Source organism: Rhodococcus rhodochrous (genome assembly GCF_900187265.1).
GTDB lineage: Bacteria > Actinomycetota > Actinomycetes > Mycobacteriales > Mycobacteriaceae > Rhodococcus > Rhodococcus rhodochrous.
Map to the genome: position 1 here is coordinate 1,836,720 of NZ_LT906450.1, position 57,508 is coordinate 1,894,227.

A 57,508-nucleotide genomic window follows, 5' to 3' on the forward strand; every position below is an offset into this window, starting at 1 on the left:
TGTGAAGCGGCCACGCCAGTGGTTGTGGAGTCGTTGTTGAAATACCACTCTGATCGTATTGGACCTCTAACCTCGGACCATGATCTGGTTCAGGGACAGTGCCTGGTGGGTAGTTTAACTGGGGCGGTTGCCTCCCAAAATGTAACGGAGGCGCCCAAAGGTTCCCTCAGCCTGGTTGGCAATCAGGTGTCGAGTGCAAGTGCACAAGGGAGCTTGACTGTGAGACTGACAGGTCGAGCAGGGACGAAAGTCGGGACTAGTGATCCGGCACCGGCATGTGGAAGCGGTGTCGCTCAACGGATAAAAGGTACCCCGGGGATAACAGGCTGATCTTCCCCAAGAGTCCATATCGACGGGATGGTTTGGCACCTCGATGTCGGCTCGTCGCATCCTGGGGCTGGAGTAGGTCCCAAGGGTTGGGCTGTTCGCCCATTAAAGCGGCACGCGAGCTGGGTTTAGAACGTCGTGAGACAGTTCGGTCTCTATCCGCCGCGCGCGTTAGAAACTTGAGGAAGGCTGTCCCTAGTACGAGAGGACCGGGACGGACGAACCTCTGGTGTGCCAGTTGTCCCGCCAGGGGCATGGCTGGTTGGCTACGTTCGGAAGGGATAACCGCTGAAAGCATCTAAGCGGGAAGCCTGTTCCAAGATGAGGTTTCTCACCCCCTCGAGGGGGTAAGGCCCCCGGCAGACCACCGGGTTGATAGGCCGGAACTGGAAGCACAGCAATGTGTGGAGGTGACCGGTACTAATAGGCCGAGGACTTACCACGAAGATGTTACGCGTCCACTGTGCGGTATCTGAAACAACACACACAGATATCCGATCGAGTTCTGCTGCGGCGGAACGCTATCGAGAGGTCTGCGTGGTTACTGTTTCATAGAGTTACGGCGGCCATAGCGACAGGGAAACGCCCGGTCCCATTCCGAACCCGGAAGCTAAGCCTGTCTGCGCCGATGGTACTGCACTCGACAGGGTGTGGGAGAGTAGGACACCGCCGAACACCCGTTCCGAAAGGGGACCCACATTGTGGGTCCCCTTTCGTGTTTTCCGGGCTCTCTCCGGACCGTCGGAGGATCCCATCCCACGGGAAAGTCCTTACGCTCCGAACGGATTTCGGGTACGGTGCGCCCTTTTCCATCGCCGGCGCCCGGCGGATCACGACCTCGTAACAAACACGCTCTGTTCCAGGCTATGCCCACTTATGTCGGTAACGTCCGCTCATGCACGATCGCACGGTTCGTGTGGGTTCGGCGTGTGAGCGCCTGTCGGGGGCGTTCTCGTCGACGACGAGGAGGGGCGAGACGATGACGAATCGATCGACTACGGGTACCGCCGGCAAGTTCACGGCGGTGATCGCGGGACTGGGACTCATCGGCGCGGCCGTCACAGGATGTACGAGCGTCGACACCGACAGCGAGGGCTCGACCCTCGAACGGCTCCAGCAGGAAGGCACCGTCACCGTCGGGTTCGCCGGCGAGGCGCCCTACAGCTTCATGCAGGACGGCGAACTCACCGGTGCCACCGTCGCTCTGCACCGCGAGATCTTCAAGAACCTCGGCATCGACAACGTCGAAGGTGTGGCCACCGACTTCGGTGCACTCATCCCCGGACTGCAGGCCGGCCGGTTCGACGTCGTCAGTGCCGGCATGTCGATCCTGCCACAGCGTTGCGAACAGGCACTGTTCAGCGAGCCGGAGTTCAACTACACCACCGCGCTCATGGTCCCGCAGGGCAATCCGGAACAGCTCGCCGACATGCAGTCGATCGCCGATAGCGGCGTCCGGATGGCCGTCATGACCGGCGCGATCGAAGCCGACTACGCGTCCGCCCTCGGCATCGACGCGATGCAGGTCGCGTCTCCCCAGGACGGAATGGATGCCGTCGTCAACGGACGCGCCGACGTCTTCGCCCTGACGGGTATCTCCTTGAACTGGATGAAGCAGAACAACGAGGGTGCACCCGTCGACGTCACCGAGTCGTTCGTCGCGGAGATCGACGGGGTGCCTCAGGTGGGCGCCGGCGGAACGGTCTTCCGTAAGGAGGACACCGAACTGCGCGACGCCTACAACGAGGAACTCGCGAAGATCACGTCCGACCCGCAGAAGTACCTGTCGATCGTCGGCGACTTCGGGTTCACGGAGGCCGAGATGCCCGATCCGGGGCTGACGACCGAGATGCTCTGCGAGGGCGTTTCCTGATCTCGGCTGCGTCGTAATGGATTTCGGTTCCAAGATCGAACTGCTGTGGAACTCCTTCCCCCAACTGTTCGACGGTCTGCTCGTCACCGTCGAATTGACCGTGGGGAGTGCGGTCTTCGCGTTCCTGCTCGCCGTGGCCCTCGGGCTGGCGGCAGGCGCGAAGAACCTCGTCCTGCGTGGCAGCGCGAGGGTGTTCATCGAGTTCTTCCGTGGCACGTCACTTCTCGTGCAGCTGTTCTGGTTCTTCTATGTCCTTCCGTTGTTCGGGTTCCGGCTCGAATCCATCGTGTGCGGGATCCTCGCCCTGTCGCTCAATTACGGCGCCTACGGCGCGGAGGTGGTGCGCGGTGCGATCGCGTCGGTGCCCAAGCCGCAACTCGAGGCGGCGACGGCGCTGAACTTCGGTTACTGGCAGCGCATGCGGCGGGTGATCTTCCCGCAGGCCTGGGCCGAGATGATCCCGCCGCTGACGAATCTGCTCATCCAGTTGCTCAAGGGAACGGCACTGGCGAGCTATATCCTCCTGCAGGACCTCACGTTCCAGATCGAGCAGCTCCGTAGAGGAAGCGGCGACACCATCTTCGCGTTCGGCGTGGGGTTGGTGCTGTACTTCGTGCTCGGCTATCTGCTGACGCTGCTGATGAATGCGCTCGAGGTGCGTGCGAAGAGCCGACTCGGGACCGGTCCGACGCTCCGTGAGATCTTCGGGCTCGCCCCGGTCTTCGATCAGCCGGTGGGGGCACGCTCATGACCGTCGACTGGAGTTGGCAACGCGCGGCCGACGCGCTTCCGGTGCTGCTCGAAGGATTTCGGATCACCCTGCTGGCCACGGTCCTCGGATTCGTGGTCGCCGCGGTGCTGGGGCTGGTCGTGGCCGTCGCCCGCCGCTCGTTGCCGAAGGTGCTCGCGACGGCGCTGTCCGCCGTCGTCCAGTTCATCCGGCTCACACCACTCGTGGTGCAGCTGCTGTTCGTCTACTACCTGCTCCCGCAGTTCAGTGCGCTGCAGATCGGCATCGCGGTACTGGGGATCCACTACTCGACCTACATGGCCGAGGTGTACCGGGCGGGCATCGACGCCGTGCCGAAGGGACAATGGGAGGCGTGCCGCGCCCTGTCGTTGTCGCCGATGCGTACGTGGCGTGCGGTGATCCTGCCGCAGGCCGTGCGCCGTGTCGTGCCCGCGCTGGGCAACTACGCGGTGTCGCTGTTCAAGGACACCCCGTTCCTGTTCACGATCTCCGTCGTGGAGATGGTGACCGCAGCCCAGCAGTTCGGTGCGCGCAACTTTCAGTACCTCGAGCCGCTCACGCTGGCCGGCCTGATCTTCCTCATCGCCAGCTACCCGACGTCGTTGCTCGTCCGCCGATTGGAGCGTCGCCTTGCCTATTGAGATGCACAAGGAAGCCGGTGCCGACGGCGACTCGCTTCCCGCCGCCAGCTCCGACGGATCCATGATCCGTTTCGACTCCGTGGTCAAGAGATTCGGCGACCACGTAGTACTCGACCACTTGGATTTCACCGTCGCCCCGGGGGAACGGGTCACGTTGATCGGTCCGAGCGGTTCGGGCAAGACGACCATCCTGCGCCTGCTCATGACCCTCGAGAAAATCGACGACGGTGTGGTGTGGGTCAAGGGCGAACCACTCAGCCACGAACGCAAGGGGACGCGTCTCGTTCCGGCCTCCGAGCGCTACCTGAGGACGATGCGCCGCAGCATCGGCATGGTCTTCCAGCAGTTCAACCTCTTCCCCAACATGAACGTGATGGAGAACCTCACCGAGGCTCCGGTCCACGTCCTCGGTCGCAGCAAGGCCGAGGCACGCGACCGTGCGCGGGAGCTGCTCGCGATGGTCGGTCTGTCCGACAAGGAGACCGCCCACCCCACGCAACTGTCGGGTGGTCAGCAGCAGCGGGTCGCGATCGCCCGTGCCCTCGCCATGGATCCGGAGATCCTGCTGCTCGACGAGGTGACCTCGGCCCTCGACCCCGAACTCGTCGCCGATGTGCTGGACGTGCTGCGGAGGATCGCCGAGACGACCGACATCACGATGCTGATCGTGACGCACGAGATGCACTTCGCCCGCGACGTCTCCGATCGTGTGCTGATGTTCGATCGGGGTCGCATCGTGGAGGAGGGGCCGCCCGAGCGCATCTTCACCAGCCCCCGGGAGGAACGCACCCGCAAGTTCCTCGACGCGGTGCTGGCGGGGGAGTGAGGCCGGCCGTCAGTCCGCGCGCGGAATCGCCAGGCGCGTCGGCTCGGAACGACCGCGCAGGGTGATCTCCTCACCCAGTTCCCACCGTGCGCGTTCGTCCTCGGGGGCGAGCTGCACGGTGCGGGCCGACGCCGCGACGTAACCCGGAACGGTCTTCGCGAGATCGGACAGCCTCGCTGCTTCGTTGACCGGATCGCCGATCACGGTGTACTCGAAGCGTTCCTGCGCGCCGATGTTCCCAGCGACCGCGCGACCTGCCGTGACCCCGATACCCGCGCGACACTCCGGTACTTCCTCGGCGAGACGTCGCGCCATCCTCCTCGCGGCGCCGAGCGCGGAACCGGCGGCGTTGTCGAGGGCGACCGGCGCCCCGAAGATCGCGAGCGCCGCATCACCCTCGAACTTGTTGACGAATCCTTCGGCCGCGTGCACCTCTTCGACGACGACCGCGAAGAAGCGGTTGAGCAGCGCCACCACCTCTGTCGGTGGGCGACTCGCGGCCAACGCGGTGGACCCGACGATGTCGACGAACAACACCGCGACATCCCGTTCTTCACCGCCGAGGACACCGGGATTGGCCAGCGCCGCAGCCGCGACCTCCCGTCCGACATGGCGGCCGAACACGTCGCGCAGTTTCTCGCGTTCGCGCAGGCCTTCGGCCATCCGGTTGAACCCCGTCTGCAGCTGCCCCAATTCGGTTCCGTCGTAGACGACGACCGCGGTATCGAAATCGCCCGACGCGATGCGCTGCATCCCGGCGCGCACCGACTCGATCGGCGCGATCGTCGACCGGATCGTGAGGAACATCAGCAGCGAGCCGGTGAGCAGACCGAGTCCACCGATGGCGAGGATCGTGATCGCCAGGCGCGTCGATGTGACGGGACGGATGAAGCTGAACACCGCGATGAACAGCAGACCGACGACGGGCACCGCGCTGCCCAGGGCCCACGCGAGCATCACGCGTCCGGTGGTGCCGGCCAGGCGCGGGCGACGAGGCGTTCCGACCTCGAGCGCGCGCGCCGCGATGGGGCGCAGCGCGAAATCGGTGAACATGTACGCGAATCCGCACACCGTGACACCGGCCAGGGTGATGGTCAGCGCGACCTTCGGGATCGTCTGCGGGTCGATGACCCCGAAACCGACGGTGAACAGGATCAACCCGATGAACCACAGTGCTCCCTGCTGGAGGGTGGTACGCCAGGGCATCCGCAACGCGATCCGCTGTTCCTGCGGGGTGGGCGGCCGGTTCTCCAGCGCCCACCGCAGCCTGCGGAGCGTCGCCCGGGTACCGAGCACCGAGCCGACCACGACGGCCGAGACCACGTAGACAGGAGCGAGGATCGCGGTGATGACGAGGAAGTCGGAGGTCAGCACGGACGGGCCCGGGATCACGACGTTGATGAGAGCGGCCACGATCAGGGCACCGACGAGATGCGTACCGATCAGGGAGAACGTCAACAGGGTCTGGATCCTGATGCGTTGCCGTCGGATCGGTTCGGCAGGCTCTCCCAGGATGGCCGATCCGAGCGGGGCCGTGCGGTGACTGCGTGCGGGCATGGTCGTTCGAGACTAGTCGAGTGGATCCTCTAGGGTGGCTGTGTGCGTCTTGTGATTGCCCGTTGCCGTGTGGACTACATCGGACGCCTGACGGCTCATCTGCCGACGGCCCGACGTCTCCTCCTCGTCAAATCCGACGGTTCGGTGAGTGTCCACGCCGACGACCGTGCCTACAAGCCCCTGAACTGGATGAGCCCACCCTGCTGGCTCGAGGAGGAGTCCGTCGAGGACGCCGAGGCCCTGTGGGTGGTCACCAACAAGGCAGGCGAGCAGCTGCGCATCACTCTCGAAGAGATCGACCACGATTCGAGCCACGAACTCGGTGTCGACCCCGGTCTGATCAAGGACGGTGTCGAGGCGCACCTGCAGGAACTTCTCGCCGAGCACGTCGAAACCCTCGGGACGGGCTTCACCCTGATCCGGCGCGAGTACCCCACGGCGATCGGACCCGTGGACCTGTTGTGCCGCGACGCCGACGGGGCGACCGTCGCCGTGGAGGTGAAGCGCCGCGGCGAGATCGACGGCGTGGAGCAGCTCACCCGGTATCTCGAACTGCTCAACCGGGATCCGCTGCTTGCTCCCGTCAGCGGCGTGTTCGCGGCCCAGCAGATCAAGCCGCAGGCACGGACGCTGGCCACGGACCGCGGCATCCGCTGCCTCGTACTCGACTACGAGGCGTTGCGGGGTACCGAGAGCACCGAGTTCAGATTGTTCTGATCGTGCCGCGCCGCAACCGATCCCGCACCGGCCGCAAGCGCGGTGGGGCGACCGACGAATCCCCGACCTATTTCGGGGCGACGGTGCGCACCGAGAACGGTCCCGCGGGGGCCGAAGGTGAGCGTTTCACCGTGCGCACGGTGCCGGGTTCGCGTGCCACCAAGCCGTACCGGTGCCCGGGATGCGATCACGAGATCGCGCCGGGAACACCCCATGTCGTCGCGTGGCCGACCGATGCGCTCGGCGGTGCGGAGGACCGGCGGCACTGGCACAGCGGATGCTGGGCAGGACGCGGGACCCGTCGGCCCACGCGACGCTGGTCCTAGGCCACGACGGATCGCTGTGGGACCGGTCGTAATAGACCTGTCAGCGGGCAGTACCCGGTGCGGACACTCGCGGCGCGGTGTCGCGGTCGGCGGTCGCCTGCCGCACCTCGTGCACGGCTGTGCGGATGGTGTCGCCGTAGGGATCGTCGGGGAGCGCGGAGAGGTGGTCCTGCGCGCGGTCGAGATGTTCCGTGGCTGCCCGGAACGACCCGAGACGACGGAGGTCGTCGGCCAGGTTCAGGTGCAGGCTCGGATAGAAGCCCGCGACGCGGAGAGATTCGTGGTGTTCCCGGGCACGCTCGTCGGTGAGGGCATCGGCAGCGTCGAGGGCGCGGACATCCCAGACCAGGGACTCGGCGGGATCGTCGTACAGGGCGGCAAGGTAGTGCGCGAGCGTGCAGCGGTGGAATGCGTCGCCCGCCGCACCGATCCGCTCCCAGAGGGACAGCAGGTCGCGCCGGGCCGACTCGGTGTCGCCGTCGCGGCCGCGGAGGACCGCTGCGCCGATCGCGTCCATCGTGGGATCGGGTGTCGAGGGTGAGGTGGACATGGTGGGGCTCCTGTCGAGGAATTCGGCAGATCGGGGACGCTGCGTCAGGGGCACTGCTTCAGGGGGCACTGCGCGGCATGACGATCGTGGTGAGATCCCCGTCGTCGGCCGACCGGACGGTGACCGGCAGATCGGTACCGCGCACGTCGAGCATCAGGTCGTCGCCGAGCGCATGACTCCAAGCGGGATACACGGTGACCAGGTCGAACCAGATCGTCAGTTCCGGTCCGGTGGCCGTGCCGTCGAGCGGTGCCTCGTCCCCGTCGGGGAACACCAGGACCGGCCTGTCGGGGGAGGTCCGTAGGCCGACCGTCTCCGGTGCTCGCTGTTCGAGCACCGTCACCACGCGGCGTTTGCCGAGGGTCACCCGCTGCGTCACCGCGGGGAGAGATTTCAGGAGGAGGCGGTGGTCGGGGAACGGCTCGGGAAGCAGACGGCAATGGAGGACGTCACCGCCGGACGTGCGGAAGGTGACCGCCCGCTCGTCCGCTTCGACGGTCACCGACGGACTGCGCCGGAGCCGGGAGGTCGCGATCCGCAGGTCGTCGCCGGAGAGCGTGCCGGCCCAGGACGGGCAGGTCGGATCGGTGGGCACCAGCGTCCGCGTGGCGAGCCGGTACCGGTCGGTGGCGGTCAACCTCACGCAGCCGGATCCGGTTTCCATGTGCACGCCGTTCAGCACCGGGATGTCGGGGTCGTGACCGGTGGAGGCCGAGACCTGGTCGACGGCGCCGGCGAGGACGGGTCCCGGCACCGTGCAGACCACGCGGCGTGATTCGGCCCGCAGGGACGCGCCGAGTGTCTCGGCGGCCCGTCGGAGCCTCTCGGCCTCCGTGGTCATCCCGGCGACGTGGTCGTCGAGCAACCGCGCTGCCTCGTCCGCGTCGGCGGCGAAGAACTCGCCGATGGCGGGCAGCGGCATCCCGATCTCCCGCAACTGCCGCAGCCGGCAGGCGCGAGGGACCTGGGATCGGCTGTAGAACCGGTATCCCGTCGACGGATCGACCTGCGCGGGGCGCAGCAGGCCGGCGTCGTCGTAGAACCGCAATGCGCTCGCGGTCAGTCCGACGAGTTCGGCGAACACGCCGATCGACATCATCTCCGGGTCGGTCACCGGCCCATCATGGAGCTTCGACCGACTCGAAGGTCAAGCCCGAGGGGCCGGCGACCGTCAGTTGCGGACCTTGCTGGCCACGGCGGGGGAGCGACCCTGCACACCGGAACCGACCGAGGGCGAGCGATGCGGCGCCGAGGCGTTCGGCGTACGCGGAGTGGACGAGGAGCCCTGCGCGCCGCTGTTCGGCTGCGCGGCCGAGTTCGCGCCGGAAGCAGAGCCGGGGGCATCGCTCTTCGAGATCCGCACCGTCCGGTCGGCCTGCGGCATGGGTGTGGTCTTGTCGGTCTGCGGCAGCGGTGTGGTCTTGTCCGCCTTCGCGTCGGCCTCGGTGGATGTCGGCTCCGTCGGGCTCTCGTCGTCCGAGCCCTTCTCGTCGCCGCCCTGCTTGTCGCCGCCTTGCTTGTCGCTGCCCTGCTTGTCGCGCGCCGTGCCGAGGACGGTCGTGCGGGGCTCGTCGAGGGAGATCTCCCGGTCGAGCAGTTCGCCCTCGCGGTTGATGCCCGCGAGCAGCGTGGGGACGTCGTCGAGCTGCTCGCGAACGGCGTCGAGCTGGCCGAGGATGCGTCCGCGCAGCACGCGGAGTTCCTCGGTGAGGTCGCGCGCGTTGGCGACCTTCCGCTCGGACTGTTCGGTGGCGCGGGCGAGCCGTCGTTCGGCTTCCTGCGTGGCTTCCTCGATGCGGCGCTCGGCTTCGGCCTTACTCGTCCGTTCGAGTTCGTCGAGCGCTCCGAGCAGCTTCGTGCGGCGCTCGGACATCGTGATCTCGAAGTCCTGCTGTACCTGCTCGCGCTTGGCCTCGGCCTCGGCGGCGAGTCGCTCGGCCTCCGCGCGGGCCGCCGCCACGATCCGCTCGGCCTCTGCGCGGGCCGCGGTCATCGTCCGCTCGTGCTCGGCCGCGAAGGCGACGCGGGTGTCCTCGAGTTCGGCGAGCTTCTTCTCGTAGTCGCCCCGGAGTCGGATGCCCTCCTGCTCCGCCAGCGAGATCATCTCGGCGGCGTCGGCCTCGGCGCGGGCGCGCAACTCGGAGGCCTCGTCGGAGGCGAGACGCAGCATCCGGGAGATGCGGTCGCTCATGCCCTCGGCGGTGGTGGGCGGCACCGACAGACGGTCGACGTCCTTGCGGAGTTCGTCGATCTCGTTGCGGGCGTTCTCGAGCTGTCGGGCCAGATCGCGGGCCTGCGCGGCGGCGGCGTCGCGGTCGGTGGCGGTCACGCGCAGCTCGGCCTCGAACCGTGCGAAGTAGTTGGTCACCTCGTCGCGGTCGAAGCCCTTCCGCACGATGGAGAACGGCAGGTGGCTGGGTGCGCGATCACGATCGAAGACCATGGAGACAATCTACCCGGTCCCTGCGGGTACGACCCGGGTGCGCTCCCGCCCCATCCGTCTTCGGGAGCGCACCGGAACGGCCGTCAGTGAGCGGGATGTGCTGCCGGCTCGACGAGCTCGACGAGGACGCCGCCCGCGTCCTTCGGATGCAGGAAGTTGATGCGCGAATCGGCGGTGCCGCGACGGGGTGCGTCGTACAGCAGGCGGACGCCGCGCTCACGAAGCGCAGTGGAGACGGCATCGATGTCGGAGACGCGGTAGGCGAGCTGCTGCAGACCCGCACCGTTGCGGTCGATGAACTTCGCGATCGTGGAGTTCTCGTTCAGCGGGGCGAGCAGCTGGATCATGGTGGACCCTTCGGGGGTCCCCGGAACGGCCAGCATCGCCTCGCGCACGCCCTGCTCCTCGTTGACTTCCTCGTGGGTGGACACGAGGCCGAGGTTCTCGGCGTACCAGGTGAGGGCGGCATCGAGGTCGGGCACGGCGATGCCGACGTGATCGATGGCGGTGACGAGTCCGGAGGCGAGAACGGACGTCGCCGGAGTGGATGTGGGAGAGGTCTCGGTCATGCTCTAGACGGTAGCGGTACCGTTGAGTGCACTCCTATCGGGATTCAGGTGAATATCCGAGGGGAGTTTTCCGATCACATGCCGATCTTTCGGAGGAATGTCCCGTGAGCAGTTCTGTCATCGTCGCCGGAGCCCGTACGCCCATGGGGCGTCTTCAGGGCTCGCTCAAGGATTTCTCCGGATCGGATCTCGGTGGCGTGGCGATCTCCGGTGCGCTCGAGCGCGCCGGTGTGGCTCCTGAGCAGGTCGAATACGTCATCATGGGCCAGGTGCTCACCGCCGGCGCCGGCCAGATCCCGGCCCGTCAGGCGGCCGTCGCCGCCGGCATCCCGATGGACGTCCCGGCGCTGACCATCAACAAGGTGTGTCTGTCGGGCATCAACGCGATCGCGATGGCCGACCAGCTGATCCGCGCGGGCGAGTTCGACGTCGTCGTCGCCGGCGGCCAGGAGTCGATGAGCCAGGCCCCGCACATGCTCGAGAAGTCCCGCGCCGGCTTCAAGTACGGCGACGTGACCCTGCGCGACCACATGGCCTACGACGGCCTGCACGACATCTTCACCGACCAGGCGATGGGCAACCTCACCGAGTCGGCCAACTCCGGCGACCGCTTCGTCTCCCGCGAGGAGCAGGACGCCTTCGCCGCTGCCTCGCACCAGAGGGCTGCCCGTGCCTGGAAGGACGGGCTGTTCGAGGACGAGGTCGTCCCGGTGTCGATCAAGCAGCGCAAGGGCGACCCGATCGTCTTCGCCGCCGACGAGGGCATCCGCCCGGAGACCACCGCCGAGTCGCTCGGTTCGCTGCGTCCGGCCTTCTCGAAGGACGGGACCGTCACCGCCGGTTCGGCCTCACAGATCTCCGACGGCGCCGCCGCGGTCGTCGTGATGAGCAAGGCCAAGGCCGAGGAGCTCGGCCTGAGCTGGATCGCCGAGATCGGTCGCCACGGTGTCGTCGCCGGGCCGGATTCGACCCTGCAGTCGCAGCCGGCACGGGCGATCGCCAAGGCTTGCGAGCGCGAGGGTGTCGACCCGAAGGACCTCGACCTCGTCGAGATCAACGAGGCGTTCGCCGCCGTCGGCATCGTCTCGGCCCGCGAACTGGGCATCGATCCCGCGAAGGTGAACGTCAACGGCGGTGCGATCGCGCTCGGCCACCCGCTCGGCATGTCGGGTGCGCGCATCGTGCTGCACCTGGCGCTGGAGCTGAAGCGCCGCGGCGGTGGCGTCGGTGCCGCCGCACTGTGTGGTGGTGGCGGCCAGGGCGACGCGCTCATCGTGCGGGTGCCCAAGAGCTGACCCTCTTTCCTAGAGCATGATCACGGCCCCGGCGCAAGCATGCCGGGGCCGTGATGTCTCTCACTGAACTACGGCTTGTCGTAGGCCTTTCGGCACAATGGCCGCATGACCAACATCCTCGACGTGTCCACGCCCGCGAAACGATTCCGGCTGATCGCGATCTGGGAGGCGGTGACCTGGCTCGCCCTCCTGATCGCCATGTTCTTCAAGTGGGTGCTCGGCTACGAAGAGGCCATCGCGATCCCGGGCATGGTGCACGGCGTGGCCGGTTTCATCCCGTTCGTGCTCATCGCGCTCCTCACTGCGCTGTCGCTGAAGTGGGATCTCAAGACGACCTTCCTCGCCCTCGTGTCGAGCGTGCCCCCGTTCGGCACGATCGTCTTCGAGCGCTGGGCCGTGCGCACCGGCCGCCTCGGAGAGCTGTCCGCTCCGGCGACCCGCGAGGACGTCACCGCGACCGTCTGACCTCACGGCGACGTCTCCCGGTCCGCGCAGCACGATTCGGACCACTCGTGACAAACTGGTGGACGTGACTCGACCCGGTTCCCGTCCAGCACGTTCAGCCGCCGTCGCCGCGGCGATGTCCGGCGCGGTGGATCTCTCACCGCTCAAGGAGAGGGCCTCCGCGCCGCCGCCTCCGCCTCCGTCCGGTGGCGACGGCGCCGCACCCGCTGCCATCGCCCCGATCGTGGACGTCACCGAAGCGACGTTCGAGACCGAGGTGCTGCAGCGGTCGACGCAGGTGCCCGTGATCGTCGACCTGTGGGCGACCTGGTGCGAGCCGTGCAAGCAGCTCTCACCCGTTCTCGAGAAGCTCGCGAACGAAGCGAACGGTGCATGGGTCCTCGCGAAGGTCGACGTCGACGCGAACCCGCGGATCGCCCAGGCGTTCGGCGTCCAGTCGGTGCCCACGGTGGTCGCGATCGCGGCCGGCCAGCCGCTCGCCGACTTCCAGGGCGTGCAGCCCGAGCCCGCGCTGCGTCAGTGGCTCGACGCCATCCAGAACGCGGTCGCAGGCAAGCTGTCCGGCCCTCCCGGGGCCGAACCGGAGGAACAGCCCGCCGACCCGCGCTTCGAGGCCGCCGAGCAGGCACTCGAGAACGGCGACTTCGAGGGCGCGGAGGCGGCCTACCAGCTCGTACTGAACTCCGAGCCGAACAACACCGAGGCGCAGGCCGCGCTGCGGCAGGTGCGTTTCCTCGCCCGCGCGAGCAAGGTTCCCAAGGATGCGATCGAGCGCGCCGATGCCGCTCCGAACGACCTCGAAGCCCAGTTCACGGCGGCCGACGCCGAACTGTTCGCGCAGCAGCCGGAGGCGGCCTTCGGTCGTCTCATCGAGTTCGTGCGTCGAAGCGCCGGGGACGAACGCACCGCCGCACGCACCCGGCTCCTCGAACTGTTCGAACTGTTCGACGCCGCGGATCCGGTGGTGGTGTCGTCGCGCCGCAAGCTCGCGATGGCCCTCTACTGATCCCTACCGATCGATTCCCTACCGATCTATCGGCCCGGCCGCTCACCATTCGTGGTGGGCGGCCGGTGTCGTCTCAGCGGTAACGCCCGGTGCAGGCCGCTTCGCCGCCGAGGACGCCGGTGCGGAAGGCGTCCACCCGCGCGAATCCGCTCGGCACCGTGTTGCCGTTGACGTCGCTCGCGGCCAGGCCGTCGGTGAGCAGACCCGAGACTGCTTCGTCGAGGTCGCCGGGGGACAGCCACACCAGCACCTGGCTCGGGTCGACGTTCGAGGCGAGGGTGCTGTCGGGGCTCAGCGCGGCACTGATCACCCCGGACAGGCAGGCCGCCCGCAGGGCGGTGCGCGGCTCGGTGAGCGACTGCCCGGCCTCCTTCTGCACTGCGAGTGCGTAGCGCGAGGCGACGAGCACGTAGGCGTTGTAGTCGCCGCGGACACCGGGGTCGAAGCCGCTCCCCGGCGGGGCGGCCGTACCGCGCTCGCTCAGTGCGTCCATGTCGACGCCCACGGTGTTGGTTGCGGGGCAGTACGACACCGGCGAGGTGGCCCGTGCGTCCGAACACCCGAGGTCGGCGCCCGACAGATCGAGTTGCGGCAGCGCCGCGAGGTCGAAGACCTGGTGGAACGACTCGAAGATGGCCTCGACCGACTCGTCGGTGACCGGCAGTTCGCCGTCGTCGGCGGCGTCCTGGTACTGCGGCAGATCGGCGCGGCGCGACTCGATTTCGGCGGCATCGATGCCCGCACACGAGCCCGCCCCGTCGGTGAATCCGATCTGTACGGCCGTCACCCGTTCGAAGGCCGAACCGTGGATCGAGTCGGGATCGTTCGGATCGGCGTCGCGGAAGAGCACCATCGATGCGAGCACGTTGTTCAGCCCGTCGGAGGTGTCGAGCTGGAAGTGCGTCGACCGGCCCTCCGCGACGTGCCGCATGAACGCACCGGCGAAGCAATCGGCCTGCTGCTCGAACACGATGCCCGGATCGTCCTCGGCGACCAGCCCCGCCGAATGCTGGACGGCGTGCCCGTATTCGTGGGCGAGGACCGTCACCGCGGCCATCGGCCCGAAGCTGTCGATGAGCTGCGGCATGAGGTAGGTGCGGTCCCATCCGATCTCGTCACCACCGCTGCAGTAGGCCGCGTTGATGAAGTCGTAGGTGGGTTTGCCGCAGAAACGCGGTCCCCGCCGCTCGGACGGATCCCACGACACGATCGTCCCGACCGGACGGAAGGTGCCCCTGGCGACGGAAGCGAACTCCTGACGCCAGTACTCCTCGATGTCGGCGATGGCGTTGCCGGCCAGGACGTCGACGGGACCGCCGTCGGTGTTCTCGATCTCGATGTCCGCATCGGGCACCCCGTTGCGCGGGCCCGACGCCCCGGAGGTGACGGGCAGCCCCGCCACGGTGAAGGGGTTGTCGTAGATCGACACCGCCGTCCCTTCGATCCGCTGGGCGCATCCCGCCAGCAGGAGGACGGTCAGTGCGGGCACCACCAGTCGCGCGAACCGGTGCGTCCGTCGCATGTCGTTGTGCTCCTGTCGTCGGGCAGCGTCACCTCCGCAACGACAACCAGATGGCGCCGTGCGCAGGCAAGGTCACCCGAGCCGAGGCGGGACGCCCGTGCCACGAATGTTCGTCCGCCTCCACGGCGCCGAAGTTGCCCGCTCCGTTGCCCTGGTAGGCGGTCGCGTCCGTGTTGAGGACTTCCTCCCACGTGCCCGGTTCGGGCAATCCGACACGATAGTCGGCGTAGGTCGTGCCCGAAAAGTTGTGCAGGCACGCGACCACCGAGCCGTCGCTGCCGTAGCGCAGGAACGACAGGACGTTGTTGTGCGCGTCGTTGGCGTCGATCCACGAATATCCGCCGGGCGTGGTGTCGAGCGTGTAGAGCGCCGGGTGCGAGCGGTAGATGCCGTTGAGATCGCACACCAGCCGGTGGATGCCGGCGTGGAGCGGTTCGTCGAGCTGCCACCAGTCGAGGCCGCGTTCCTCGGACCACTCGGCGACCTGCCCGAACTCCTGGCCCATGAACAGCAACTGCTTGCCGGGATGCGCCCACATGTAGGCGAGCATCGACCGCAGGCCGGCCGCACGTGTGGCATCGTCGCCCGGTAGTCGCGTCCACAGCGTGCCCTTGCCGTGGACGACCTCGTCGTGGCTGATGGGGAGCACGAAGTTCTCGCTCCACGCGTACACGAGCGAGAACGTGATCTCGTGGTGGTGGTAGGTGCGGTGCACGGGATCTCGGCCGAGATAGCCGAGAGTGTCGTGCATCCAGCCCATGTTCCACTTCATGCTGAACCCGAGCCCGCCGACGTTCGTCGAGCGGGTCACGCCCGGCCAGGAGGTCGATTCTTCCGCGACCGTCACGATCCCCGGATAGTGCTTGTGGACGGTGGCGTTGAGTTCCTGCAGGAACGCGACGGCCTCGAGGTTCTCGCGTCCGCCGTAGATGTTCGGCGTCCAGCCGCCCTCGGGACGCGAGTAGTCGAGATACAACATCGAGGCCACGGCGTCGACGCGCAGACCGTCGATGTGGAACTCCTCGATCCAGTACAGGGCGTTGGCGACGAGGAAGTTCCGCACCTCGGGCCGGCCGTAGTCGAAAACGTAGGTGCCCCAGTCCAGCTGCTCACCGCGGCGCGGATCGGGATGCTCGTACTGGGGGCTGCCGTCGAAGCGCGCGAGCGCCCACTCGTCCTTCGGGAAGTGGGCGGGCACCCAGTCCACGATCACGCCGATCCCGGCGGCGTGGAGACGGTCGACGAACGCGCGGAACTCGTCGGGTGTGCCGAACCGGGAGGTGGGGGCGTAGTAGGAGGTGACCTGGTAGCCCCACGACCCGCCGAAGGGATGCTCCGCGACCGGCAGAAGCTCGACGTGCGTGAACCCGGTCTCGAGGATGTACTCGGCCAGCTGGTCGGCGAGTTCTGTGTAGTTCAGGCCCGGACGCCACGATCCGAGGTGCACCTCGTAGACCGCCATCGGTTCCTGCCAGGGCTGCGACTTCTCGCGGGTCGCGACCCACTCGTCGTCGTTCCAGGTGTAGTGACTCTCGGTGACCTTCGACGCGGTCGCGGGCGGCACCTCGGTGGCGAACGCCATCGGGTCGGCCTTGTCGCGGACGGATCCGTCGCGGCCGTGCACCCGGTACTTGTACAGCGCGCCCGGTTCGACGCCGGGGACGAAGACCTCCCAGACACCGCTCGAGCCGAGCACCCGCATCGGGGCGGTGCGCCCACCCCAGCCGTCGAAGTCGCCGGTGACGGTGACTCCGCGCGCGCCCGGTGCCCACACGGCGAAGGACGTGCCCGTCACCGGGCCGTCCGGGGTCTCGTAGGTTCGTGGGTGGGCGCCGAGCACCTCCCACAGCCGTTCGTGCCGGCCCTCGCTCAGCAGGTGACGGTCGAGTTCGCCCAGCGTCGGCATGAAGCGGTATCCGTCCGCGACGAGCTCGACGTGATCGAACGGGTAGGTCACCACGAGCCGGTAGTCGGCGAGATCGAAGACCGGGATCAGGGCGCTGAAGACGTCCCCGCCCACGGGTTCGAGCGGATGGTCGCGACCACTGATCCGGGCGGCGACCTTCTCTGCACCGGGGCGCAGCGCCCGGATGACCGTCCCCTCCGGATGCGGATGGGCCCCGAGCACCGCGTGCGGATCGTGGTGCTCGCCGGCGGCGAGCAGCTCGAGGTCCTCCGGTCGCGGGCTGTGGCGCCGGCGCGGAACATCGGCGCCCGGCGTCTGGGGCGGCACGGTCACGACTGCCTCCTGTAGGCGAGCGTTGTGCGGGTGGGGATGCCGATCGGGGGCAGGACCAGGATGTGTGCCACCGCCCGCCACGGCTCGAGGCGCACGTAGTTGGCCTGTCCCCACGAGTACTGTTCCCCACTCACCTCGTCGTAAACGGGGAAGTGGTCGTGCCAGTCGTGTCCGATCGCCGGCATGTCGAGCCAGACCGTGCCCTGTTCGGCCCCGTAGGGGTTGAGGTTGATCACCGTGAGCACACAGTCTCCGGTGGACGGATCGAACTTCGAATAGGCGATGAGTGCGTCGTTGTCGACGTGGTGGAAGGTGATGTTGCGCAGCTGCTGCAAGGCCGGATGCGCGCGCCGGATGCGGTTGAGGGTGGTCAGCCACGGTTCGAGCGACTCGCCGCGCCGGCGGGCCTCGTCGTATCGTCGCGGCCGCAATTGGTACTTCTCCGAGTCGAGGTACTCCTCGCTGCCCGGCCGCACCGCAAGGTGCTCGAACAGTTCGTAACCCGAGTACACCCCCCACGACGGGGCCATGGTGGCGGCGAGCGCCGCGCGCAGCGCGAACATGCCCGGCCCGCCGTGCTGCAGCGTCTCGTGCAGGATGTCGGGGGTGTTGACGAACAGGTTCGGCCGGGCTTCGTCGGCCTTCGCAGCGATCTCGGTACCGAACTCCGTGAGCTCCCATTTCGCGACCCGCCACGTGAAATACGTGTAGGACTGCGTGAATCCGCGTCGCGCGAGCCCGTACATGCGGGCGGGGCGGGTGAACGCCTCGGACAGGAACAGCACGTCGGCATCGGTGCGCTTGATCTCGGCGATGAGCTGCTCCCAGAAGTTCGGGGGCTTGGTGTGCGGATTGTCGACGCGGAAAATGTCGACGCCCAACCGGATCCAGTGCCGGACCACGCGCAGGACCTCGGCGTAGATGCCCTCGGGGTCGTCGTCGAAGTTGATCGGGTAGATGTCCTGGTACTTCTTGGGCGGGTTCTCCGCGTAGGCGATCGTGCCGTCGGGCAGCACGGTGAACCACTCCGGATGCTCCCGCGCCCACGGATGATCGGGGGCGCACTGCAACGCGAGATCGAGTGCGACCTCGAGGTCGAGTTCCTTCGCCCGGGCGACGAAATCGCGGAAGTCCTGCTCGGTGCCCAGTTCGGGGTGGATGGCGTCGTGACCGCCCTCGTCGGAACCGATCGCCCAGGGCGACCCGACGTCGTTCGGGCCGGCGACGAGCGTGTTGTTCGGTCCCTTGCGGTTGACCTTGCCGATCGGATGGATCGGGGGGAGGTAGACGACGTCGAAGCCCATCGCCGCGATGCGCGGCAGGTCGCCGGCGGCCGTGGCGAAGGTGCCGTGCCGCGGGGTGCCGTCCTCGTGCCAGCCGCCGGTGGACCGGGGGAAGAACTCGTACCAGGAGCCGAACAGTGCGCGGCGACGATCCGCGAAGGCCGTGAACGCCTTTCCGCGCGTGACCAGCTCGCGAAGGGGATGAGCGCGGAGGATCTCGGTGACGTCGGGGGAGAAGGCCGGAGCGATGCGTTCGGCCAGCGGCCGGTCGGAGCGCAGGGACACCGCGACCGCGAGCAGGGCGGGCCGGTTGCCGCGCGGTGCGCCCTTCGCGGCCTTCTCGAAGATCCGTGCACCGACCTCGAGATCGTTCGCGAGTTCGGCGGCGTCCTGCCCGGCATCGGCCTTCGCGGTGACCGCGTGCCGCCAGGTCGCCACCGGGTCGCTCCACGCCTCGACCCGGTAGGTCCACGCGCCGACGCTCGTGGGGGAGAAGGTGGCGTGGAAGGTGTCGGGTTCGGTGCCCGGAACCATCGGGATCCGCACCAGCCTGCCGGCGGATTCGGGATCGTCGGCCGGTCCTCGGACGGCGAGTGTCGCGGCGATGGCGTCGTGGCCCTCGCGCCACACGACGGCGGAGACCGGCACCACCTCCCCGACGACCGCCTTCGTCGGATAACGCCCTCCGTCGATGGAGGGTTGTACGTCGTCGATGGCGAGCCGACCTGTCACGCTAGCTCCGTTCCGTGCGGGTCCGGGTGGACGAGCAGGGCCGATGGGGGCAACGACCGTGTCTCGAACCACCGTAATGGAGGTCGCGCCGCGCGGCTGTGCATGCGGCGGGGACCCGCGAAGGATCCCCTCTGCGGCACCGAAAGTATCTGTAACTCAGCGTTCACTTCAATTGACCGGACGGCAACACCCTGCTCCCTACTGTTTGTTCTGCAAGACAACAACAGCCTCCTCGGAGGCACGACGAAGGGAAGAACACATGGGTCTGGTTGCCGGTCTGATCGGAGTCGTCGGAGACTTGCTGCACCTGCTCCTCGGCGGACTCTGAGTCCACCGGCCGACGGGGGGTCGGTCACAGGAGAGAAGGCCCCGCGGTGTGCACGCCGCGGGGCCTCTCCGTGTGCCGGGTGATCCCGTCCGCGACCGGCACGGATACGGGCACGTGAGATCCGACGCCCGGCCGTCACGAAGCGCCCGCGGTCGGTAGTGTGCTCCCCGTGAAAGCACTGCGCCGGTTCACCGTACGAGCCCATCTTCCCGAGCGGCTGGCTGCGCTGGGAGCCCTGACCGCCAACCTCAGATGGTCGTGGCACCCGCAGACCCAGGACCTGTTCGAATCGGTCGACCCGGACCTGTGGCGCCGGTGCAGCAACGACCCCGTCCGGCTGCTCGGCGAGGTGCCGCCCGCCCGCCTCGACGCGCTCGCCGAGGACGGCGACTTCCTCGCCCGCCTCGATGCCGCTGCCGCCGACCTCGAGCACTACCTCGCCCGTCCCCGCTGGTTCCAGGAACAGCAGGAACGCGGCGCGGCACTGCCCGCCGGCATCGCCTACTTCTCGATGGAATTCGGTGTCACCGAGGTGCTGCCGAACTACTCCGGCGGCCTCGGCATCCTCGCCGGCGACCACCTCAAGGCCGCCTCCGATCTCGGCCTGCCGCTCATCGGTGTCGGCCTGCTCTACCGCTCCGGCTACTTCCGGCAGTCGCTCAGCGCCGACGGCTGGCAGATGGAGCACTACCCCTCCTACGACCCGCAGGGCCTGCCGCTGCGACTGCTCACCGAGGCCGACGGCACCGCCGCGCTCGTGCAGGTCGCCGTGCCGGGTGGGCGCACACTCGACGCGCGGATCTGGATCGCCCAGGTCGGGCGCGTCCCGCTGCTGCTGCTCGACTCCGACATCCCGTCCAACGACGAGGAGCTGTGCGGGGTCACCGACCGCCTCTACGGCGGCGACCAGGACCACCGCATCAAGCAGGAGATCCTCGCCGGCGTCGGCGGTGTCCGCGCGGTGCGCGCCTACACACGCATCCACGGCCTGCCCGACCCCGACGTCTTCCACATGAACGAGGGACACGCGGGTTTCCTGGGCGCAGAACGCATCCGCGAACTCGTCACCGGCTCCGGACTCGACTTCGACGAAGCGCTCGCCGCCGTGCGGGCCGGCACGGTCTTCACCACCCACACCCCCGTGCCCGCGGGTATCGACCGCTTCCCGATCGATCTCGTCCGTCACTACTTCTCGGGCACCAACGGCGAGAACGAGTCGGCGCTGCTGCCCGGCCTCACGGTCGACCGCATCCTCGCGCTCGGACGCGAGAGCAACCCGAACGTGTTCAACATGGCCCATCTCGGTCTGCGACTCGGCCAGCGCTGCAACGGTGTGTCCAAGCTGCACGGCGAGGTCAGCCGCGGCATGTTCGAAGGACTGTGGCCCGGATTCGACGCCGCCGAGGTGCCCATCGGATCGGTCACCAACGGTGTGCACGCCCCCACCTGGGCCGCGCGCGAGTGGATCGCGCTGGCCAACCGGCTCGCCGGACCCGACCGGGTCGAGGAGGCCCGCGGCTGGGAATTGCTCCAGTCCATCGACCGCAAGGAACTGTGGTCGACCCGCAACACGCTGCGCGCCCAGCTCGTCGCCGAGGTGCGCCGCCGGCTGCGCGAGTCGTGGCTCGAACGCGGCGCCACCGAGGCCGAACTGGGCTGGATCGAGTCGGTCTTCGACCCGAACGTGCTCACCGTCGGGTTCGCACGGCGCGTGCCCACCTACAAGCGCCTCACCCTGATGCTGCGCGATCCCGAGCGGCTGCGCGCGTTGCTGCTCGACGACGAACGGCCCGTGCAGCTCGTCGTCGCCGGTAAGAGCCACCCCGCCGACGACGGCGGCAAGGCCCTCATCCAGCAGGTCGTGCGGTTCGCCGACGAGTACGACGTGCGGCACCGCATCGTCTTCCTGCCCAACTACGACATGTCGATGGCCCGCTATCTGTACTGGGGTTGCGATGTGTGGCTGAACAACCCGCTGCGCCCGCTCGAGGCGTGCGGCACGTCGGGCATGAAGTCGGCCCTCAACGGCGGTCTCAACCTGTCCATCCGCGACGGATGGTGGGACGAGATGTTCGACGGTGAGAACGGCTGGGCCATCCCCACCGCCGACGGTGTCGACGACACCCGCCGCGACGATCTCGAGGCCGCCGCCCTGTACGAATTGCTCGAACGTTCGGTGCTGCCGCGCTTCTACGACCGCGACTCCGACGGTGTGCCGGCCCGCTGGATCGAGATGGTGCGTCACACGCTCGAGAATCTCGGCCCGAAGGTGCTCGCCTCGCGCATGGTGCGCGACTACGCCGTCGACTACTACATCCCCGCGGCCGCGGCGGCCGCGAAGGTGACCGCCGACGACTACGCGGGTGCGCGGGCGCTGGCCGACTACCGGCACCGCATCGAGGCGGCGTGGCCCGGAGTACGTGTCGCGCAGGTCGATTCGACGCCGATTCCGGACGTGCCGCAGATCGGCCTGCCGCTGGGGCTGACCGCACACGTCCAGCTCGGCGACCTGACCCCGGAGGACGTCGAGGTGCAGGCAGTGGTCGGGCGCGTGGGCTCCGACGACACGATCGGCGACCCCGTCACCGTGCCGATGGAACACATCGGCACCGATTCGCTGGGGGAGGAGTTCACCGCGACGGTGCCGTTGCCGCTCGCCGGCGCCGTCGGCTACACGGTGCGGGTGCTGCCCAGACACGGCCTGCTCGCCTCGCCCGCCGAACTCGGCATGGTCGCGCTCCCGTAGGAGCCGGGGCCCGCCGGGTGCTCAGCCGCGCAGACGCGTGAGTGCCCGGCGGACCACCGCCGGATCGGCCGTTTCCCAGAACGGCGGCAGCGACGCGCGCAGATAGCCGCCGTACCGCGCGGTCGCCAGACGCGAATCGAGCACCGCCACCACACCCCGGTCGTCGGTGCTGCGCAGCAGTCGCCCCACACCCTGCGCCAACAGCAGGGCGGCATGATTGGCGGCGACCGCCATGAATCCGTTGCCGCCGCGCGCCTCGACGGCGCGCTGCCGGGCGACCAGCAGCGGATCGTCGGGGCGGGGGAACGGAATGCGGTCGATGAGCACCAGCGACAGCGACGGGCCCGGAACGTCGACACCCTGCCACAGCGACAGGGTCCCGAACAGGCTCGTCGCCTCGTCGGCTGCGAACTTCTCGACCAGCGCGCCCGTCGCGTCGTCGCCCTGGCACAGGACCGGCGTGTCGAGACGGTCGCGCAGCGCCTCGGTGGCGGCCTTCGCGGCGCGCATCGAGGAGAACAATCCGAGGGTGCGCCCTTCGGCTGCGGTGACGAGTTCGGCGATCTCGTCGAGATGCGAGGGCGGCAGACCGTCGCGGCCGGGTGGCGTCAGGTGCTTCGCGATGTAGAGGATGCCCGCCTTCGCATGATCGAAAGGCGACCCCACGTCGATCCCGTTCCACGCGAGATCGCCCTTGTCGGAAGGCGGTTCGGCGCCGGAGGCGGAGGTGGTGTCGCTACGGGCGGGGGACTGCGGCGGCAGACCCCAGTTGACGGCGAGGCCGTCGAACGACCCGCCGACCGTGAGGGTCGCGGAGGTGAGGACGACGGTGGACTCGCCGAACAACCGGCTGCGCAACAACCCGCCGACCGAGAGCGGCGCGACCCGCACGGTGCGGCGGACGTTGCCGCGGAACTCGTCGGCGGCGAGCCACACGACGTCGGGCCGCTGAGAGGGATCGCGCTGCTCGAAGGTCGTGAGCACCCGGACCGCGCAGTCGTGCACCTCGTCGATCTCCGCGAGCGCCTGACTGCGGGCCGCGGCGACCTCGGGGTCGGTGCCGGGCTTGGCCGGTCCGATCGCCGTGTGCACGGCCCAGGCGGCATCGCGGATCGAGGCCAGCGCGGCCGCGGCGCCCTCGGGCAGCTCGTCCCAGCGACCCGCCGGTAGTGCTTCGAGAAACGACTCCCAGTTCTCGGCGGCACCGTCGAGCCGATCGATCTCCTCGTCCTCGACGAGCTTGACGCAGCGCCGCGCGGCCGCCGACACCGTGCCCGGAGACAACTCGGCCGTGGCGACGTTCGTGATCCGATCGACGAGTTCGTGCGCCTCGTCGACGACCACGACGTCGTGCTCGGGCAGGATCGAGATGCCGGTGATGGCATCGATCGCGAGCAGCGCGTGGTTGGTGACGACTACGTCGACCTGCGCGGCCTCGGCTCGCGCGATCTCGGCGAAGCAGTCTTCTCCCACCGGGCACCGCGACTTGCCGAGGCACTCGCGCGCCGTGACGGAGAGCTGACGCCACGCCTGATCGGAGACGCCGGGAGACAGATCGTCGCGGTCGCCGGTCTCGGTGGTGGACGACCACTCCGTCACCCGCCGCACCTCGCGGCCGATGCGCGAGAGGGCGAACGCGTCGAACAGCTCGGCGTCGGGCGTCTCCTCGGCGAGGCCGGTATGGATCTTGTTCAGGCACAGGTAGTTTCCGCGACCCTTGAGGATCGCGAAACGCGGGCGCCGGCCGAGCGAACCGGCGAGGGCGTCGGCGAGTCGCGGCAGGTCGCGCTCGACGAGCTGCCGCTGCAACGCGATGGTCGCGGTGGAGACCACCACGGTGCGGCCCGTCTTCACCGCGTACCGGATACTCGGCACGAGATAGGCCAGCGACTTACCGGTACCCGTGCCGGCCTGTACGGCGAGGTGTTCGCCGGTGTCGATGCTGTGCGCGACGGCCGAGGCCATCGTCAGCTGGTTGCGCCGCTCCTTACCGCCCAGTGCGTGCACCGCGGTTCGCAGCAATTCTGGGACTTCGGGGAGATCCGGCACCGGCACAGGGTATCGGTCCCCACCGTCACCTTCGGCCTGCGGCCCCGCTACCTGTGACTTCGGCGATATCTGTGACTCCGGAGATGTCGGTGACCAGTTCGACGCCGGCCTCGCGCATCCGTTCGAGTGCCGGGCGGATCGTCGTCTCCGACACCCCCGCGGTGTAGGGCAGCAGCACCCGCGCGCCGAAACCCTCCTCGATCGCGTCGAGCGCGGTGGCCCGCACGCAGTGGTCGGTGGCGATCCCGACGATGTCGACGTCCGTCACGCCGCGGTCGCGCAACCACGACGCCAGCATCGTGCCCTCGTCGTCGGTTCCCTCGAAGCCCGAATAGGCCGCGTCGTCGGCCCCCTTCGAGAAGACGGCCTCGAACCGGTCCGTGGCCAGCTCCGGATGGAAGTCCGCGCCCGGCGTCCCGGCCCGGCAGTGCGGCGGCCACGAGTCGACGAAATCGGGTTCGGGAGAGAAATGATCCCCGGGATCGACGTGGTGGTCGCGGGTCGCGACGATGTGTGCGTAGTCGTCACCGCGCGCCTGCAGGAACCGGGTGATGTCGGACGCCACCCGCGAGCCACCCTCCACGGCGAGCGAACCGCCCTCGCAGAAGTCGTTCTGGACGTCGACCACCAACAATGCGCGCATGGCACTCACCCCTCACGGACGAAGCGGGTGGGGATGGCGGGATCCCCGGCCGAGAGCGTCAGGCCCTCCCACGGCAGACGCACCATGCCCTGCCGGAGGTACTCCCGGCTCTCCTCCAGGGTAGGCAGATCGCCGACCGCCTCGCCGCCGCGGACCAACGGGATCATCAGTTCGTGGACCTGCGAACCCTCGCCCGGCGGGACCTGCTCGGCGCGGGCCGGGTACACGACCTCCTCGACGAGCGTGCCCGTCCTCCGCGCATACCGGACGGCCCGCTTCGCGCCTCCTCGGGACTCCTTCGCCGCACTGCGCTTCTCGACCGCGATGCCGTCGACCTCCACGAGCTTGAAGACCATGCCCGCGGTCGGAGCCCCCGACCCCGTGACCAGCGACGTGCCGACACCGTAGGCGTCGACCGGCTCGGCCCGCAGGCCCGCGATCCCGTATTCGTCGAGATCACCCGACATCACGATCTTCGTGCGGGTCGCGCCGAGCCCGTCCAGCTGTGCGCGCACCTGGCGGGCGAGCACACCGAGATCACCCGAATCGATCCGCACGCCACCGAGTTCGGGGCCGGCCACCGCGATCGCCGTGTTCACGCCCTCGGTGATGTCGTAGGTGTCCACCAGCAGGGTCGTGCCCACACCGAGGCTCTCGACCTGGCTGCGGAAGGCGGACGCCTCGTCGCGACCGGCCGTCGTGGTGTGCAGCAGGGTGAACGCGTGCGCGGCGGTACCTGCGGCGGGAATGCCGTACCGCTGCGCGGCCTGCAGATTGGACGTCGAGTCGAATCCTGCGAGATAGGCCGCGCGCGCCGCGGCGACCGCCGCTTCCTCGTGGGTGCGCCGCGACCCCATCTCGATGAGCGCGCGGCCGTCGGCCACACTCGCCATCCGTGCCGCCGCCGCCGCGATCGCACTGTCGTGGTTGAAGATCGACAGCGTCAACGTCTCGAGCAGGACGCACTCGGCGAAGGTGCCGCTCACCGACAGGATCGGTGAGCCCGGGAAGTAGAAGTCGCCCTCGCGGTAGCCGTCGATGTCGCCGGAGAACCGGAAGTCGCGCAGCCACTCGACGGTCCGCGGAGCCAGGAAACCGGCGGCGAGTTCGAGCTCGGCCTCGTCGAACCGGAACGATTCGAGTGCCTCCACCAACCGTGCGGTGCCCGCGACGACGCCGTACCGCCGGCCCGGGGGAAGACGCCGGGCGAAGACCTCGAAGACGCACGGGCGGTCGCCCGTGCCGTCCGCCAGGGCAGCCTCGAGCATGGTCAACTCGTACTTGTCCGTGAACAGTGCGGTGCCGGGACAACCGGCACGGTGAATGGCTTCGGGCACCCGATCACTGTAGAGCCACGGCCTCCGAGGCGGGTTTTTCGCCGTGCTCCGAAGTCGTACCCTGGGAACATGGCGCCGTGTAGTACGACCACTCCGCTCGACGTCCGATTCATGGCCGGCCAGGCCGTTCAGGCCATGGCGGGACAGGCCGTTCCTGCCGAGGCCGAAATCGTCGAGGAGATCGAAGCGGTCGACAGGCCATGGGTGACCGTGGTCTGGGACGACCCCGTCAACCTCATGCACTACGTGACGTTCATCTTCCAGAAGCTGTTCGGGTACAGCAAGGCCAAGGCCACCGAGCTCATGCTCAAGGTCCACAACGAGGGCAAGGCCGTCGTGTCGAGTGGTTCGCGTGACAAGATGGAACACGACGTGCAGCGTCTGCACGCCGCCGGGCTGTGGGCGACGATGCAACGCGACGAATGATCCCCACAGGAGGGCCCGACCGACGTGCGGCAGTGGACCAGGAAGAACTCGCTCAGCGGCCCCAAGCTCCGGTCGGAGATGGACGCCCACGAAGCGTCGGTGCTGCGGTCGCTCGTGTCCTCCGTGCTGGGCATGCTCGAGGAACGCGCCGGACAGGCCCCGCAGGACGACCTCGCGGCGCTGACCGGCCTGCGCACCGGTAACGCCACCCCGCCCGAGATCCCGGCGCTGCGACGACTCCTTCCCGACTTCCACCGCCCCGACGCCGATGCCGTCGCCGAGGTCGGCGACGACGCCGCCGACCTCAACGGTGCGATGCGGAGCCTGCACGAACCGAGCATCATCGACGCCAAGCTCGCCGCCGGCGCGGTCATCCTGCGCACCGTGCCCGAAGGCGGCGGCAAGGTGGTGCTCAATCCCGAACAGGCCGAAGCCTGGCTGTACGGGCTCAACGACGTGCGGCTCGCGCTCGGCACCACCCTCGGCATCGACGCCGACACCCCCGATGTTCTCGACGACGACGATCCGCGTGCCCCGCATCTCGACGTCTACCACTGGCTGACATGGATGCAGGACTCCCTCGTCCAGGCGCTTCAGCCGTGATCGTGCCGGGGCCGACCGATTCGCTGCTCGACGTGGCGGGTCTGAGTGTCGGTCACTGGCAGCGCCTCGATCCCGAGGTCACCGTAGGCACCCCCGAGATTCCCGGTACGGGCGCCGCCACGGGATGCACCGTCGTGCTCGCCGACCCGTCCGCCGTCGCATCGGTGGACGTGCGAGGCGGGGGACCGGGCACGCGGGAGACCGACCTGCTCGATCCGAGTCACTCCGTGCAGCGCGTCGACGCGGTCCTCCTCACCGGTGGCAGCGCGTACGGGCTGGCCGCCGCCGACGGCGTGATGCGTTATCTCGAGAAGAACGGCAAGGGGATCCCGATGGGCGCGCCCGGCGCGGTCGTCCCGATCGTCCCCGGCGCCGTCATCTTCGACCTGCCGGTGGGCCAGTGGTCCGCGCGCCCGACCGCCGATTCCGGATGCACCGCCGCGGCCACCGCCTGCTCCACGCACCTCGAGCGCGGCAGCGCCGGCGCCGGCACCGGTGCCCGCGCCGGGGCGCTCAAGGGCGGCATCGGCTCGGCGAGCGTGCGGATCACGGACGGTCCAGCAGCCGGGGTGACCGTGGCGGCGCTGATGGTCGCCAACCCCGTCGGCTCGGTGTTCGACCCCGTGACCGGCCTGCCCTGGGGCGTCGACGCCGCGCGAGCCGAGGAACTCGGACTGTCGTCGCCCTCCGCGTCGGATCTGGCCGCGGCCCGCGCGCTCGGCGACAAGGGCACCGTCCTGAACACCACGATCGGTGTGGTCGCTACCGACGCACCGCTGTCGAAGGCGGCGTGCCGTCGCGTCGCGGTCACCGGGCACGACGGGCTCGGCCGCGCGATCCGTCCCGCGCATTCCCCGCTCGACGGCGACACGATCTTCGCCCTCTCGACCGGCACCGCCGACGTCACCGACGCACTCCGCGACTCCCCGTCGATCCCGGCCTTCGCCGCCGAACTGCCGATCCTCGCCGCCGTGTGTGAGGCCGCGGCGGTGGTGGTCGAACGCGCGATCGTCGACGCGATCCTGTCCGCGACCTCCGTGGCCGACATCCCCGCCTATCACGACGTGCTGCCCTCGGTCTTCGGCCGCTGACCGGTACGTGACGGCAGAATGGTGCCATGACCATTCCCAGCGGTACCGGCGCCGACACCCGCATCCGGCCGATCTGGCAGCGTGCCGGTCTGTGGATCGGTGGGTTCGTCGCGATGCTCTACGGCGTCGAGGCCGTCGATGCGGTGCTCCCCGCCGATCTCGACGCGGCCGGTGTCGAACCCCGCACCGCCGACGGACTGTGGGGCGTGTTGTTCGCGCCGATCCTGCACGCCGACTGGGCCCATCTCACCGCCAACACCGTGCCCGCGCTCGTCCTCGGCTTCCTGGTGCTGCTCTCCGGTATCGGGCGCGGACTGGCCGCGACCGCGATCATCTGGGTGGTCGCAGGGGTGGGGACGTGGTTGATCGCAGGCTCGGGCGAAACCCACATCGGAGCGTCGAGCCTGATCTTCGGGTGGCTCACCTATCTGATCGTGCGAGGTGTGTTCACCCGCAAGGCCGGGCAGATCCTGCTGGGAGTCGTAGTGCTGTTCCTCTACGGCGGCATGCTGTGGGGCGTGCTGCCGAGCGAACCGTGGATCTCCTGGGAAGGGCACTTCTTCGGTGCGGTCGGCGGCGTCCTCGCGGCGTGGGCGCTGTCCGCGGACGCGCGTCGCGCCCGCCGCACCACCACCTCCGTCATGCCGCGCTGACCACCCGCGCCGAGAGCCACCGTTCGGCCTCGCGAAGTGGCCGAACGATCCGCGCGTCACACCTTCCCGGCCACTGTGAGTCTGCGCCGCAATACGCGCGTTGGCTTCATCGAGGGACCCTCGGCATGGCAGCATGGCTGATATGCGCATGACCGTTCTGGGGTGCTCGGGCAGTGTGGCCGGGCCGGATTCCGCAGCCTCCGGCTACCTGCTGACGGCACCGGACACCCCACCCCTGGTCATCGACTTCGGTCCCGGTGTCCTCGGTGCGCTCCAGCGCCACGCCGACCCCGGTGAAGTGTCGATCCTGCTGTCCCATCTGCACGCCGACCACTGCCTCGACCTGCCCGGACTGCTGGTCTGGCGCCGCTACTCGCCGTCCCCGCCGCAGGGGCGCGTCCTCACCTACGGTCCCGCCGGCACCGCCCACCGCATCGGCGTGGCGTCCGCGGAGATCCCCGGCGAGGTCGACGACGTCAGCGACACCCTCGACGTCCGGATGCTCGGCGACGGCGAGACGATCCGGTTCGGAAGCCTGACCATCTGCCCCGGCCGCGTCCACCACCCGCCGGAGGCCTACGGCTTCCGCATCACCAGCGACTCCGGCCGCACCCTCGTCTACACCGGCGACACCGGCATGTGCGATTCGGTCGTCGAACTCGCCCGCGGCGCCGACGTGCTGCTCGCCGAGGCCTCGTGGACCCACGCCCCGGGGGAACGCCCCGAAGGCGTGCACCTCTCGGGCACCGAAGCCGGTCGCGTCGCGGCCCTCGCCGGTGTCGGCGAACTCCTCCTGACCCACATCCCGCCGTGGACCTCCCGCGAGGACGTCATCGCCGAGGCCAAGGCCGAGTACTCCGGACCGGTCCACGCGGTCACCGCCGGAGACGTGTACCGCATCTGAAGGGCCCGCCCCCGGATCGCCTAGGCTCGGACGAGTGACGACACGAGAAGACGGCAGAGCGGACGACGAACTCCGGAACATTCGCATCACCCGGGGATTCACCAACCACCCGGCGGGCTCCGTGCTCGTCGAATTCGGACAGACCCGCGTGATGTGCACCGCCAGCGTCGAGGAAGGCGTCCCGCGGTGGCGTAGGGGCTCCGGCCTCGGCTGGCTGACCGCCGAGTACGCGATGCTTCCCGCCGCCACCCACACCCGCAGCGGACGCGAATCGGTCAAGGGCAAGCTCGGCGGCCGCACCCAGGAGATCAGCCGGCTCGTCGGCCGGTCGCTGCGCGCGTGCATCGACCTCGCCGCGCTCGGCGAGAACACCATCGCGATCGACTGCGACGTGCTGCAGGCCGACGGAGGCACCCGCACCGCCGCCATCACCGGCGCCTACGTCGCACTGTGCGACGCGGTGACCTACCTTCGTGCCGCGGGCAGCCTCGCCGACCCGCAGCCCATCTCGTGCCAGATCGCCGCCGTCAGCGTCGGCGTGGTCGACGGACGTGTCCGCCTCGACCTGCCCTACGAGGAGGACGTGCGCGCCGAGGTCGACATGAACGTCGTCGCCACCGAGGCGGGCACCCTCGTCGAGGTCCAGGGCACCGGCGAAGGCGCGACCTTCCCGCGTTCCACGCTCGACGCGATGCTCGACTCCTCGCTCGCCGGGATCGAGGAACTGTGCCGGATCCAGCGCGAAGTGCTCGCCGAGCCGTACCCGGGCGCCCTGCCCGAGCCGGTCGAGGCGGAGGCCGGCAAGAAGAAGTTCGGAGCCTGACGTGCGGGTGCTGGTCGCAAGTCGCAACGCGAAGAAGCTGCGCGAACTGCAGCGCGTGCTCGACCGTGCCGGGATCGAGGGCATCGAACTCGTAGGCCTCGACACCGTCCCGCCGTACCCGGAGGCGCCCGAGACGGGGGAGACCTTCGAAGCGAACGCCGGGGCCAAGGCTCGCGACGGCGCCGCAGCCACGGGTATGCCCTGCGTCGCCGACGACTCCGGTCTCGAGGTCGACGCCCTGCGCGGCATGCCCGGCGTGCTCTCGGCGCGCTGGAGCGGACGCCACGGCGACGACGAGGCGAACACCGCACTGCTGCTCGGCCAGATGCAGGACGTGCCGGACGAGCGTCGCGGCGCGGCCTTCGTGTCGGCCTGCGCACTCGTGGTGCCGTCGGACGACGGATTCGTCACGACCGTCGTGCGCGGCGAATGGCGCGGCAGCATCGTGCGCGAGCCGCGCGGCGAGAACGGTTTCGGTTACGACCCGGTCTTCCGGCCCGAAGGTGAAGAACGCACCGCGGCGGAACTGTCCGCGGAGGAGAAGGACGCACAGTCGCATCGAGGACGGGCACTCGCTCAGCTCGTGCCCGCCCTCGCTGCACTCGCCGCGAGTGCCTGACCCGCGGCTCGCCGCGGTCGGTTGATTCGCGGCTCGCCGCGGTCGGCTAGCGGGCGCCTGCCTGCGTCCCCCGCTCCTCGCGAACCGGCTCCGCGGCGCCGGTATCCGATGCAACGCCGGCGTCGGGTGCCGGCGCCGCAGCCGTCTCGGTCGTCGGTTGCGTATCCGCCTCGGCGGGTTCGGTCGGCTCGTCGCCGCGGGAGAGTTCACCGCCCACGACGGGCCAGCCCGCAGCGACCAACTGTTCGCGAACCCGCTCGACGTCCTGCGGGTCCGGTTCCTCGTGGATCACTCCCGCCACGATCTTCCGCAATGTGTCGTGGTCGACCTGCCGCTCCGGATGTTCCGACGCGGTCGCCGCTGCCGTCTCGATCGCCTCGAGAAGTTCCTCTTCGGTGAGCCGGCGCTTGAGCACGGCAAGCAACGCGAAGTGATCCTTGGCCGGGATCCCCTCGGGATATCCCGCCCGCAACCAGTCCAGTACCACGCGTGGATTCCAACGCGCCATCGTCGCCTCCTCACTCACCGTCCCGCACGGACCCTTCGAACCCGAAATGTCCGCCGGAAACCCCCTGTCAGGGTCACAGGGTTCCCGCCACGATAGCGAGGAACACCTGATTCGCCCCGTCAGGGCAGTGAAATGTCCCGCAGATACGCGGTGGGCGTCGTCTTCGCCGTCGTCGACCGGGTGAACCGGGATCTGCTCGAGCAAGGGTGCGCGGGCGTTCCGTCGCAGGGGCCGCACCCGCAACGACAGGTATGACGAAAGCAGCCGTGGGAGGAGCATCGTGCTCCTCCCACGGCCGCTTCGTATCCGAGAACTCGCGACGCGCGCCTACCGCGCAGATCAGCTCGCGTCGTGGGACGAGAGTTCGTTGTTCGCCCTGTCCGTCTCTTCGAGGACCCATCGCATCTCGACGACCGTGCCCTTCGGGCCGGCCGAGACCTGCAGATCGCTGGCCAGATTGCGGATCAGCGTCAACCCGTGACCGCGTGAACGTCGGGCGTCGCTGTCGACGGCGTCGTGCCAGGAGCCGTGGTCGACGACCCGCACGACCACCTCACCCTCGTCGGGCAGATACGCCGCCTCGTAGTCGAGCGTCCCGTGCGCATCGTCCGGCGCATAGGCGTGCTCGACGGCATTCGCGAGCGCTTCGTAGCTCGCGAGCAGTATGTCCTGTCGTTGGTCCTCGCTGAGGGGGAGCTTCGCCAGCCACCGCCTCGTGACGACCCGCAGGCCTGCAATCTCGGTCGGGTCGGCTCGCACACCCGACGAACTGATCTCGTCGGGAAAGAGCAAAGCTGACTCCTCGGGCGCAGACGACATGGCTCCTCGGTTCGTCGGGTACGGCGGTCTACTCGGAGACGCCTTCCGGCGAGGTACCGAGGCCGACGAGCGCGTCGTCGAGCTTCGGATGGATCGCCAAGACCTCTCCGAGGCCGAGGAGTTCGAGCGGGCGTGCCGTTGCACTGCCGTGTGCCACGACGGCGAAACCGGTGTTGTCGGCAGCTCGCTTGGACAACTCGACCAACAGAGCGATACCCATCGAAGCGAGGAAATCAACCCCGCTGAGGTCGACAATCAGTCCGGAGATGTCGGTGTCGAGAAGTGCGAGGGCTTCCTGCTCCAGGAGCGGGGCGCTCGTCATGTCGACTTCGCCGTTGACGGACAACACGGCCACGGAGCCGTTGCGGGTCGTGGAAATAGTCATATGCGGATGCGCGGTCATGGGATCGTTCACCTTGTCATCATGCAAGATCGTGCCGATAGACGCACACATCGGTCCGTCGGCCGTAGCCGCGACCCTCCGTGACCACCCTGTGACCATGCCGTCGTGGAGTCTGTAATGTTCCCTTTCGAGCAGGGAGGGAGGGGCGCCGAGTGGACATGCACCGAGCGCAGAGCGAGTCGGTCGAACCACCGTCGTTGCTCCTCATCGAGGACGATCCGGGTGACGCGCTCATCGTGGAGGAACTCGTCGTCGACAGCGCCCCCGAGATGACCGTCGTGTGGGTACAGACACTTGCGCAGGCCCGCGACGAACTCGCCACATCGGCTCCCGACTGCGTACTTCTCGACCTCCACCTGCCCGATGCGAGCGGGCTCGAAGCCGTTGCCCGCATCCAGGAGATCACAGATTCCGTCCCCATCGTCGTCCTCACCGGCCTCGCGGAGGAACAGACCGGCCTCGCCGCGTTGTCCGTGGGCGCCCAGGACTATCTCGTCAAGGGACGTGTCGAACCCGATCTGTTCGGCCGCGCCGTCCGCTACGCCATCCAGCGAAAGCAGACCGAGATCGCGGCGGCCGAACTCCAGGCGAGCCAGCTGCACGCACAGGAGAACGCCCGACTCGAACGCGGACTGCTCCCGTCCCCGCTCCTGCGCAACGGTCAGGAGTTCGACGTCGTCTCCCGCTACCGCCCCGGCCGGTCGTCCGCTCTTCTCGGCGGCGACTTCTACGACGTCGTGCAGACCGACGACGGCACCGTCCACGTTCTCATCGGCGACGTCTCCGGCCACGGCCCCGACGAGGCAGCCCTCGGCGTCGGGTTGCGCATCGCGTGGCGCACGCTCGTGCTCAGCGGGGTCGACGGCCCCCGCCGTTTGCACCAACTCGAGGAGATCCTCGTCGCGGAGCGCACGGAGAGTCGCTTCTTCGCCTCGATGACGAACCTCACGATGTGTGCCGACCGCAGCACCGTCGAGGTCATGCGGGCCGGTCATCCCGGTCTGCTGCTCCGACATGGCGGAACCATCGACTGGGTCGAAGCGCCCGGTGGTCCGGCTCTCGGCCTGCTGCCGGGTGTGGCCACCTGGCCCGTCCACACGATGGAGTTGCCCGAGGACGGCGCGATCGTGCTGTTCACCGACGGATTGTTCGAGGGGCATCGCGGCGACGGCCCGGAACGACTCGGTGAGGAAGGACTCCTCGAGCTCGCGCGCGAACGCGCTCATCTGCCGGCCGCCGAGTTCACCGACTCGCTGATCGACGGTGCCGAGAAACTCGCGGACAGTAGGGGAGGACTGTCCGACGACGTCGCAGTCGTCCACGTGCAATGGAACAGGAAGTGATCACCACCGCATGACGAACAACGACGCAACGGGGGAGGCGGGAGACGTGCGTCGTTCGCCGTCCCGCGGGCTGACGGTCCAGGGCTGGTTCCTCCTCGTACTGGGCGTGATGGGGCTGCTGGTCGTCGTCGGCACTGTGGTCGGCAGCCACTTCCTCCGTGAGACGACGGAGTACTCCAACTACGTGCGCGACCGAATCCAGCCCGCCCGCGTCGAGGCGTACCGGTTGCAGTCGGCGCTGATCAACCAGGAGACGGGCGCGCGGGGTTACATCCTCGCCGCCGACCCCGAGTTCCTCCGCCCCTACGAGGACGGACGACGCGACGAGGAGGCCGCGGCCGCCGAGTTGCGTGCCCTCGTCGGCGACGAGGAGGACCTGATGGCGGATCTCGAAGCGATCGAAAGGCACGCAGCGGAATGGCGGCGCGTGTACGCCGAACCCCTCATCTCCACTGTTGTGCCGGGAGAGCCCCGGTTCGTCGACCCCGCCGCCGTCGCAGCGGGGCGTGATGCCTTCGACAGGATCCGGGCCGCATTCGCCGTCCAGAACGCCGACCTCACGCAGGCCCGAGAAGACGGCATCGCCACCCTCGAGGACACCCGGACCACGCGGGATCGCATCCTCGCCGGCATGGTCGTGGTCTTCCTCCTCACCGGCGTCGGTCTGGCCGTTCTGCTCCAGATGATCGTGGTCCGACCGATCCAGCGGCTGCGGCAGGCCTCGCGCAAGGTGGTCGCGGGGGAGAACTTCGACGTCGAGATCGAACCGCAGGGTCCCGCCGACATCCGGGCACTCGGCCGGGATGTCGAGGACATGCGTGAGCGGATCGTGCGCGAACTGCAGGTCGCGCACGAACGCGAGGAGCAACTCGAGAACCAGACGACGGAACTGCGACGCTCGAACTCCGAACTCGAACAGTTCGCCTACGTCGCCTCCCACGACCTGCAGGAGCCGCTCCGCAAGGTCGCGTCCTTCTGTCAGCTGCTCGAGAAGCGCTACGGCGACCAGCTCGACGAACGCGGCAGCCACTACATCGCCTTCGCGGTCGACGGCGCGAAGCGTATGCAGGTGCTCATCAACGACCTGTTGACCTTCTCGCGGGTCGGACGAGTCAGCGACGCGCACGTCCGCACCGAACTGGACGTGACCCTCGACGCGGCCCTGACGAACATCTCCCAGGCGGTCGAGGAATCCGGGGCGAAGATCTCCCGGCCCGAGTCCCTGCCGACGATCGTGGGCGATCCCACACTGATGATCATGTTGTGGCAGAACCTGATCGGAAACGCGATCAAGTTCCGCCACGAGGACCGGCCCGTGGAGATCCGGATCGACTGTGAGGAGATCGTCGACGAGGGTGACGAGTTCTGGCGATTCTCCGTGCAGGACAACGGAATCGGTATCGCCGAGGAGTTCGCCGACAAGGTCTTCGTGATCTTCCAGAGGCTGCACGGCCGGGACGTCTACACCGGCACCGGCATCGGCCTGGCGATCTGCCGCAAGATCGTCGAATACCACGGTGGAGAGATCTGGCTCGACCCGCAGTATCGGGACGGCAGTCGCTTCTGCTTTACGATGCCCAAGGCAGACGACAGCATGTCTGCAACCGAAGTCGCTCTGAAAGGGGCATCTGCATGAGCGTTTCCGGGCGGCCGATCGACGTCCTCCTCGTCGAGGACGACCCCGGCGACGAATTGATGACGCGCGAAGCGTTCGAGGACAACAAGATCGGAAACACCCTCCACGTGGTCCGCGACGGCGAGGAGGCACTCGACTTCCTCTACCGGCGCGGTCAGTACGAGAATGCCCCTCGGCCCGACCTGATCCTCCTCGACCTGAACCTGCCCAAGTACGACGGACGGCAGGTCCTCGAGCAGGTCAAGTCCGACTCCGACCTCACCGACATCCCCGTCGTGGTCCTCACCACCTCGGCAGCGGAAGAGGACATCCTCCGCAGCTACAAGCTGCACGCCAACGCGTACGTGACGAAGCCGGTCGACCTCGACCAGTTCATCCGCGCGGTGCGCCAGATCGACGAGTTCTTCGTCCAGGTGGTGCGCCTGCCGCGACGCTGAGCGCGCACGGTCACAGACGAAAATCGGGCGGATCCTTTCGAAGGATCCGCCCGATTCGTGTCCGTGGAGGTTGCCGGTCAGACTCCGAAGTCGGCCTTCACCTGCTGGGTGCGCTTGTGCTCGACGAAGAAGGACAGGAACGGGATGGTGCCCGCCAGGAGCGTCCACACCGTCCGGGCGATCGGCCAGCGCACCTTGATGGACAGGTCGAAGGTGAGGACCAGGTACACCGCGTACACCCAGCCGTGCACGATCGCGATCCAGGCCGGCACGTTCTCGACACCGATGATGTACTTGGCGACCATCTCACCGGTGAGGATGAGCAGCCAGATACCGGTCGCGTAGGCGAGCACGCGGTAACGCAGAAGAGCGGACCGGATCTTCTTCCGGTCGGCCTCACTGACGACGCGCGGCGTGGTGGCCTGGCCGGACGCCTGCTCGGGGGTCGTGCTCACTGAGCGCTCCTATCGGACCTGCGCGCCAGTTGCGCGAGGTACTCGTTGTACTCGTTGATCTGTTGTGCGTCGGGATCCGCGGCCTCCTGCTCGCGTGCCTCGGCGAGCGTGCGCGGTCGGGTGGGAAGAAGATCCTCGGGGATCTCGGTGGGCTCGTCCGAATCGGACGGGCGTCGTCCGCCGGTGCTCTCGGCTTCCTGCTCCTCCGCCTCGAGGCGGACGAAGCGCCGGTAGGCGTAGACGCAGAAGAAGGCGAACGCGGGCCACTGGAGGGCGTAGCCGAGATTCTGGTAGGTGCCGCCGACCGCTTCGAAACGGACCCACTGCCAGTAACCGAGGCCGAGGCATCCGGCCGCGGCCACCAGGACCAGGATGATCAGGGCCAACCGGCGGGGAGGGCGATGCTCGGACACGCCCTCGACGGTACCCGAACGGTGCACCGACCTGCCAAGACCGGTCGGTGCACCGTGGGTGAGGTCACGTGGTGCGCGAGGGGGGACTCGAACCCCCACGTCCTATGGACACTGCGTCCTAAGCGCAGCGCGTCTGCCGTTCCGCCACTCGCGCGTCACGGACACAATACGTCACGAGGACGGCTCTTCCCTACGGAAGGTGAAGCGGCGCCGCCCGGCCCAGGTCGGTGTCTGGGTGTGGCAGTTGGGGCACAGAAACCGGACGTTGTCGGGTCTCGAATCGTTGGGATTTCCGTCGATGTGGTCGACGTGGAAGACCAACGGCCGGCCGTACCAATATGGCTCCGTGCCGCAACCTTCGCATTCGTGTGGGCGACCGGACTCGATGAGAGCCCGACGCAGTAGATGAGGTTTGGTTCGTGGCGAGCCTGCCGGTGTCTCGACCAGGATCGTGGTCCAGTGCCGCTTCACCACAGGTCCACCCTGAACGGGAGGGCGGCCGGTGAAGTGGGACGTATCGATACCGAGTGCCCTGATCCTGCGGGTCAGATGCGTGTGATGTCCTCCGTTGGGTTTGAGACCGAAGTACCGCATGACGTCGGCGAAGTTGACGCAGCTGCGAACTGCCTCTTCGAGCATCTCCTTCGTGTACTTGACCGGTCGCGTCACCGTGTCCCCGCTTCCACCTCGATGCTCGACTCGGCTGGAGCCGCGTCGAGGGCTCGGATCGGTCGGTTGTGTCGGATCCTCCTGCCCCAGGTGGGTGTCTGGCTGTGGCAGTTGGGGCACAGGAAGCGGAGGTTCTCCGGACGGGAATCGTTCGGATTGCCGTCGATGTGGTCGACGTGCAGTGCGAGCGGCGATTTCCGCCATTCCGGACCGGTGCCGCAGTTCTCGCACCTGTGCGACCGCCCGGATTCGATGAGCGCTCGTCTGAGGCGGGCAGCTTCTCTGCGGTTGGAGCCGGCCGGTGAGACCGTGAGCACCTCCGACCAGTGCAGGCGGTTCCGAGGCGGTATCCCCTTCTGGTGGGCCATACCCCGGAAGTGGGACGTGTCGATTCCGTAGAGCTTGATTCGTCGGCTGATGTTGGCATGGTTGCCGCCGTCTTCGCGTAATCCGAATTGCCTCAACACGCCCGCGACGCTGGTCGCCTTCGCGACCGCCTCCTCGAGGACCTCCCGCGTGTACTTCACCCTTCTCCCCACCGTGCCCCCTGTCGAATATTTGTTCGATTCGCCCGAAAGCTATCGCAGGGCGCCGACACGTTTTCGATCTTGCGATGCACGATCCGCGACGGCCGTCAATGGGTAACGATTTGATAACGAAAAACGTGAGGGATTCCTCGGGTTCATGGACGTCCACGCATCGACGCAGCCAGGAGTGATTCCGGTTACCGACCAGTTACTTTCAAGCAGTCGTGTGAGGGAAATCACTGGTGGGGGAGGTGTCGAGCAAACTGCGCGAAACAAAACATGAGGAACCCCTCATGATTTTGTGCGAACCTTGGCGTGCCCGAACAGCGGACCACTAGTCCAGCAGCACACCGGCGCGCAGCGCTGACACACGAAGCCTCGACGCCGGGGTGTTCAGGAGAGGAACCACACGCGTGACGATCGACGAGACCACACCAGGCGACAACGGACGGAACTCGAAGGCATCACGACGCACCACCGATCGGTCCACGGCAGCCGCTCCGGCCCGTGCCCTGGTCGACAAGCTCCTCGCGGGTGAGCCCTACGCGCTCGCATTCGGCGGCCAGGGAGCCCCCTGGCTGACCTCGCTCGAGGAGCTCAGCCGCGACAACGGACTCGAACCGGTCCTCACCGACCTGGTCAACCGCGCCACCGCGCACCTCGCCCCGGTCGCGAGCGACCTCGTCGTGGTCCGTCCGACGGGCTTCGACCCCGTCGCGTGGATCCTCGAGGCCGAACTCGCCGACGAGGACGACGCGCCCACCGGCCCCTCCGAAGCCGCTCTCACCTCCGCCGCCGTGTCGCTTCCCGGCGTCTTCCTCACTCAGGTCGCCGCACTGCGTGCGCTCGCGAACCAGGGCCTCGACGTCGACTCCGTCGCGCCGAGTGCGGTCATCGGCCACTCGCAGGGCGTCCTCGCCGTCGAGTCCGTCGCCGCCGCCGGCCGCAAGGACGCCGAGATCCTCGCGATCGCCCAGCTCATCGGTGCCGCCGCGACCCTCGTCGGACGTCGTCGCGGCCTGATCTCCGGCGCCGGCAAGTACCCGATGCTCGCCGTCGCCAACGTCGACCCCGAGCGCCTGCGCGCGATCGTCGCCGAGGTCTTCGAGGGCCAGGATGCCGAGCGCAGCGCCGTCGTCGCGATCCGCAACGCCCGGCGTCGTGTCGTGCTGTCGGGCCCGCCCGCCGCCCTCGAGCGCGTGCAGCAGCGCTGTGAGCAGATCTCCGCCGCGGAGACCCGCGAGCGTGAGGCCAAGAAGCGCGGTGGCGCCGTGTTCTCCCCGACCTTCGAGCCCGTCGCGGCCGAGGTCGGCTTCCATCACCCCGCATTCGCGGATGCCGTGGAGCAGGTCGCCGACTGGGCCGCCCGCTGCGAGCTCGACGCCGAGCTCGCGCGCAGCCTGGCGCAGGCCATCCTCGTCGCCCCGATCGACTGGGTCGAGCAGGTCGACTCCGCCGTCGCGTCCGGTGCCTCGTGGATCCTCGACCTCGGCCCGGGGGAGCTCCTCACCCGCATGACCAGCTCGGGCCTGCGCGGTCAGGGCGTCGGCATCATCGCCGCCGCGACCCGCGGCGGTCAGCGCAACCTCCTCACCCCGGGCGCCGAGCCCGAGGTTCCGCGTGCCTGGTCGGAGTTCGCTCCGAAGCCGGCCGCGCTGCCCGACGGCCGCATCGCCGTCGAGACGGCCTTCACCCGCCTGACGGGCCGTTCGCCGATCCTGCTCGCGGGCATGACCCCCACGACCGTCGATCCGAAGATCGTCGCCGCGGCCGCGAATGCCGGCCACTGGGCCGAGCTCGCCGGTGGCGGTCAGGTCACCGAGCAGATCTTCGCCGACCACGTCGCCGAGCTCACCGAGCTGCTCGAGCCGGGTCGCGCCGTCCAGTTCAACTCGATGTTCCTGGACCCCTACCTGTGGAAGCTGCACGTCGGCGGCAAGCGCCTCGTGCCCAAGGCCCGTGCGGCCGGTGCGCCCTTCGACGGCGTCGTCGTCACCGCCGGTATCCCGGAGCTCGACGAGGCCGTGCAGATCATCTCCGACCTGCGTGAGGCCGGCATCGAGCACGTTGCCTTCAAGCCGGGCACGGTCGCGCAGATCCGTTCGGTGATCCGCATCGCCAACGAGGTCCCGGACTACCCGGTCATCGCCCACATCGAGGGCGGCCGCGCCGGTGGTCACCACTCGTGGGAGGACCTCGACGACCTGCTCCTCGACACCTACGCCGAGCTGCGCACGCGCCCGAACCTGGTGCTGTGCGTCGGCGGTGGCATCGGTACGCCGGAGAAGGCCGCCGACTACCTGACCGGTCGCTGGTCGACCGTCTACGGTTTCCCCGCGATGCCGCTCGACGGAATCCTCGTCGGCACCGCCGCGATGGCGACCCTCGAGGCCACCACGGCTCCCGAGGTCAAGCAGCTGCTCGTCGACACCCCCGGCACCCCCGACTGGGTCGCCGCCGGCACCGCGACCGGCGGTATGGCCTCCGGCCGCAGCCAGCTCGGCGCCGACATCCACGAGATCGACAATGCTGCGTCGCGCACGGGTCGCCTCCTCGACGAGGTCGCCGGTGACGCCGATGCCGTGGCCGCCCGCCGCGACGAGATCATCGAGGCCCTGAACGGAACGGCGAAGCCGTACTTCGGTGACCTCGACACCATGACCTACCTGCAGTGGCTCGAGCGTTACCTCGAGCTGGCCGTCGGTGCGGACAACGGCGCCGAGTTCGATTGCGGCACCGACCTCGCGGACGTCCTCGCCGAGGCGCACACCAGCCCGTGGCTGGACGTGTCCTGGCGTGAGCGTTTCCGCGACATGCTGCAGCGCGCCGAGGCACGCCTGCATCCCGTCTGCCGGGGCCCGATCCCGACCCTGTTCGACGACGACGCGGTGCTCGAGCGTCCGTACGCCGCGATCAAGTCGCTGCTCGCGCAGTACCCCGACGCGGGCGAGGTCGTGCTGCATCCCGCCGACGTACCGTTCTTCGTGTCGCTGTGCCGCACGCCCGGCAAGCCCGTGAACTTCGTTCCGGTCGTCGACCAGGACGTGCGTCGCTGGTGGCGTTCGGATTCGCTGTGGCAGGCCCACGATCCGCGGTACTCCGCAGACCAGGTCTGCGTCATCCCCGGCACCGTCGCCGTCGCCGGTATCACCCGCGTCGACGAGCCGGTCGGTGAACTCCTCGACCGCTTCGAGAAGGCCACGGCCGACGAGCTCGTCGCCGAGGGCGTGGAGCCGGTCGAGCTCGCCGCGCGTCGCCACCGCGACATCGCGCCGGGTCTGCTCGACGCCGTGCTGTCCTCGCCCGACGTCTCGTGGGCGGGTCGCCAGACCCGCAACCCGATCCACCGTCTCGGTGATCTGGACGAGTGGACCGTCGAGTCGGAGACCGCTGCCTCGCACGCCCCGACGGGTGCGACCCTGACGATCCTCGACGACGAGCACGTCGGCCTGCGGGTTCCGCTGGTGCGCGACAAGGCTGTCGAGATCCGCCTGACCGTGCCCTCCTCGGTCGTCTCCGGTGGCGCGCCCGTCGTCACCGAGGCCGACGCCGATGCGGCGATGTCCGCGCTGCTCGGTGTCGCCGCCGGTCAGGAACTGCCCGAGGTCAAGAAGGGCGCTGCCCGCATCACCCTCGGCTGGCTGCCGGAGAAGATCGCCGACCACGCCGGTGTCACCGGTTCGGGCCTGCCCGCGAACCTGACGCCGAGCGGCAACGGTGTGCCCGATGTGCTCGTGGGTGCCTGCTGGCCGGCCGTCTTCGCTGCGTTGGGCGCCGCCCGCACCGAGACCGATCTCTCGGTCATCGAGGGCATGCTCGACCTGGTCCACCTGGATCACGCGATCGACGTCAAGAACGGTCTGCCCACCGATCCCGCCTTCCTGGGCGTCAAGGCCGAGGTCACCGGTGTCTCCGACACCGACCTGGGTCGCGTCGTCGAGGTCGACGTGGTCATCACCGCCGACAGCGGTGACGGATCCGGCGACCGCGTGGTCGCCACCCTGGCCGAGCGGTTCGCGATCCGCGGCCGCACCGGCACCGCCGATCTCGCCGATCCGGTCCGCGCCGGTGGTGCTCTCACCGAAGCCGTCGCCGAGACGCCGCGCCGCCGCCGCCGCGACGCCGTGATCGTGGCGCCGACCGACATGAGCGCTTTCGCGAAGGTCTCCGGCGACCACAACCCGATCCATACCTCCGACAACGCCGCGCTGCTCGCCGGTCTCGGAAGCCCGATCGTCCACGGCATGTGGCTGTCGGCCGCTGCGCAGCAGGTCGTCACCGCGATCGAGCAGGACGCGAAGCTGCCGGTCCGTCGCCTGACGGCATGGACCACCCGCTTCCTGGGCATGGTCCGTCCGGGCGCGAAGATCGACGTGCGCGTCGACCGCATCGCCACGGACGGTGGAGCCGAGGTCGTCGAGGTCGGTTGCCGCGTCGACGGTGACCTTGTGATGGTCGCGACCGGCCGTATCGCCGCGCCGAAGACCGTCTACGCCTTCCCGGGCCAGGGCATCCAGCGTCCCGGCATGGGCCTCGACGCCCGTGCCCGCTCGAAGGCCGCCCGCGAGATCTGGGAGCGCGCCGACAAGCACACCCGCGAGGCTCTCGGCTTCTCGATCCTGGCCGTGGTCCGCGACAACCCGACGGTCCTCAAGGCCCGCGGCGTCACCCACAAGCACCCCGACGGCGTGCTGCACCTGACCCAGTTCACGCAGGTCGCGATGGCGACCCTCGGTGTCGCGCAGATCGCCGAGCTCAAGGAGGCCGGTGCGTTCGTCGACGACGCCTTCCTGGCCGGTCACTCGGTGGGTGAGTACAACGCGCTCGCCGCGGTCGCCGGTGTGCTGCCGCTCGAGGCCGTCCTCGAGGTCGTCTTCCAGCGCGGCTCCGCGATGCACGCCCTCGTGCCGCGCGACGAGCACGGCCGCTCGAACTACCGCATGGCCGCGATCCGGCCGTCGCAGTTCGGTGTGGACGACGCGGACCTGCAGGCCTTCGTCGCCGGTGTCGCCGAGGAGACCGGGGAATTCCTGGAGATCGTCAACCTCAACCTGCGCGGATCGCAGTATGCGATCGCCGGTACGGTCGCCGGCCTCGAAGCCCTCGAGTCCGTGATCGAGCGCAAGGTCGCCGAGTTCGGTGGCAAGCGCGCGTTCATCCTCGTCCCGGGCATCGACGTGCCGTTCCACTCGACCGTGCTGCGCGGCGGTGTCGACGACTTCCGTGAGCGCCTGCTCGCCCTGCTGCCGCAGGAGATCGACCCGGACATCCTCATCGGCCGGTACATCCCGAACCTCGTGCCCAAGCCGTTCGATCTGGGCCGCGAGTTCATCCAGGAGATCGCCGACCTGGTGCCGTCGCAGCCGCTCGCCGACGTCCTCGCGGACTTCGACAGCTGGTCGGCCAAGCCGGTCGAGCTCACCCGCGTGGTGCTCGCCGAGCTGCTGGCCTGGCAGTTCGCGTCGCCGGTGCGCTGGATCGAGACGCAGGACCTGCTGTTCGCCGACGAGGCCGACGGTGGTCTCGGTGTCGAGCGGTTCGTCGAGGTCGGTCTCGGTGGCGCGCCCACCGTCGCGAACCTCGCATCGCAGACGCTGAAGCTGCCCGGTCGTTTCGGTCAGCCCGTCGAGGTGCTCAACATCGAGCGCGAGGCGTCGGTCGTCTACTCGACCGACACCGATCCCGCCCCGGTCGAGGACGACGATCCCGCCGCACCGGCCACCGAGTCCGCTCCCGCCGCCGCTGCGGCCCCGGCACCCGCCGCGGCTCCCGCTGCGCCGGCCGGTGGCCCGACGCCGGACGACATCGCCTTCAAGGCCGCAGACGCCACCAAGGTGCTCATCGCACTGTGGACGAAGCTGCGCCCGGATCAGATCGGCCCCGCCGACACGATCGAGGCGTTGTGCGACGGCGTGTCCTCGCGCCGCAACCAGCTGCTCGTCGACCTCGGTTCCGAGCTCTCGCTCGGCGCGATCGACGGTGCCGCCGACGCCGACATGGGTGCCCTCGCCGGCACGGTCGACCGTCTCGCCCGCACCTACCGTCCCTTCGGCCCGGTGCTGTCGGACTCGATCAACGACCACCTGCGCAAGGTGTTCGGTCCGTCGGGCAAGCGTCCCGCCTACATCGCCGACCGCGTCACCAAGGTGTGGGGTCTGGGCGAGGGCTGGGCGTCGCACGTCACCGCCGAAGCTGCGCTCGGCAGCCGCGACGGTTCGTCCGTCCGCGGTGGTGACCTGGGCGGCCTGACCGACGGCGCCCTCGCGGATGCCGCTTCGGTCGACAAGCTGATCGACGCCGCCGTGCAGTCGGTGGCCTCGCGTCGCGGAATCGCCGTGTCGATGCCGTCCGCCGGTGGCGGCGGGGGAGCGACGGTCGACGCCGCTGCCCTCGGCGAGTTCGCCGAGCAGATCACCGGTCGCGACGGAGTGCTCGCCGGCGCTGCCCGCTTCGTGCTCGAGCAGCTCGGCCACACCGAGCAGGTCTCGGGTCTGGCAGACAAGGCCGACGACGAACTCGTCGACCTGGTCTCGGCGGAGCTCGGCTCCGATTGGCCGCGTCTGGTCGCTCCGGCCTTCGACGAGCGCAAGGCCGTCCTGATCGACGACCGCTGGGCCACCGCCCGTGAGGACCTGGCCCGTGTCTGGCTCGGCGAGCAGCTCGAGGTCGAGCGGTTCACCGGCGCCGGCCGGACCGTGGCCGCGCACGCCGAGTTCTGGGGCCGCAAGGCCACCGAGGCCGGTCGTACCGAGCTCGCGCAGACCTACGCCGCGATCGCCGGAACCGCCGTCGTCACCGAGGGTGCCGAGTACGCGGACGAGGTCGCCGTGGTCACCGGCGCCAGCAAGGGCGGTATCGGCGCAGCCGTCGCCGCGAAGCTGCTGGCCGGTGGTGCGACGGTCGTCGTGACCACGTCCTCGCTGAACGACAGCCGCCTGGGCTTCTACAAGGAGCTGTACGCACGTAACGCCCGCGCCGGCGCCGCTCTGTGGGTGGTTCCCGCGAACATGGCGTCCTACAGCGACGTCGATGCCCTGATCGAGTGGATCGGCACCGAGACCGTCGAGGTCGCCGGTGGCGCCAAGAAGCTCATCAAGGACGCGCTCACCCCGACGCTGCTCTTCCCGTTCGCCGCGCCGCGCGTGGCGGGCTCGCTCGCCGACGCCGGTGCGCGCGCCGAGATGGAGATGCGGGTGCTGCTGTGGTCGGTCGAGCGACTGATCGCCGGACTGTCGCAGATCGGGTACGACCGCGACGTCGACACCCACCTGCACGTCGTGCTGCCCGGTTCGCCGAACCGCGGCAAGTTCGGTGGCGACGGTGCCTACGGTGAGGCCAAGGCCGCACTCGACGCGATCATCAACCGCTGGAGCGCCGAGCGCACCTGGGCCGAGCGCGTCACCCTGGCCCACGCCCTCATCGGCTGGGTGCGTGGCACGGGCCTGATGGGCGGCAACGACCCGCTGGTCGAGGCCGTCGAGGCCGCCGGTGTCCGCACCTGGTCGACCGACGAGATGGCCGGCGAGCTGCTGAAGCTGGTCGGGCCGGAGGCCACGCGTCTCGCCGCCGAGGCTCCGCTCGTCGCGGACCTGACCGGTGGACTGTCCGAGGTGGACGTCGACCTGCCGGCGCTCGCGAAGCAGGCGCAGGACGCGGCCGACGCCGTCGAGGAGGACGAGGACGACACCGCGACCATCGCGGCGCTGCCCGAGCCTCCGCGCGCCGAGGCGCTGCCGACCCCCGAGTGGGGCACGGTCACCGCCGACCTCGCCGACACGGTCGTCATCGTCGGCGCCGGCGAGCTCGGCCCCTACGGTTCCGCTCGCACCCGCTTCGAGATGGAGGTCGACGAGGAACTGTCGGCCGCCGGTGTGCTCGAGCTGGCGTGGGTCACGGGGCTGATCGGCTGGGAGAACGATCCCAAGCCGGGCTTCTACGACACCGAGACCGGTGAGCTGGTGCCCGAGGCGGAGATCGCCGACCGCTACCACGACGCGGTGGTCGAGCGTTGCGGCATCCGCCGCTACGCCGACGACGGCGCGATGATCGACAACACGGCTCCGCTGCTCACCTCGGTCTTCCTCGACAAGGACCTGTCGTTCGTCGTCGGTTCCGAGGCCGAGGCTCGCGCGTTCGTCGACTCCGATCCGGAGAACACGGTCGCGTCGGTCGACGCCGAGTCGGGCGACTGGACGGTCACCCGCAAGGCCGGCACCGAGATCCGGGTGCCGCGCAAGGCGAAGCTGACCCGCACGGTCGGCGGCCAGATCCCGACCGGCTTCGACGTCACGAAGTGGGGCATCCCCGCCGACATGGCGGACTCGGTGGACCGGGTGGGTCTGTGGAACATCGTCAGCACGGTCGACGCCTTCCTCACCGGTGGCTTCACCCCGTCCGAGCTGCTCCGCTGGGTGCACCCGTCGATGGTCGCCAACACGCAGGGCACCGGCATGGGTGGCATGTCCTCGATGCGGTCGCTGTACATCGACACGCTGCTCGGCGAGTCGCGGGCGAACGACATCCTGCAGGAGGCCCTGCCGAACGTCATCGCCGCACACGTCGTCCAGTCGTACGTCGGTGGCTACGGCGCGATGGTGCACCCGGTCGCGGCGTGCGCCACGGCTGCGGTCTCCGTCGAGGAGGGCGTGGACAAGATCAAGCTCGGCAAGGCCGATCTGGTCGTCGCCGGTGGCTTCGACGATCTCGGTATCGAGGGCATCGTCGGCTTCGGTGACATGTCCGCGACCGCCAAGTCGGAGGACATGCAGGCCAAGGGCATCAGCGATCGTCGCTTCTCCCGCGCCAACGACCGTCGTCGCGGTGGCTTCGTCGAGTCGGCCGGTGGCGGCACCATCCTGCTCGCCCGCGGCGATGTCGCGCTCGAGATGGGCCTGCCGGTGCTCGGTGTGGTCGCCTGGGCCGGATCGTTCGCCGACGGTGTGCACACCTCGATTCCGGCGCCCGGCATCGGTGCGCTCGGTGCGGGTCGCGGTGGACGCGAGTCGGGTCTGGCGAAGGAACTGCGCAAGCTCGGTCTCACGGCCGACGACATCGCGGTGATCTCCAAGCACGACACCTCGACCGCCGCGAACGACCCGAACGAGGCCGAGCTGCACGAGCGTCTGGCCGCTGCGCTGGGCCGCAGCGAGGGCAACCCGATGTTCGTGGTCTCGCAGAAGTCGCTGACCGGTCACGCCAAGGGCGGCGCCGCTGCCTTCCAGCTGATCGGCCTGTGCCAGGTCCTCGCGCAGGGTGTGGTTCCGCCGAACCGCAGCCTCGACTGTGTCGACGAGAAGATGGCGGAATTCGAGCACCTCGTGTGGCCGCGCACGCCGATCCGGTTCGGCGAGCAGCTTCCGCTCAAGGCGGGTCTGCTCACGAGCCTCGGTTTCGGGCACGTGTCGGGTCTGATCGCGGTGGTCCACCCGCAGGCGTTCGTCGAGGCGATCCCGGCCGAGCGCCGGGAGGCCTACCTGGCCAAGGCTGCCGAGCGCACCGTCGCCGGCAAGCGTCGCCTGGTGGACGCGATGACCGGTGGGGCCTCGCTCTACCAGCGGCCCGCGGATCGTCGCCTCGGCGGCGACAGCGTGCCGGCACCGGCCTCGCGTCAGCTCGAGGCGGACGTGCTGCTCTCGCCGGAGGCCCGCCTCGGTGAGGACGACGTGTACCGCTCCGGTCTGCCCGGCTGCAAGTAGTCGGCCGAGCAGGACGGACGAGTACCGGAATGGGAGTTGCGGGTGTCGGGTTCGACCTCGTGTCGGTGCCGGAGTTCGCGGAACAGCTGAGTCGTACGGGAACGACGATGCTGGCGAACTTCACGCCGGGCGAGCGTCGCGACGCGAACACCCGCAGCTCCGATCCCGCCCGTCACTTCGCCGCCCGGTGGGCGGCGAAGGAGGCGGTGATCAAGGCGTGGTCGGCGTCGCTGTTCGGGAGCCCCCCGGTCCTACCGGAGACGATCCATCAGCAGATCGAAGTGGTCTCGGACGCGTGGGGTCGCCCGAGCATCCGGCTGCACCGGCAGGTCGCCGAGAAGCTGACCGGCGTCCGGATCCATGTGTCGCTGACCCATGACGGTGACATGGCCGGCGCATTCGTCGTCCTCGACGAGGTCGACGACCGAAGTACGTAGTAGATGTGGGGACTCAGGCCGAGGGAGCGGGAGCTTCCTCGGCCTGATCCGTGTCGGCCTCCTGCAGATCGGCTCGCGCCGATTCCTCGCGGCGCTTGCGTCGCTTGGCCTGGGCACGTGAGTCCTGTTCGGCGATCTGCAGATAGGCGACCATGATGCGCTTGAGCTCCACGACGGCGTCGGCGTGGGTCTGGTCGTCCTGCACCGAGAAGTTGAGCATCGAGTACACGATGTGGACGAGCACCTCGGCCATGAGCTTGCGGCGCGGCCGCGGGGTGTCCGGGGTGAGCGGTGCCAGCATCCGCGCGACCTGCTCGGCGAACTCGCGTTCGTGGATGGCGCCGGTGGCCCGGGTGGACGGGGTGGACTGCATCGCGAGCCACACCTCGCGGCGGGACGGATCGGTGGTCCACAGTCCGGCGAGGTGGTCGACGAAGCTGTTGAGGAAGCGCAACCAGTCGACGGACGGGATCTTGCCGTTGAACTGGGCGAGTTCGCTCTGGACGCCGACGAGGTCCTGCCGGTTGAGCTCGCACACGATCACGTACTTGTTGGCGAAGAACTGGTAGAGCGTGCCGATGGGGACGTCGGCGCGGGACGCGACCTCCTCACAGGTGAACGACTCGAAGCCGACCTCGGTGAGCAGTTCACGCGAGGCGGCCAACAGGGCGTCGAACTTGCGGCGGCTCCGCTCCTGGGTGGGCCGCCGACGCGGCACGAGCTCCTGGGGCTCGGCCTGAACCTCGAGCGCCGGATCGATCCGGCGCGGGGCGCGGCGGCCGTTCGTTGCTGACTCCACGCGCCCAGGCTAGCCGGACGTCCGTGCTTTCCCGAATACTTGTTGTGAGTCAGAGTGTCACAAACCGGGCAGCCACAGGTCAGCGCGCGGTCCGCTGTCGGAACAGTGCTGTGGCGGCGACCAGGCCGATCGCGGTGAACGCCGCGCACCACCCGATCGCGACGATCGCGGACGACCCGATCCCGGTGCCGGTGAGCAGTCCCCGGACGGTCTCGATCACCGGGGTGACCGGCTGGTGTTCGGCGAAACCGCGCAGCCATCCGGGCATCGTCTCGGGCGGGACGAACGCGCTGCTCACGTAGGGGAGGAAGAGCAGGAGGAAGGTGAACCCGCTCGCGGCCTCGTCATTGCCCGCGAGCATCCCGAGCGCGGCCGAGACGGCGGAGACCGCCAGGACGAACAACGCGATGACACCCGTGGCGGCCACCCATTCGACGAGGTGGGCGTCGGGCCGGAATCCCATGAGTGCGGCCACCACGAACACCACGACGGTGCTGGCGAGATTGCGGACCAGGCTCGCGACGACGTGCGCGGTGAGCACGGCCGACCGGGCGATGGGCATGGACCTGAACCGGTCGACGATGCCGCGGTGCATGTCGGAGGCGACCGCGACGGCCGTCTGTGCCGCCCCGAAGGAGGCCGACAGCAGCACGATGCCGGGCACGACGTAGTTGAGATAGTCGGTGCCGGTGTCGATCGCGCCGCCGAAGACGTAGACGAACAACACGAGCAGCAGGACCGGCAGTGCGAGGCCCATGAGCAGTGCGTCGGGGCTGCGGAGCATCCGCCGCAGGTTCCGGCCGGTCACGGCGGCGTGGTCGCGCGCGGCGAAGCGGAGCGGGGTGGGGTGCGCGAGGAGTGTCATCGGACGACCTTCGTTTCGTCGGTGGAGCCGGTGAGGGTGAGGAAGACGTCGTCGAGGGTGGGGGAGTGCAGCCCGAACTTCTCGACGGGGACCGCCTCGGCGGCGAGGCGTTCGAGCAGGGTGGCGACGTGGGGCAGATCGCCGTCGGTGTGGACCTGCAGTGTCAGTGCTGCCCGGTCGATCTCGCCGTCGAGCACCGACGCGGCACGGGTGAGGTCGGCGTCGGTGGCGAAGCGCAGTTCGAGATAGCCGCCGCGCACCAGCGACTTGAGTTCGTCGGGTGTGCCCTCGGCGACGATCCGCCCGCCGTCGAGGACGGCGATGCGGTCGGCGAGCCGGTCGGCCTCCTCGAGGTACTGGGTGGTCAGGAAGATGGTGACGCCGTCGTCGGCGAGTTCGCGGATCGCCTCCCACATCACGAGGCGGCTGCGCGGGTCGAGCCCGGTCGTGGGTTCGTCGAGGAACAACACCTGCGGGGACGCGACGAGACTCATGGCGATGTCGAGGCGTCGCATCGTGCCGCCGGAGTACGTGCCGGCGCGACGGTCGGCGACGTGCGCGAGGTCGAAACGTTCGATCAGGTCACGGACGCGACCGGGAATCGCGGCCGACGGCAGGTGCGCGAGGCGCGCTGCGAGACGGAGGTTCTCCGTGCCGGTGAGGACGTCGTCGATCGCGGCGTACTGGCCGGTGAGTGCGATGTTCTCGCGCACGGCGTGGGCGCGGGCGGGGAGGGGCAGGCCGGCCACGGTGACGGTGCCCGCGTCGGGGCGCAACAGGGTGGTCAGGATGCGGACGGTCGTGGACTTGCCGGCGCCGTTCGCGCCGAGCAGTGCGAAGACGGATCCGGTGTCGACCCGGAGGTCGACGCCGTCGAGAACGGTGGTCGGGCCGAACGACTTGCGTAGGCCCCGGACGTCGATGGCGGGAACGGGACGAGTCATGACATCTCCCTAACTGTGTATGCCATATACCGATGTGTATAGCGTACACAGTTTTAGGATGGCGGCAAGACCCGAAATCTGGAGGAGCATGAGCAGTCCCGAGCCCGGCGATCCGCTGCCGCAGAGTGTGCAGCTGGCATGGGGATTGAGCGATACCGGCACCCGGGGTCCGCGACGGGGACTCACGCTCGAGCAGGTCCTCGATGCGGCGATCGAGGTGGCGGGCGCCGAAGGGCTCGAAGCGCTCTCGATGAGCCGGGTGGCCAAGCAACTGGGTTTCACCACCATGTCGCTGTACCGCTACGTGAGCAACAAGGACCAGCTCGTCGAACTCGCGTGGGACCGCGCCATCGGGTCGCCCCCCGAGCTACCGACCGGAGGCGACTGGCGGGAACGGCTCGAGGCATGGGCGATGGCCGAGTACCGGAGTCTGCGCGCGCACAAGTGGCTGACGCAGTACCCGATCCGCACGGCGCCGTACTATCCCAACAACCTGCTCTGGCTCGACGCGGGACTCGGCGCGCTGTCCGCCACCCCACTCGACGAGCCTGCGAAGGTGCAGGTGGTGACCATGATCTCGCTCTACGCCATCGGTCGCGCACGCTTCTCGTGGGAACTCGGAACCGATGTCGCGGACGACCCGTCCGACACCCCGGCGATGCTGCGGCGCATCCTCGATCCCGAGAAGTACCCCTCGGTGCTGGCGGCGGTCGAGGGCGGCGCGTTCGACCCCGACGGGAGCGATGCCGACGACGAGGCAGTATGGCACGAACAGGACTTCCGTTTCGGTCTCGAACGATTGCTGGACGGAATCGACGTACTCATCCGACGTGCGGAGGACGGATCATGACAGCGACAGACACCGACGCGACGCAGCGCATCCGCGAGCGGATCCGGGAGGCGATGCCGGCCGCGCGCGACGATCTCGCGCGGCTCGTCGCGTTCCGTTCCGTCGCGGATCCGCGCCAGTTCCCGGTGGAGGAATGCGTCGGTGCGGCGAACTGGGTGCGAGATGCCTTCACCGAGGCGGGAATCGAGAACGTCGAGACGATCGAGACGGTCGACGGCTCACTCGCCGTACTCGGACACACGCCCGCACCCGAGGGCGCCCCGACGGTTCTGCTCTACAGCCACTACGACGTTCAGCCGCCCGGCGACGAATCGCTCTGGCACAGCGAGCCCTTCACGCTCACCGAACGGGACGGCCGCTGGTACGGCCGCGGCGCCGCCGACTGCAAGGGCAACGTCGTCATGCACCTGCTGGCGCTGCGGGCGCTGTGTGCGGACGGCCCACTGCCCGTCGGTGTCCGCATCGTCATCGAGGGCTCGGAGGAGATGGGCGGCGCCGGACTCGACCACCTCGTCGCCGAACGACCCGAACTGTTCGACGCCGATCTCATCGTCATCGGCGACAGCGGCAACGCCGAGGTGGGCCGGCCCACCCTCACCACGACGCTGCGGGGAATCGCGAACGTCGACGTCCACATCGAGACACTGAAGGGCGAGATCCACTCCGGGATGTACGGGGGAGCGGCACCCGACGCGCTGGCCGCGCTGATCCATCTGCTCGGCACCCTGCGCGACGAGCGCGGCAACACCGTTGTCGACGGACTCGACTGCACCGCGACCTGGGACGGTGTGCCCTATCCCGAAGACCGTTTCCGCGCCGACGCGGGCGTGCTCGACGGTGTTTCGCTCCCCACCTCCGGAACCGTCGCCGACGCGGTGTGGGCGCGACCGGCACTGACCGTCCTCGGGATCGACGCCCCGCCCGTGGTCGGATCGGCCGCCGCGGTCGTGCCACGCGCGTCCGCACGCCTGAACCTGCGCGTGCCGCCCGGCATCGACGCCCGCACCGCCCAGGACGCGCTCGTCGCCCATCTCGAGGCCCACGTGCCGTGGGGAGCGCACCTGCGCATCGACCGCGACGTCCTCGGCGAACCCTTCCGGGCGGCGACGGACGGTCCGGGTTACGCCGCACTGCGCGCGGCGCTCGAGGCCGCCTACGGCCGGGAGGTCGGGACCGCCGGTCAGGGCGGATCGATCCCGCTGTGCACCGCGCTGCAACGCGCCGTGCCGCGGGCCGAGATCGCCCTGATCGGCGTCGAGGAACCGCGCTGCGTCATCCACGCGCCGAACGAGAGCGTCGACCCCACCGAGATCGAGAATCTCGCCGTGGCCGAGGCGCTGCTGCTGACCTCGCTGGCGCCGCGGTAACGCTGCCGGACGGGGCGCCGGGCGTCAGACGGACAGGTCGCGGCGCAGCTTCGCCACGTGCCCGGTCGCGCGGACGTTGTACTGCGCGACCTCGATCCTGCCGTCCTCGTCGACGAGGAAGGTCGAGCGGATGACGCCGGTGACGGTCTTGCCGTACATCTTCTTCTCACCGAAGGCGCCCCACGCCTGGAGGGTGGTCTTCTCGGGATCCGACAGCAGCGGGAAGGTCAGCTGTTCGGCGTCGCGGAACTTCGCGAGCTTGGCCGGCTTGTCGGGCGAGATGCCGATCACCTCGAGGCCTGCCTCGTTCAGCTCGGCGAGACTGTCGCGGAAGTCGCACGCCTGCTTCGTGCATCCCGGGGTGCTCGCGGCGGGGTAGAAGTACACGATGACCTTGCGTCCGCGATAGTCCGACAGCGACACCTCGTTGCCGTCGGCATCGGGAAGGGTGAAATCGGGTGCGGGATCACCGGGGGCGAGTCTGCTGTTCTCGGTCATGGAGGCGACAGTAGTGGACCGTGCAGCCATTCCCGGCGCGCGTCCATTACCGTGGTCGCAGCACACTGCAGCGACCTTCTGGAGGACACGTGGCTAGGGACACCGAGGACATCGAGCGGGAGATCGAGAAGGCCCGCAATCAGCTCGCGAGCACACTCGACGAACTGAGCGTCCGCGCCAACCCGAAGAATCTGGTGGCGAGCACGAAGCAGACCATCCTCGCGAAGGTGAACCAGCCGCAGGTGAAGAAGTACGCGGCGATCGCGGCCGGCACGGTCGTCGGATTGCTGGTACTGCGCAGGATCATGCGCTGATCCCCGGCTGCACACAGGGCACCCACGCCGACCCGGCGTGGGTGTTCCTCGTTCCGGGGGGGTGGAACCGCCGCGAACGACGAAGGCCGGACACCGTTTCCGGTGTCCGGCCTTCGTGTTGTGCGCCATCAGGGACTCGAACCCCGAACCCGCTGATTAAGAGTCAGCTGCTCTGCCAATTGAGCTAATGGCGCGTGGCGATGGGTCTCCCGGTCGTCGCCGGGCGACGCGGAGGACGGTGTCACCGCCAGAACGAAGGCCGGACACTGGGTGTCCGGCCTTCGTGTTGTGCGCCATCAGGGACTCGAACCCCGAACCCGCTGATTAAGAGTCAGCTGCTCTGCCAATTGAGCTAATGGCGCTTGACGATCTGTTCCCGGGATGCCGTCCCAGCAACGAGAAGAACATTACACACCGTCGCGCGACGCGCCAAATCGGCTGGTCAGAATGTTTTCTGTAAGGTTGTGGATGTAACGGATCGGACGGTCGGAGCGATTGTCATTCGAACGTTACCGACGTACGGGGGAGTCGCGTCGGGTCGGCCGCAAGAGAGGCTGGCATCATCGTGTTCGGTGTTATGACGTGCGTTTTCGGTGCCTTGGGGGAGGCGGGATCGGAGTATGGAAGTGACGGAGTCGAGTGCGGGGAACCCCCGGGGTCGTCGGGTACGGGGAATCCTCGGAGTGATCGTCGTCGGCGTTGTTGCGTTCGTCACGGGATGCGCCGGCGGTTCGGGAACGGGCGCCGAAGAAGTGCCCATCGATTCCAATCCCGTGGCGGCGCTGATCAAGCCGACGGTGTCGTCGAGTGTCACCGACGGATCGGTCGGCTTCTCGCCGATCGACCCGGTGACGGTCTCGGTGGTCAACGGCAAGCTCGACTCGGTGACCCTACTCAACCCTGCAGGGGAGCCGGTGCAGGGCGAACTCGCCGACGACGGACTCACCTGGGTGAACACCGAACCGCTCGGCTACAACCGCTCCTACACGCTCGAGACCGTCGCGTACGGGCTCGGCGGCGCGACCACGTCGACGGCGGCCTTCACCACCTCGTCGCCGGCCAATCTCACCCAGCCCTACGTGTTGCCCGGTGAGGGTTCGATCGTGGGTATCGGCCAGCCGATCGCCGTGCAGTTCGACGAGAACATCCCGGATCGGCTCGCGGCCGAGGCGGCCATCACCGTCACCACGAACCCGCCCGTCGAGGGCGCCTTCTACTGGGTCAACAACCGCGAGGTGCGGTGGCGGCCGGAGAACTACTGGGTGCCCGGCACCGCCATCACGGTCGACGTGAACGTCTACGGCAAGGATCTCGGCGACGGTCTCTTCGGCCAGTCCGACGTCCACTCCTCCTTCACCATCGGCGATGCGGTGGTCATCACTGCGGACGATGCGACCAAGCAGGTCACCGTCAACCGCAACGGCGTCGACGTCATCACGATGCCGACCTCCTTCGGCAAGGATTCCTCGCCCACCCCGAACGGCGTCTACATCATCGGCGACCGGTTCGCGGACATGATCATGGACTCGTCCACCTACGGGGTCCCCGCCGACTCGGCGCAGGGCTACCGTACGCCGGTCGAGTGGGCCACGCGGATGTCCTACAGCGGCATCTTCTTCCACTCCGCGCCGTGGTCGCTCGGCGACCAGGGCGTGCGCAACGTCAGCCACGGTTGCCTGAACCTCAGCCCCGCCAACGCCAAGTGGATCTTCGACAACACCAAGCGCGGCGACATCGTCGTGGTCCGCAACACCGTGGGCGGCACCCTCTCCGGAACGGACGGACTCGGTGACTGGAACATCCCGTGGTCGACATGGAAGGCCGGCAACGCTGCGGCATGACGGGTGAAGGGGGATCGATGGCCGTTCGGGGGAGATGGTTGCGTGCTGCCTGCTGCGGTGCCGTGCTGCTCGCGGCGCTGACACCGGCAGGGGCTGCGGCCTCGCCGGTCGCATCGTCGACCCCACCGGCACCGGGTTCGGTGATCTCGCAACAGCCGCTGCCCGACGAACTGTCGCTGCCCGGTGCCGCCACCGCCACCAAGCTCGAGTACGCCACCGAGTGGCGGTCGGGGGAGCCGACCGTCGCCACGGGCGCGTTGTTCCTGCCCGAGGGTGATGCCCCCGAGGGTGGCTGGCCCGTCATCGCGTGGGCGCACGGCACGACCGGCGTGGGCGACGACTGCGCGCTCACGACCCGCACGCCGCGTTCCGATCTCGAGCGGACCTATCTGCAGCACTGGCTCGATTCCGGGTACGCGGTCGTCTCCGCCGACTTCCCGGGTCTGGGCTCCGAGGGTCTCCACCGCTATCTCGACGGCCCCAGCGCCGCGAACAGCATCGTCGACATCGTCCGGGCCGCCCGCGACGGTGGGGCGCCGCTGTCGGAGCGCTGGATCGTGATGGGGCAGTCGCAGGGAGGACACGCGGCGCTGCACACCGCCGCGATCGCGACCTCCCGCGCTCCCGAACTCGACTTCCGCGGAACGGTCGCGACGGGTGCCCCGGCGAACCTCGAACGGGCCTTCACGATCGGCGTCCCGGGCTTCCCCGATCCGGGACTGTGGGGCCTCGTCAGCTTCAGCGGGTACATCTTCGCAGGGTTGCGCGACGCCTACCCCGAGGTCGACGTCGAGGGCTACCTGACCCCGACCGGCCGTGAGGTCGTCGATCGGGCCGAGGAGCTCTGCTACGACGATCTCGAGGAATCGGTGCGCGACATCCCCGTCGGGGAGCTGCTCGCGCGCCCGCTGGCCGAGGGGCCGATGCCGGCGCTGCTGGCCGACTATCTCGCCGCCCCGGCGGACGGCTACGACCGGCCGGTCTTCCTCGCGCACGGCATCCACGACGTGATGGTTCCGCTGCCGTTGTCCGCAGCGCTCGCCGCCGACATGAAGGCCGCAGGGGCAGACGTCGACTACCGCGTCTACGTGGCCGGGCACTACACAACGGTCGAGCGCTCCCGGGCCGACGTCGACGCCTTCGTGACGCGCTCGTTCGAATAGACCGGCCTTCGCGCCCCGAACCGGGCCTTGCGCGCGCTGCAGCGGCGGCGAACCCCGGTTCAGCGCGCGAGGAGCCTTGCGCGTGAGGAGCCCTGCGTGTGAGGAACCGCTGTGCGTGAGAATTCTTCCGGGAACGAGAAAACCCCCGATCGGAAATCCGATCGGGGGCTCTCTTCGGGGT

Annotated in this window: 48 protein-coding genes, 4 tRNA genes, 2 rRNA genes and 1 pseudogene (2 of these 55 only partly in view); 29 read left to right on the top strand and 26 right to left on the bottom strand. The window is 68.8% G+C overall.

Features of this window, described 5'->3' with window-relative positions:
- The 6 genes from CKW34_RS08370 to ehuA form a co-directional block, all read left to right on the top strand.
- Positions 1-771, top strand: a 23S ribosomal RNA gene (locus tag CKW34_RS08370); it begins 2,362 nt to the left of the window's first position.
- 114 nt (positions 772-885) lie between these two features.
- Positions 886-1,002: ribosomal RNA gene (gene rrf, locus CKW34_RS08375) — 5S ribosomal RNA — on the top strand.
- 304 nt (positions 1,003-1,306) lie between these two features.
- Positions 1,307-2,200, top strand: a complete 894-nt coding sequence (gene ehuB, locus CKW34_RS08380) for an ectoine/hydroxyectoine ABC transporter substrate-binding protein EhuB (RefSeq protein ID WP_059383982.1) — start codon at positions 1,307-1,309, stop codon at positions 2,198-2,200.
- A 16-nt stretch (positions 2,201-2,216) separates the two neighbouring features.
- The gene (gene ehuC / locus CKW34_RS08385) at positions 2,217-2,951 is read left to right on the top strand and encodes an ectoine/hydroxyectoine ABC transporter permease subunit EhuC (protein ID WP_059383981.1); all 735 of its coding nucleotides are present in this window, start codon (positions 2,217-2,219) and stop codon (positions 2,949-2,951) included.
- Positions 2,948-3,592: an ectoine/hydroxyectoine ABC transporter permease subunit EhuD gene (gene ehuD, locus CKW34_RS08390; RefSeq protein ID WP_006554720.1), complete on the top strand. Its 645-nt coding sequence runs from the start codon at positions 2,948-2,950 to the stop codon at positions 3,590-3,592. The genes ehuC and ehuD overlap by 4 nt, the downstream gene beginning before the upstream one ends.
- A gap of 61 nt (positions 3,593-3,653) precedes the next feature.
- Positions 3,654-4,418, top strand: coding sequence for an ectoine/hydroxyectoine ABC transporter ATP-binding protein EhuA (ehuA, locus tag CKW34_RS08395; RefSeq protein ID WP_174479673.1), 765 nt, complete (start codon positions 3,654-3,656; stop codon positions 4,416-4,418).
- A 9-nt stretch (positions 4,419-4,427) separates the two neighbouring features.
- Here the strand turns inward: ehuA and CKW34_RS08400 are convergent, their stop codons facing one another.
- Positions 4,428-5,975, bottom strand: a complete 1,548-nt coding sequence (locus tag CKW34_RS08400; protein ID WP_006554722.1) for an adenylate/guanylate cyclase domain-containing protein — start codon at positions 5,973-5,975, stop codon at positions 4,428-4,430.
- A gap of 42 nt (positions 5,976-6,017) precedes the next feature.
- Between CKW34_RS08400 and nucS the strand changes: the two genes are divergently transcribed.
- On the top strand, positions 6,018-6,692 hold the full coding sequence (gene nucS, locus CKW34_RS08405; protein ID WP_006554723.1) for an endonuclease NucS: 675 nt from the start codon (positions 6,018-6,020) through the stop codon (positions 6,690-6,692).
- 2 nt (positions 6,693-6,694) lie between these two features.
- Positions 6,695-7,018: a hypothetical protein gene (locus tag CKW34_RS08410; RefSeq protein ID WP_006554724.1), complete on the top strand. Its 324-nt coding sequence runs from the start codon at positions 6,695-6,697 to the stop codon at positions 7,016-7,018.
- 40 nt (positions 7,019-7,058) lie between these two features.
- Here CKW34_RS08410 and CKW34_RS08415 read toward each other — a convergent pair whose 3' ends face one another.
- The 4 genes and pseudogenes from CKW34_RS08415 to mce form a co-directional block, all read right to left on the bottom strand.
- Positions 7,059-7,568: a hypothetical protein gene (locus CKW34_RS08415; RefSeq protein ID WP_059383979.1), complete on the bottom strand. Its 510-nt coding sequence runs from the start codon at positions 7,566-7,568 to the stop codon at positions 7,059-7,061.
- A 58-nt stretch (positions 7,569-7,626) separates the two neighbouring features.
- Positions 7,627-8,682 carry a DNA polymerase III subunit beta family protein gene (locus tag CKW34_RS08420; RefSeq protein WP_059383978.1) on the bottom strand — a complete coding sequence of 352 codons (1,056 nt, stop codon included), beginning with the start codon at positions 8,680-8,682 and terminating at the stop codon, positions 7,627-7,629.
- Between the two features lie 303 nt (positions 8,683-8,985).
- A pseudogene (locus CKW34_RS08425) lies at positions 8,986-10,011 on the bottom strand (hypothetical protein); the annotation flags it as partial.
- 83 nt (positions 10,012-10,094) lie between these two features.
- Complete coding sequence (mce, locus tag CKW34_RS08430; protein WP_059383976.1) at positions 10,095-10,580, bottom strand: methylmalonyl-CoA epimerase; 486 nt, start codon at positions 10,578-10,580, stop codon at positions 10,095-10,097.
- Between the two features lie 104 nt (positions 10,581-10,684).
- Here mce and CKW34_RS08435 point away from each other — a divergent pair, with 104 nt between their 5' ends.
- The 3 genes from CKW34_RS08435 to CKW34_RS08445 all read left to right on the top strand — a co-directional run bounded on the left by CKW34_RS08435 (position 10,685) and on the right by CKW34_RS08445 (position 13,346).
- The gene (locus tag CKW34_RS08435) at positions 10,685-11,875 is read left to right on the top strand and encodes an acetyl-CoA C-acetyltransferase (RefSeq protein ID WP_059383975.1); all 1,191 of its coding nucleotides are present in this window, start codon (positions 10,685-10,687) and stop codon (positions 11,873-11,875) included.
- Positions 11,876-11,980: 105 nt separating this feature from the next.
- Positions 11,981-12,340: a DUF3817 domain-containing protein gene (locus CKW34_RS08440; RefSeq protein WP_059383974.1), complete on the top strand. Its 360-nt coding sequence runs from the start codon at positions 11,981-11,983 to the stop codon at positions 12,338-12,340.
- A gap of 115 nt (positions 12,341-12,455) precedes the next feature.
- On the top strand, positions 12,456-13,346 hold the full coding sequence (locus tag CKW34_RS08445) for a tetratricopeptide repeat protein (RefSeq protein ID WP_059384002.1): 891 nt from the start codon (positions 12,456-12,458) through the stop codon (positions 13,344-13,346).
- Positions 13,347-13,419: 73 nt separating this feature from the next.
- Here CKW34_RS08445 and CKW34_RS08450 read toward each other — a convergent pair whose 3' ends face one another.
- The 3 genes from CKW34_RS08450 to CKW34_RS08460 are packed head-to-tail and all read right to left on the bottom strand — an operon-like array spanning position 13,420 to position 19,122.
- Positions 13,420-14,868, bottom strand: a complete 1,449-nt coding sequence (locus CKW34_RS08450) for a neutral zinc metallopeptidase (protein ID WP_059383973.1) — start codon at positions 14,866-14,868, stop codon at positions 13,420-13,422.
- A 28-nt stretch (positions 14,869-14,896) separates the two neighbouring features.
- The gene (glgB, locus tag CKW34_RS08455) at positions 14,897-17,107 is read right to left on the bottom strand and encodes a 1,4-alpha-glucan branching protein GlgB (RefSeq protein WP_080968380.1); all 2,211 of its coding nucleotides are present in this window, start codon (positions 17,105-17,107) and stop codon (positions 14,897-14,899) included.
- Positions 17,104-19,122, bottom strand: coding sequence for an alpha-1,4-glucan--maltose-1-phosphate maltosyltransferase (locus CKW34_RS08460; protein ID WP_059383972.1), 2,019 nt, complete (start codon positions 19,120-19,122; stop codon positions 17,104-17,106). Before CKW34_RS08460 ends, glgB begins: the two co-directional genes overlap by 4 nt.
- Before the next feature lie 497 nt (positions 19,123-19,619).
- On the opposite strand from CKW34_RS08460, the gene glgP reads away from it, so the two are divergent.
- Positions 19,620-22,196 (top strand): alpha-glucan family phosphorylase, encoded by a 2,577-nt coding sequence (gene glgP, locus CKW34_RS08465; RefSeq protein WP_059384000.1) that lies wholly within the window; start codon positions 19,620-19,622, stop codon positions 22,194-22,196.
- A gap of 21 nt (positions 22,197-22,217) precedes the next feature.
- Here glgP and CKW34_RS08470 read toward each other — a convergent pair whose 3' ends face one another.
- From CKW34_RS08470 to CKW34_RS08480, 3 genes are read right to left on the bottom strand one after another with little or no spacing between them, the layout of a single operon-like run.
- Positions 22,218-24,245: an ATP-dependent DNA helicase gene (locus CKW34_RS08470; protein WP_174479670.1), complete on the bottom strand. Its 2,028-nt coding sequence runs from the start codon at positions 24,243-24,245 to the stop codon at positions 22,218-22,220.
- A gap of 25 nt (positions 24,246-24,270) precedes the next feature.
- On the bottom strand, positions 24,271-24,888 hold the full coding sequence (locus CKW34_RS08475; RefSeq protein WP_059383970.1) for a nicotinamidase: 618 nt from the start codon (positions 24,886-24,888) through the stop codon (positions 24,271-24,273).
- Positions 24,889-24,893: 5 nt separating this feature from the next.
- Positions 24,894-26,225 (bottom strand): nicotinate phosphoribosyltransferase, encoded by a 1,332-nt coding sequence (locus tag CKW34_RS08480; RefSeq protein WP_059383969.1) that lies wholly within the window; start codon positions 26,223-26,225, stop codon positions 24,894-24,896.
- A gap of 69 nt (positions 26,226-26,294) precedes the next feature.
- On the opposite strand from CKW34_RS08480, the gene clpS reads away from it, so the two are divergent.
- The 7 genes from clpS (at position 26,295) to rdgB (ending at position 31,344) form a co-directional block, all read left to right on the top strand.
- Entirely contained in the window at positions 26,295-26,651 is a 357-nt protein-coding gene (gene clpS / locus CKW34_RS08485) for an ATP-dependent Clp protease adapter ClpS (protein ID WP_059383968.1), read from the top strand.
- Between the two features lie 24 nt (positions 26,652-26,675).
- Positions 26,676-27,254 (top strand): oxidative stress transcriptional regulator AosR, encoded by a 579-nt coding sequence (gene aosR / locus CKW34_RS08490; protein ID WP_059383967.1) that lies wholly within the window; start codon positions 26,676-26,678, stop codon positions 27,252-27,254.
- Entirely contained in the window at positions 27,215-28,345 is a 1,131-nt protein-coding gene (locus tag CKW34_RS08495; protein ID WP_059383966.1) for a P1 family peptidase, read from the top strand. Before aosR ends, CKW34_RS08495 begins: the two co-directional genes overlap by 40 nt.
- Before the next feature lie 26 nt (positions 28,346-28,371).
- On the top strand, positions 28,372-28,998 hold the full coding sequence (locus CKW34_RS08500) for a rhomboid family intramembrane serine protease (RefSeq protein ID WP_059383965.1): 627 nt from the start codon (positions 28,372-28,374) through the stop codon (positions 28,996-28,998).
- Between the two features lie 142 nt (positions 28,999-29,140).
- Positions 29,141-29,902, top strand: a complete 762-nt coding sequence (locus CKW34_RS08505; RefSeq protein ID WP_059383964.1) for a cyclic nucleotide-degrading phosphodiesterase — start codon at positions 29,141-29,143, stop codon at positions 29,900-29,902.
- A 34-nt stretch (positions 29,903-29,936) separates the two neighbouring features.
- Positions 29,937-30,725 carry a ribonuclease PH gene (gene rph, locus CKW34_RS08510; protein WP_059383963.1) on the top strand — a complete coding sequence of 263 codons (789 nt, stop codon included), beginning with the start codon at positions 29,937-29,939 and terminating at the stop codon, positions 30,723-30,725.
- Between the two features lie 7 nt (positions 30,726-30,732).
- Complete coding sequence (gene rdgB / locus CKW34_RS08515; protein WP_059383999.1) at positions 30,733-31,344, top strand: RdgB/HAM1 family non-canonical purine NTP pyrophosphatase; 612 nt, start codon at positions 30,733-30,735, stop codon at positions 31,342-31,344.
- 46 nt (positions 31,345-31,390) lie between these two features.
- Here the strand turns inward: rdgB and CKW34_RS08520 are convergent, their stop codons facing one another.
- The 3 genes from CKW34_RS08520 to CKW34_RS08530 form a co-directional block, all read right to left on the bottom strand.
- The gene (locus CKW34_RS08520; RefSeq protein WP_059383998.1) at positions 31,391-31,852 is read right to left on the bottom strand and encodes a DUF3349 domain-containing protein; all 462 of its coding nucleotides are present in this window, start codon (positions 31,850-31,852) and stop codon (positions 31,391-31,393) included.
- Positions 31,853-32,191: 339 nt separating this feature from the next.
- Positions 32,192-32,644, bottom strand: a complete 453-nt coding sequence (locus tag CKW34_RS08525; RefSeq protein WP_059383962.1) for an ATP-binding protein — start codon at positions 32,642-32,644, stop codon at positions 32,192-32,194.
- Positions 32,645-32,699: 55 nt separating this feature from the next.
- Positions 32,700-33,125 carry an STAS domain-containing protein gene (locus CKW34_RS08530; RefSeq protein WP_231921854.1) on the bottom strand — a complete coding sequence of 142 codons (426 nt, stop codon included), beginning with the start codon at positions 33,123-33,125 and terminating at the stop codon, positions 32,700-32,702.
- A gap of 107 nt (positions 33,126-33,232) precedes the next feature.
- Between CKW34_RS08530 and CKW34_RS08535 the strand changes: the two genes are divergently transcribed.
- Genes CKW34_RS08535 through CKW34_RS08545 form a run of 3 tightly spaced genes read left to right on the top strand, consistent with a single transcriptional unit; the run spans position 33,233 to position 36,490 of the window.
- Positions 33,233-34,417 carry a PP2C family protein-serine/threonine phosphatase gene (locus CKW34_RS08535; protein WP_226950112.1) on the top strand — a complete coding sequence of 395 codons (1,185 nt, stop codon included), beginning with the start codon at positions 33,233-33,235 and terminating at the stop codon, positions 34,415-34,417.
- A 10-nt stretch (positions 34,418-34,427) separates the two neighbouring features.
- Entirely contained in the window at positions 34,428-36,053 is a 1,626-nt protein-coding gene (locus tag CKW34_RS08540) for a sensor histidine kinase (protein ID WP_231921856.1), read from the top strand.
- On the top strand, positions 36,050-36,490 hold the full coding sequence (locus CKW34_RS08545) for a response regulator (protein ID WP_059383959.1): 441 nt from the start codon (positions 36,050-36,052) through the stop codon (positions 36,488-36,490). The genes CKW34_RS08540 and CKW34_RS08545 overlap by 4 nt, the downstream gene beginning before the upstream one ends.
- Before the next feature lie 77 nt (positions 36,491-36,567).
- Here CKW34_RS08545 and CKW34_RS08550 read toward each other — a convergent pair whose 3' ends face one another.
- The 5 genes from CKW34_RS08550 to CKW34_RS08570 all read right to left on the bottom strand — a co-directional run bounded on the left by CKW34_RS08550 (position 36,568) and on the right by CKW34_RS08570 (position 38,554).
- On the bottom strand, positions 36,568-36,945 hold the full coding sequence (locus CKW34_RS08550; protein WP_006554752.1) for a DUF3817 domain-containing protein: 378 nt from the start codon (positions 36,943-36,945) through the stop codon (positions 36,568-36,570).
- Positions 36,942-37,358 (bottom strand): hypothetical protein, encoded by a 417-nt coding sequence (locus CKW34_RS08555; protein WP_059383996.1) that lies wholly within the window; start codon positions 37,356-37,358, stop codon positions 36,942-36,944. The genes CKW34_RS08550 and CKW34_RS08555 overlap by 4 nt, the downstream gene beginning before the upstream one ends.
- Positions 37,359-37,427: 69 nt before the next feature.
- A tRNA-Leu gene (locus CKW34_RS08560) sits at positions 37,428-37,512 on the bottom strand.
- 17 nt (positions 37,513-37,529) lie between these two features.
- Positions 37,530-38,027, bottom strand: a complete 498-nt coding sequence (locus CKW34_RS08565; RefSeq protein WP_080968379.1) for an HNH endonuclease signature motif containing protein — start codon at positions 38,025-38,027, stop codon at positions 37,530-37,532.
- Positions 38,024-38,554 (bottom strand): HNH endonuclease signature motif containing protein, encoded by a 531-nt coding sequence (locus CKW34_RS08570; RefSeq protein WP_059383958.1) that lies wholly within the window; start codon positions 38,552-38,554, stop codon positions 38,024-38,026. Before CKW34_RS08570 ends, CKW34_RS08565 begins: the two co-directional genes overlap by 4 nt.
- A gap of 413 nt (positions 38,555-38,967) precedes the next feature.
- Between CKW34_RS08570 and CKW34_RS08575 the strand changes: the two genes are divergently transcribed.
- Both CKW34_RS08575 and acpS read left to right on the top strand, forming a co-directional pair.
- Positions 38,968-48,249 (top strand): type I polyketide synthase, encoded by a 9,282-nt coding sequence (locus CKW34_RS08575; RefSeq protein ID WP_059383957.1) that lies wholly within the window; start codon positions 38,968-38,970, stop codon positions 48,247-48,249.
- Positions 48,250-48,278: 29 nt separating this feature from the next.
- Positions 48,279-48,686, top strand: coding sequence for a holo-ACP synthase AcpS (gene acpS, locus CKW34_RS08580; protein WP_059383956.1), 408 nt, complete (start codon positions 48,279-48,281; stop codon positions 48,684-48,686).
- Positions 48,687-48,699: 13 nt separating this feature from the next.
- Here acpS and CKW34_RS08585 read toward each other — a convergent pair whose 3' ends face one another.
- From CKW34_RS08585 to CKW34_RS08595, 3 genes are all read right to left on the bottom strand, one after another.
- Positions 48,700-49,485, bottom strand: coding sequence for a TetR family transcriptional regulator (locus CKW34_RS08585; RefSeq protein ID WP_059383955.1), 786 nt, complete (start codon positions 49,483-49,485; stop codon positions 48,700-48,702).
- Positions 49,486-49,564: 79 nt separating this feature from the next.
- The gene (locus CKW34_RS08590; RefSeq protein ID WP_059383954.1) at positions 49,565-50,350 is read right to left on the bottom strand and encodes an ABC transporter permease; all 786 of its coding nucleotides are present in this window, start codon (positions 50,348-50,350) and stop codon (positions 49,565-49,567) included.
- On the bottom strand, positions 50,347-51,294 hold the full coding sequence (locus CKW34_RS08595; RefSeq protein ID WP_059383953.1) for an ATP-binding cassette domain-containing protein: 948 nt from the start codon (positions 51,292-51,294) through the stop codon (positions 50,347-50,349). Before CKW34_RS08595 ends, CKW34_RS08590 begins: the two co-directional genes overlap by 4 nt.
- A gap of 88 nt (positions 51,295-51,382) precedes the next feature.
- Between CKW34_RS08595 and CKW34_RS08600 the strand changes: the two genes are divergently transcribed.
- Both CKW34_RS08600 and CKW34_RS08605 read left to right on the top strand, forming a co-directional pair.
- Complete coding sequence (locus tag CKW34_RS08600) at positions 51,383-52,144, top strand: TetR/AcrR family transcriptional regulator (protein WP_059383952.1); 762 nt, start codon at positions 51,383-51,385, stop codon at positions 52,142-52,144.
- Positions 52,141-53,511, top strand: a complete 1,371-nt coding sequence (locus CKW34_RS08605) for a dipeptidase (RefSeq protein WP_059383951.1) — start codon at positions 52,141-52,143, stop codon at positions 53,509-53,511. The genes CKW34_RS08600 and CKW34_RS08605 overlap by 4 nt, the downstream gene beginning before the upstream one ends.
- A 24-nt stretch (positions 53,512-53,535) precedes the next feature.
- Here the strand turns inward: CKW34_RS08605 and bcp are convergent, their stop codons facing one another.
- Positions 53,536-54,009 carry a thioredoxin-dependent thiol peroxidase gene (gene bcp, locus CKW34_RS08610; RefSeq protein ID WP_059383950.1) on the bottom strand — a complete coding sequence of 158 codons (474 nt, stop codon included), beginning with the start codon at positions 54,007-54,009 and terminating at the stop codon, positions 53,536-53,538.
- A gap of 89 nt (positions 54,010-54,098) precedes the next feature.
- On the opposite strand from bcp, the gene CKW34_RS08615 reads away from it, so the two are divergent.
- A complete protein-coding gene (locus tag CKW34_RS08615) occupies positions 54,099-54,323 on the top strand; it encodes a DUF3618 domain-containing protein (RefSeq protein ID WP_059383949.1) in 225 nt (74 codons plus the stop codon).
- Positions 54,324-54,444: 121 nt separating this feature from the next.
- Here CKW34_RS08615 and CKW34_RS08620 read toward each other — a convergent pair.
- Both CKW34_RS08620 and CKW34_RS08625 read right to left on the bottom strand, forming a co-directional pair.
- A tRNA-Lys gene (locus CKW34_RS08620) sits at positions 54,445-54,517 on the bottom strand.
- A 95-nt stretch (positions 54,518-54,612) separates the two neighbouring features.
- Positions 54,613-54,685, bottom strand: a tRNA-Lys gene (locus tag CKW34_RS08625).
- Between the two features lie 258 nt (positions 54,686-54,943).
- Between CKW34_RS08625 and CKW34_RS08630 the strand changes: the two genes are divergently transcribed.
- A complete protein-coding gene (locus tag CKW34_RS08630; protein WP_179161674.1) occupies positions 54,944-56,164 on the top strand; it encodes a L,D-transpeptidase in 1,221 nt (406 codons plus the stop codon).
- Between the two features lie 17 nt (positions 56,165-56,181).
- Positions 56,182-57,327 (top strand): lipase family protein, encoded by a 1,146-nt coding sequence (locus tag CKW34_RS08635; protein WP_059383994.1) that lies wholly within the window; start codon positions 56,182-56,184, stop codon positions 57,325-57,327.
- Between the two features lie 178 nt (positions 57,328-57,505).
- On the opposite strand, the gene CKW34_RS08640 is transcribed toward CKW34_RS08635, so the two are convergent.
- Positions 57,506-57,508, bottom strand: a tRNA-His gene (locus CKW34_RS08640); it runs 70 nt beyond the window's last position.

Coding starts and splice junctions, on each gene's coding strand:
- ehuB (WP_059383982.1), top strand. CDS start 1,307: ATGACGAATCGATCGACTACGGGTACCGCCGGCAAGTTCACGGCGGTG.
- ehuC (WP_059383981.1), top strand. CDS start 2,217: ATGGATTTCGGTTCCAAGATCGAACTGCTGTGGAACTCCTTCCCCCAA.
- ehuD (WP_006554720.1), top strand. CDS start 2,948: ATGACCGTCGACTGGAGTTGGCAACGCGCGGCCGACGCGCTTCCGGTG.
- ehuA (WP_174479673.1), top strand. CDS start 3,654: ATGATCCGTTTCGACTCCGTGGTCAAGAGATTCGGCGACCACGTAGTA.
- CKW34_RS08400 (WP_006554722.1), bottom strand. CDS start 5,975: ATGCCCGCACGCAGTCACCGCACGGCCCCGCTCGGATCGGCCATCCTG.
- CKW34_RS08415 (WP_059383979.1), bottom strand. CDS start 7,568: ATGTCCACCTCACCCTCGACACCCGATCCCACGATGGACGCGATCGGC.
- mce (WP_059383976.1), bottom strand. CDS start 10,580: ATGACCGAGACCTCTCCCACATCCACTCCGGCGACGTCCGTTCTCGCC.
- CKW34_RS08440 (WP_059383974.1), top strand. CDS start 11,981: ATGACCAACATCCTCGACGTGTCCACGCCCGCGAAACGATTCCGGCTG.
- CKW34_RS08445 (WP_059384002.1), top strand. CDS start 12,456: ATGTCCGGCGCGGTGGATCTCTCACCGCTCAAGGAGAGGGCCTCCGCG.
- CKW34_RS08450 (WP_059383973.1), bottom strand. CDS start 14,868: ATGCGACGGACGCACCGGTTCGCGCGACTGGTGGTGCCCGCACTGACC.
- CKW34_RS08475 (WP_059383970.1), bottom strand. CDS start 24,888: ATGCGCGCATTGTTGGTGGTCGACGTCCAGAACGACTTCTGCGAGGGC.
- clpS (WP_059383968.1), top strand. CDS start 26,295: ATGGCGCCGTGTAGTACGACCACTCCGCTCGACGTCCGATTCATGGCC.
- CKW34_RS08495 (WP_059383966.1), top strand. CDS start 27,215: ATGGATGCAGGACTCCCTCGTCCAGGCGCTTCAGCCGTGATCGTGCCG.
- CKW34_RS08500 (WP_059383965.1), top strand. CDS start 28,372: ATGACCATTCCCAGCGGTACCGGCGCCGACACCCGCATCCGGCCGATC.
- CKW34_RS08505 (WP_059383964.1), top strand. CDS start 29,141: ATGCGCATGACCGTTCTGGGGTGCTCGGGCAGTGTGGCCGGGCCGGAT.
- CKW34_RS08520 (WP_059383998.1), bottom strand. CDS start 31,852: ATGGCGCGTTGGAATCCACGCGTGGTACTGGACTGGTTGCGGGCGGGA.
- CKW34_RS08530 (WP_231921854.1), bottom strand. CDS start 33,125: ATGTGTGCGTCTATCGGCACGATCTTGCATGATGACAAGGTGAACGAT.
- CKW34_RS08535 (WP_226950112.1), top strand. CDS start 33,233: ATGCACCGAGCGCAGAGCGAGTCGGTCGAACCACCGTCGTTGCTCCTC.
- CKW34_RS08540 (WP_231921856.1), top strand. CDS start 34,428: ATGACGAACAACGACGCAACGGGGGAGGCGGGAGACGTGCGTCGTTCG.
- CKW34_RS08545 (WP_059383959.1), top strand. CDS start 36,050: ATGAGCGTTTCCGGGCGGCCGATCGACGTCCTCCTCGTCGAGGACGAC.
- acpS (WP_059383956.1), top strand. CDS start 48,279: ATGGGAGTTGCGGGTGTCGGGTTCGACCTCGTGTCGGTGCCGGAGTTC.
- CKW34_RS08590 (WP_059383954.1), bottom strand. CDS start 50,350: ATGACACTCCTCGCGCACCCCACCCCGCTCCGCTTCGCCGCGCGCGAC.
- CKW34_RS08595 (WP_059383953.1), bottom strand. CDS start 51,294: ATGACTCGTCCCGTTCCCGCCATCGACGTCCGGGGCCTACGCAAGTCG.
- CKW34_RS08600 (WP_059383952.1), top strand. CDS start 51,383: ATGAGCAGTCCCGAGCCCGGCGATCCGCTGCCGCAGAGTGTGCAGCTG.
- CKW34_RS08605 (WP_059383951.1), top strand. CDS start 52,141: ATGACAGCGACAGACACCGACGCGACGCAGCGCATCCGCGAGCGGATC.
- bcp (WP_059383950.1), bottom strand. CDS start 54,009: ATGACCGAGAACAGCAGACTCGCCCCCGGTGATCCCGCACCCGATTTC.
- CKW34_RS08630 (WP_179161674.1), top strand. CDS start 54,944: ATGGAAGTGACGGAGTCGAGTGCGGGGAACCCCCGGGGTCGTCGGGTA.
- CKW34_RS08635 (WP_059383994.1), top strand. CDS start 56,182: ATGGCCGTTCGGGGGAGATGGTTGCGTGCTGCCTGCTGCGGTGCCGTG.